Below are 48,106 nucleotides of genomic sequence, written 5' to 3' on the forward strand. Positions count from 1 at the left end.
AAATCCTGGTATAAATCATCTAAACATTAATCCTTAGCTACTTCAGCCCCTAAAAAAATGAAAACCGCCAATCGGGCCAAGTTGATTCATCTGTTGGCCTCTGCAGGTATGCGGGAGGCGCTTACTGCGACCCTTAAGATTCTTTTACAAGAAAAAGATCCTGAAAGCGTCGTGGCAGTTATTGCAGACTTGGAGGAAATTAAAAAGGAGTATCGGGTGGAAGTTCTTGGTGTTTTGAAAAAAATCGAGTCTTCTAACCAGCTTGCTGTCCTGAATAACTTAAAACGGGCTGTATCCTTTTTGGAGGAGATACCTGCTAGAGCCTTATTGGGCCAAATTTCAAAGACTCCTTCAACAGCCCTTGCTGATATTGATGCAGCGATTAAGGCTAATAAGAGGCTGTCTGGAGCTGAAATGAAAGAGTTATTTTCTAATCTTCTTAGATGGGATTGGGTTGGAAAAATCACTGATGCTGTTCACGAATTACCTAGCGTAATTAAGCCTTTTTATGATGTTTATTGGACTCTTCCTGAGGATCAAAGAGATTCCTTTAGTATGAAAGATGTGCAGACCTTTTTGCAACAAGTTCTTCAAGATGCTGGTTATAAACAAGCGGGTCTAGGGTTCTTTAAAATGGTTCGCGAATTTGCAGCTCTTCCTGAAGAAGAAAAAACCAGCTTTGTAAAGCTAGGCCTAGATTTTATATCAGGTCTTGATCACAACCCCCGGGCAACAGCTGCTTTTGTGGCGTTCCTTGAACTTCCTATAGCAGAGAAAAGTCAAGCTCTAGAGTTAAGTGTGCAACTTTCAAAGGGAATCCAAGAGGAAAATAAAAGGAATGGTGTAGATAGTGTATTCATCTTGAAGACTCTGTGTGATATTTCATCTTATGAGGATGGTCAAGATTTTGAGGCTTTGGTTAAGGGTGAAGCTGGAGTTGAAACTGACCCGGAAAAACGTAGAGCCCTGTTCTTAAAAAGCGCTCTGGAGACGGCGGACACACAAACTCGTTTGCTTAGTGCATTACCTTATATTCATCATAATCAAGACGATATGACTATTCTTATGCGCGGAATGAAAAAAAAGGATGCTCATAAAATAATTGAAGCTTTCCGCTCAATTCAAGGAACTGAGCCCAAAGTCATTACAGACTTCCTTCGGTATATAAACCCTACAGATCGTCTGGAAACACTCCAAAGTTTAGGGAAGTTCTCTTCAGAAGAAAGAACACTTGTGATCGATCTTGCTAGCACGCGAGACCTCAGCAGACGAATTGGGTTTTCTGTTCTAGGGAGGCCTCTTCTTGCTCTTGAGAAATTTTTCCCAAAAAGAACACCTGCCGCGAAAGCTGAAATTGTTGCTGAGCTGGTTAAGATGATTCCTGTGGCCCCTCAGAAAAGAAAGGACTTTTTAGAAGCATTGAGGAATTGTTATCAAGACGACTGTAGTGGTAATTTTAAGCTTTTAATAAAATGGCTTAGTCCTGAGCATGAGGCGTTAGTGACTCCGGTTCTAAAGAGCGTGCATGGTCATGATTATAGCACGATTCTTCAGATGATCGATGTGTTGCCTGAGACAGAACAGAGGCAGTTATTAGAAAACATCAACTATCTAAGAGACTCTATGTCAAACCCAAAAACTATATTGGCCGCTAACATGTTAGATTATTTGAGAAGATCAAGAATAGACGTTAACTTTTTTATGGAATTTTATAAGAGGATAACGGGGGAATTAGATACAGAATTTCATCCTCGAATTTGGGCTTTAGGAGACAGACTCGGGTTTCATCGGAAAAAAACACAAAAGAAGATTTTGGATCTTTTGTCGGGTCAAAAACCTCTATTTATTATTGATATCCTGAATCTTTTGGGCGAAAATGTTTCAGATCAAGAAATCCGAGAGTTTTTGATCAAATTTTCTCCCCACTTAGAGAGGAATCTCGAGCGTGAGAATCAGGCTATACAATTGCTGAACCAACCTCACAAAGCTAGGGAGTTTCTGAAAGCGTTCGAGAAGGCTGTATAGCTAACTCGGATAAAATGAGTATACCTTCCAGTGATTTCCTCGGGCTTGGCGGGAGGGTCTAAATCCTATGTTTTTATAGAAAAATGGATCCTCGGGTCAAGCCCGAGGAAAGAAATAGGGGGATCTTTTTACAGAAGTTTAACTATATTGACCAAAATTCAGCCATTGCTGCCCGGCATGACATTCGTACCATCCCATCCGTGTAATGATGTGATTTAATGGATCCGAGGGGCAAGCCCGTGGAAGACAGAGAGAGGGGAAGTTTTTTTACCCGAACTTCCTTATGACGCAGTCACTATTGAGTTGATTGGGGCCTTGTTTGGCGCTAGTATAGGCCTTATTTGAAAATAAGGACTCAACATGTTAAAAGCGTTAACTCGGAAATTTTTTGGATCGCCCAGTGAGAAGTTTTTAAAAGATTCTCAAGGGTTGGTAAGGCAGATTAATGCCCTGGAACTCAGATTTGAAGCTCTGTCAGATGATGAATTAAAATCTCAAACTCAACTTTTTAGAGACCGTCTAGCCCAAGGGGAGACCTTGGACGAACTGTTGCCAGAAGCCTTTGCTGTAGCCCGAGAGGCTTGTAAAAGAGCCTTAGGCATGCGCCCCTTTGATGTACAGTTGCTGGGGGGAATGGTTCTTCACAAGGGCAGGATCGTTGAAATGAAGACGGGAGAAGGAAAAACTCTTGTTGGCACCTTGCCCACTTATTTGAATGCTTTGACAGGTAAAGGCGTTCACGTGGTGACTGTGAATGACTACTTGGTGCAGCGTGATGCCGATTGGATGGGGCAGGTTTATAAATTCTTGGGACTTACGGTCGGATGTATCGTGAGTAATATGGACGACCGGGATCGTCAAGCAGCTTATAATGCAGATATTACTTATGCAACCAACAATGAACTTGGGTTTGACTATCTGCGTGACAACATGAAATTCCGTCTGGACCAAATGGTTCAACGACCTTTTAACTATGCAGTTGTTGATGAAATTGACAGTATTCTGATTGATGAGGCCCGCACGCCTTTGATTATTTCTGGGCCTGCGGAGGATTCTTCCTTCTTATATGTGGCTGTTAATGATGTGGTCAAAAAGCTGACTTCCGAGCATTATGAAAAAGATGAAAAGCAACATAATGCTTCCCTGACAGAACAAGGGGTTGAACAGGTTGAAGCTTGGATGAAGCAGGCCGACCTTTTGAAAAGTAACTCTCTTTATGACGCCCAGAATATTGCATTAGTTCACCATGTGAATCAGGCGTTGAAGGCCCACACCCTTTATCAACGGGAAAAGGATTACATCGTCAAGGATATGAAGGTTATTATCATTGACGAATTTACGGGTCGTATGATGGATGGTCGCCGCTATTCGGATGGGCTCCACCAGGCATTAGAAGCAAAAGAAGGGGTTCCAATTCAAATGGAAAACCAGACTTTGGCTTCAATTACTTTCCAGAACTATTTCCGCTTGTATCCCAAGTTGTCAGGAATGACAGGAACGTCTATGACGGAAGCTACAGAATTTGCGGAAACTTATAATTTAGAGATGGTGGAACTTCCCACAAACAAACCCTGTATTCGTAAGGATTTGGATGATGAGGTTTACCGGACAGAACGGGAAAAATTCGCGGCCGTCATTTCTTTGATCAAAGAATGTTTGGAAAGAAAGCAACCCATGTTGGTGGGAACGGCCAGCATCGAAAAATCTGAAAAATTATCAGAAGAACTCAAAAAACATAAGATTCCCCATAACGTTTTAAATGCCAGATATCATGATAAAGAAGCAGGGATCATCGCGGAAGCAGGCCGCCCGGGGGCCATTACGATTGCCACAAACATGGCCGGTCGCGGAACAGATATTAAGCTGGGGGGTAACTTAGAAGTTCGCCTTCATATGGAAGCGGGATATTTGCCTGAGGGCCCAGAACAGAACAAAATTATTGATAAAATCAGGGCAGAAATTGAACGAGACTCAGAAATCGTTTTGAAGGCTGGTGGTCTTTATGTGATTGGAACAGAACGGCACGAAAGCCGCCGTATTGATAATCAATTGCGGGGTCGTTCTGGTCGGCAGGGGGACCCAGGGGCATCCAAGTTTTTCCTGTCTTTGGAAGATGATTTGATGCGCATTTTTGGGTCAGAACGCCTGGATAATATGTTGCAAAAATTGGGTCTAAAGGAAGGGGAGGCGATCACCCATCCCTGGATTAATCGGGCCCTGGAAAAGGCTCAGGCCAAGGTTGAAGCCCGCAACTATGACATGCGGAAACATTTATTAAAATATGACAACGTGATGAATGACCAACGAAAAGTTGTGTATGAATTGCGCCGTGATTTGATGAGCGGAGAAGACGTCACTGAGGTTATTCAGAACATGAAACAAGATGTTCTGGAAAGCTTAGTTGCCCGCCATATTCCTGAAAAAGCCTACCCAACGGATTGGGATATTAAAGGACTTCATGAGGAAGGCCGTCGTGTGTTTGGTTTGGATTTGCCTCTGGAAGATTGGGCGAAAGAAGAAGGCATCGCGGATCAAGAGCTGAAGGCGCGTCTGGCAAAAGCCATTGAAGATCACTGGGCTGAAAAGTATACAAATGCAGACCCAGAAATGCTGAAACAGATTCAAAAAAATGTGCTTTTAAGGCTTTTGGACCAAAATTGGAAAGACCACCTTTTGTCTTTAGATCACTTACGTCAGGGTATTAACCTTAGGTCCTATGCTCAGCGGGATCCGTTAAACGAATATAAGCAAGAAGCTTTCCAACTGTTTCAATTCATGTTAGATCGCCTGAAAGAAAGTGTGCTCTCTGTTCTGATGCAGTTTCACTTTGAACCAGAAGATTTAATGCAGTTGGAACCAACCCAACCCAGAATCATGAAGGAAAGTCGGGAGGATCCCGCTCTAGAATCCGAACAGGTTTCTGTGATGCGATCACGCCAACCTGCAGAAGAAATTAATCCGGCGGATCCTTCAACCTGGGGGCGTGTTTCTCGGAACGAGTCTTGCCCTTGTGGGTCGGGCAAGAAATTCAAGCAATGCCACGGCATGCTCTAAAAACCTAGATTTTTGGGCGCCTACTTCGTCAGCCATCGGACGAATAAATGCTCAAGTACGTTAGTACATTCCGCTTTATTCGCCTCGGCTTCCTCGTATTCATCCCAAAAATCTAGGTTTTTTAAGGGGGCTTTTTGGCCGATTACTTTGCGAAATTGCAGGATCTCAGATTTCTAAGGTACCCAAATGTACCTGTCGAAATCCTCCCCACCTCAACTCTGGGGGTAATTTTGGTGTCAAAGCTAGTGTGCGATGCTTGCGTACGCAAAGTACGCGCCGCTTCTCGCCTGCGCTTTCCTAAAAATCCCCGCCCATATTTGGGTTATGCAATAGGTCTAATTTAATCCGCAGATGCAGCGCCGGGGTGCTCTTGTTGCTGTCTTCTTGCAGCAGCAGCGGCCAATCTCGCGGCCCGTTGCTCACGGGTTTCAGCTGCACGGGCTGCTAGATGGGCGGCTTCTTCGGCTTCTTGCTGTAAACGTAAGGTTTCTTCACGTTCTTGGGCTTCTTGCTGTAAACGTAAGGCCTCTGCATGAGCCTGATCTGCTGCTAGCGAAGCAAAATAGGCAGCATCCTGCTCGGCTATAAGACTTCTGTCGGAGTCACGAATAAGTTCAAGAAACTCTTTGGCATACTCTTGGAACCAGGCGGCCTGTACAGGATCATTCCCATAAACACGTGCAGCTGTTTCAGCAATCAACGCTTGGGCTTCACTTACAGTTACTTTCGGAACACCCTCATTAAATAAGCTAGAGGTTAATTCTACCAAGACTTTTTCAACGGTAGGAATTTCTTCTACCTCATCAATCCGAATACCGTCAACATACCCCTGCAACACAGAAAGAAGACGTTGGACTTTACCAACGTTGCAGATTCTGTGGGGTCCTCGGTAGCCTTCTTCATCGAAACATTGGGTTAAGGCCGTCACAAAACTGTGAAGCAATTTGTCTTTATGCGCAGCCATTTCAGGCGAGTGAATGATGTGCCAGACGCGACCCAAAATACCCAACATTCTAAAATATGTAGAAGTACCGCTGGTATAAATTTCATTATCAGCAAGACTGTCCGAGTCTCCTCTGGCCTCATTTTTGTGGCCACTCAGAACAAACAAAGCATGGTTGAGTTCTGTATCTCCAGCACGAATTTTTTGGAAAATGGGATCTGTAATGCTGGCAATATAATCGCCCACAATCGTCACGATTTCTGGATCCAGCTGAAATCCAGGTGTTATGTCCCACAAACATTTCAACGCTACGGCAGATGCAGCAATGCGCCGAGCGTTCATAACGTTTTCAAGGTCAACTTGTTGGCGGGGTTGAGCTTGTGGGGCTCTAGTCCTTATTTCTGCTTGTCTTCTCTCTAGAGCTGCCTGTTCTCTAACTCTCTCTCTCTCTCTCTCTGCCTCTGCTTCCCTTATTTCTGCTTGTCTTCTCTCTAGAGCTGCCTGGGTTCTAGCCTGTCGTGTCGCAGATGAAAGCACTCTTAAAGCTTCTGAATTCCAAGGAAATTCCAGATTTTCAAGGATCTCTCTATCCAAAAGAACAGCAACTTGCCCTACAATCGGTCCTCTTTCTTCCATAGAAATTGAGGCGACGGTGCGAATGACTTCTAAACCTAAAGGTGGTCTGTGGAGTCTTCTAAGGCAAGAGGTAATACTTTGCCGTTCTTCTGGGGAGACAGCTAATGCATTAACAATATGTGAGAAATAAATGCTATAAGTAGGACTTGGGGCAAAAAGTTCAACCATTTCCCGAGACAGGTTAAGCAATTCTCTTCTATGTTCATGGTTAGTTTCGTTTAAAATTTTAATAATATTTGCGGGGCACCACGCTTCTAATCTGTTAAAAGGGAGAAGTTCTACGAACAGACTAACAAGGTCTTGTCTTTCCACGGGATCAACTTGTGCTAACCGATCAATAAGGGCTGCAACGCAACCTCCAAAAGAATTCATTATAGGTATGCGTGAAGTGAAAGATTGTACAAGGGGTAATAGAGACAGTCTTTGCTCAAGAGGTATAGTTTTTAAAGAGTTGATAATACATATTCGATCTTCAAGACTCTGATGTCCAGATGAAATCCTTTGGAGTGGTGCTAATTGGGCAGCGATCGGTGCGATGCTGTCTCTTTCTGCCATAGGGATTTCCCATAGGAACGTAACAAGTTTCCTACGAATATAGCCATCCATAGATTTTTCATCACAATAGCCATCAGTGGCAGTGGGAAACAGAATTAGACTCATGGCAGCTGTATAAACGCTCTTTATTTCAGCAAACAGCTGCTCCGGTGATGCATCGTGATGAAGATCACGTGTATTAGGGATGCACAATGTCATCGCCATTCGAACACGATACTGATCAAGCATATTGGAGTGAGTAAATACTGTTGGTTGGGGATTTTTGTTTAGGTTTTGAATGTAAGTGGCAACTGTTGAGCGGTGCGCTGCTGGGATTCTGATTAAGATTTCCATGTATTGTCGACCCATTCTAGTTTCTGGGTCAGGCCTAGAAAAGAAATAATCTGGGGCCATTAAAATTGAAAGGGCTTGAAAGAAAGGTTGAATGTCCTGTTGAGGTATCTCCAGTCTGAATGGTAAAAAGGCCTCTCGAATACTATCTTGGTATTGTGTAAGAGTTTGGTTATAGAGGGTAAAACCTTCAGGGGCTTGTGTAAAGGGCTCTACAAAAAGAACGAGTGCATCGTGATGGTAATGCCCCCTATAGGGACCATTGGGTGCCCGGAGTCGTTCTTCTTCTGCTGTTACTCTATTAGTACGAAAGTAATAATCGATATATTGAGGATTCCTGAGGAAATCTTCTCTCGTCCAAGTTGAAAAATCAGGTGAGTTGGCGCGAGAAGCTCGGTTGCGGGCGACAATCTCTCGAAGAGACAGTGCTTGCTGAGGTGCTTGCTGAGCCGCTTCCTCTGCGCTTTGACCTGCTGAGTGGGCAATTTGAAATAGAAAAGGGGTAAAAAGGGCTAACTTAATAAAAATCTTCATTTAGAATTCTCCTAATAACTACTAAAACCATCTTCTCTTTTAGAAACTTTTTATGGAGGAGTCAATATAAAACATCAATTAGAGTATAATCGTCCTGTTCTTTTTGATAGGACCTGTATCTTTCAGAAGCATGGGGCTTACAACCACCAAAAAAATTTAAAGTTGCCGCCATAAGAGACCCATGGTAGAACGGAGTGAAAATGAAGAAATTGTACATAAAAACCTATGGGTGTCAGATGAACACCTATGATTCAAGCAGGATCTCTGATCTGCTTGCGATGCATGGCTATAGCTTAAGTGACAAAGTGGAAGAGGCTAATATCGCCGTGCTCAACACATGCCACATTCGGGAAAAAGCAACAGAAAAGGTGTTTTCAGAGTTGGGTCGCCTAAATCCCCTGAAGCAAAAAAAACTAAAGGCGGGGGAAGAAGGGCTGTTGGTTGTGGCTGGGTGCGTGGCCCAGGCAGAGGGGCCAGAAATTATGCGTCGCGCGCCCTATGTAGATGTGGTGGTGGGGCCCCAGTCTTACCATCAATTGCCGGAATTGATTGAACGAGCCAAAAGAAGGCAACGCCAAACTTCCTCTGAGCCGGTAGTTATTCAAACGGATTTTCCCGTAGAGTCTAAATTTGATACCTTGCCCTTGCCAGAAGGAAATGGGAAGTATGCGGCACTTCTTTCTATTCAAGAAGGGTGCGATAAATTCTGTACGTTTTGTGTGGTTCCCTATACCCGCGGGGCCGAATATTCCAGACCTGTGGCCGATATTTTGAAGGAAGCCAAGCATTTGGTGAGTCAGGGGGTTCAGGAAATTACCTTGTTAGGGCAAAATGTGAATGCTTATCACGGGATTAGCGCTTTGGGGTCAGAAATGGGGCTGGGGGCTCTTTGTTTGGAATTGGCTGAGATCGATGGTCTGGAGCGTATTCGCTATACCACGTCTCACCCTCTGGATATGGACCAGGTTTTGATTAAAGCCCATGCATCTTGCGGTAAGCTTATGCCTTTTATCCATTTGCCTGTGCAGTCAGGGTCTAATCGGGTGCTGAAAGATATGAACCGTAAACATACGGTTGAAAAATATCGGGAGATTATTGCAGCTTTCCGCGCCGAAAGGCCCGAAATTGCTTTTTCGTCAGATTTTATTGTGGGCTTCCCGGGTGAATCTGATAAAGATTTTGAAGATACGATGAAGCTAGTCGAGGATATAAAATATTCTCAAGCCTTTAGTTTTAAGTATAGTCCACGTCCTGGAACGCCTGCCTCTGTTCTGGATATGCAGGTGCCTGAAGAGGTAAAAGATGCACGACTTTTAAGGTTGCAAAAGCTTCTTTACGACCAGCAAAAAACTTTTAATGAGTCTTTTATTAATAAATCCTTGGAGGTTCTTATTGAGAAAAAAGGGGATGTTTCAGGCCATTACCTTGGGAAAAGCCCTTTTATGCAATCGGTTGTATTGGAATCAAAATCTGATATACTGGGAAAGACGGTCCAAGTTCAGATCATAAAGGCCGGATACAAAATGTTAGAAGGAAAACTTCTTTAAGGTGTAATGGGAAACAAACCGCAGGATACGCGAACGACAACTCAGGAAAGATCCTTGGAATTTCCGAACAATGCTCTGCTTCAGGAGCTAGTAGGCCCTCAAAACTCTAACTTAAAACGCTTAGAAAAACAAATGGACGTGCGCTTGTCTTTAAGAGGCAATGTTGTGACAATTCAGGGTTCAGAAGACCACCTTTCTAAGATGGAGAAAGTTCTGAAGGGGCTGTATCAAAAATTAGAGAACGGTAAGCCCATGGATAGCACCCAAATGGATCATCAAATTGCCCAATCTAAGGGAGACAAGTTTGATTCATCCGTTGGTATTAAACTTAAAACAGATGGGAAAGTTATTGTTCCCCGCACAAAAAGCCAGGAAGAATTCATAAAGCTTTTACAAAACAATGAGCTTGTTTTTGCAACGGGTCCCGCGGGTACGGGAAAAACCTATGTGGCTGTGGCTATGGCGGTTTCCCTGCTGATGAAGGGGGAAGTGGAACGCTTGATTCTTTCCCGCCCAGCTATTGAAGCAGGGGAAAAACTGGGGTTTTTACCGGGGGATTTGAAAGAAAAAGTGGATCCCTATTTGCGCCCTATCTATGACGCCTTGCATGATATGTTTCAAGAAGCTCATATTGAAAAATTAATCAGCAATGGAACCATCGAAGTGGCACCCTTGGCGTTTATGCGGGGACGCACCCTATCTCATGCTTTTATTATCTTAGATGAAGCCCAAAACACGACCATGATGCAAATGAAAATGTTCCTGACTCGTTTGGGGGAGGGGTCTCGCATGGTAGTCACAGGCGACGTGACCCAAACCGATTTGCCCGCAGATCAAACATCGGGTCTTATTGATGCCATGAGTCGTTTCAGGGGCATGGAATCTGTTGGTTTTATGGAATTTTCATCGGATGATGTTGTGCGTCATCCTCTTGTTGGGCGTATCGTAAAGGCTTATGAAAAACATTAAACAGGAAGAATTGCCAGTCCCATCTTGGGTGTCAGTTGATCAAGAATCACCCTTGTGGAATGATCATCTTGAAGATAGTTGCCAAACCCTAACGGAAGCCAGTCAGGTTTTTTTACAAGAATTCCCCTTGTATCGGGGCAAAATTGAAGTCAGTGTTCTTTTGACGGATGACCTGCATATTCAAGCCTTGAATCGAGAGTATCGCGAAAAAGACCAGCCTACCAATGTATTGTCATTTCCCTTGGAAGATCTTCAAAAGGGTACGTTTCTGCCAAAAGTTCCCCATATTCTGCTGGGTGATATGGTCTTTGCTTTTGAAACCATTTTAAAAGAATCTAAGGCTGAAGAAATTTCTTTCCAAGATCACTTGTTTCATCTATGTATACATAGCTTTCTTCATCTTTTGGGATTTGATCATGAGGCGGATGAGGATGCAGAAGAAATGGAAGCTTTAGAAATTAAAATGTTGAAATCCGTTGGAATAGAAATGAGAAAGTATTAAGGACTGCCCATGTTGACAATGATAAGGAAACTTTTTCAGAAAAAAAAATCATCCACTCCCCTTATGGAGAGTCTGGATTCTTTGGACATGTCAGCAGAGGACTTGCAGATTATTCAAAAAATTAATGAAATGACCCGGGAAAAAGTTGAAGAAATTATGACCCCTCGGGCTGATATTGAATGGCTAGACTTGGACAAACCCTTAACATCTTTGAAAAGCAAATTGATGAGGGCAGATCATTCTTACATTATTCTTTCTAGGCAAAACCTGGATAAGGTGGTGGGGAAAATTTCAGCCCGAGATGCCTTGGTAAACTTTATAAAGGGTAAAAAAATATCCTTGGAAAAACAGGTGACTCCTGTTTTATATGTTTCGCCCTCTTTAAATATTTTGGATCTAATTATCAAAATGAAAAAGGCTAAGAACTTTATGGCTCTGGTTGTTGATGAATTTGGAGGGGTTGATGGGTTGATTACGGCTCATGATATTATGAGTGAGGTCATTGGGGAAGTTGATTTCCGGGCAGAAAAAATTGCCGCCCCCGTTGTTCATAAGAAGCATACTCTTATATTGGATGGGCGGTATTCCATTGAAGATTTTGAAGAACGATACGGCAAAATACTTACAGCGCACGAAAAAGAAAGTGACCCAGAAACTATTGCAGGGCTTATTTCTAGTCTGGCCGGCAGAGTGCCTAAAAAAGGGGAAATCATTCCCCATGAATCGGGGGTGCGTTTCGAAATTTTAGAATGTAACCCCAGAAAAATTATTAAGGTTAAAGCCCATAATATTGATAAATTACAACAAGCATAGGAAGAAGGATTATTAATGCAACATATACATACGTCCCTTGAGGGGAAAAAGCTTTCCGGATTAGTTTCTAAAATTTTGGATGCACATAAGGCAGAAGATATTCAAGTGATTGACTTGAAGGGTAAGTCAAATATGGCGGAATATATGATCATAGCATCTGGGCTGAATCCCCGACACTTGCATGCTCTTGCGTCTTATCTAGAGACTGAACTGAAAAAATCAAAGCATACCTATATTCATATTGAAGGTGCCCCTTCGTCTGATTGGGTGTTGGTGGATTTAAACACAGTGATTGTGCATCTGTTCAAACCTGAGGTGCGGGCGGAGTATGATCTGGAAAGCATGTGGGCCCCAGAAACTCTTAAAGAAACCTTGAAGCATCGGGCCCCCTAGTGCACGTCACTATTCTTTCCATTGGCCGATTCAAGCAAAGTGCCCTGGGAGAATTATATGCCACCTATGAAAAAAGGCTTTCCTGGAAGCTGAACCTGAAAGAACTTGACCCCAAGTTAAGTTTGAATATTTCCGTTGATCAGCGGAAAGAAAAAGAATCAGCGACCTTGGTCGAGCACATTCCCCAAGATGCGTTTGTGATTGCATTAGACGAAAAAGGCCAAGAAATAAGCAGCCTAGAATTTGCAGAAATGGTGCGCGGGTTGCAGCAAAAGTCATTATCACCCTGTTTTATAATAGGGGGGGCTGACGGTCTTTCAAATGATATAAAGAAACGATCTCAAGCCAAAATTTCCTTTGGTCGATGCACTTGGCCCCATTTAATGGTGCGAGTTCTGTTGATTGAACAGCTTTATAGGGCGCAGCAGATTCTTGCAAATCACCCCTACCACAAAACCTAGCTTGCCCAACCTCAGAAATCAGTTACTCCTTCGCAAAACTGTGGGATCTTGGGCTTCTGTACGTCAAGTACAGATTGAAGCCCTTAACCCTGGTTTCGCTCGTATTAACTGATTTCTGAACAAGGTGTGGATCTTCCAAGTCCGAGGAAGGCAAGAAGGAGGAGTCTCGAGAATGAACTAAAACTTTTTCTTCGGACGCTTTTTGAATGGACTTACTTTCCAAGGGGGAAGAGTCTTCCCGTCTTTTTTAGGATGAGCAGATCCTTCTTGAGCAGGCCTATCTGATTTTTCTTGGGCCACCTTTGGGCCATGAGCTGGTTTAGGTCCATGATTAGGTTTTGGGCCATAGGAAGGCTTGGACCCAAAAGATGGTTTTGGACGCGTAGACTTACCATAGGGCCGATCCCGTGTTGGTTTTTCGGGGGCTTCTTGGGAAAATCTAGAGTTCTTCTCGGGCGCAGGAAGCTCGTCAAAATTGAGCTTAGCCACTGGAATTGGTTTCTTGATCAGTCTAACAATCTTGTCTAAAAATTCTTGATCCTTATCGGTAACCAGGGTAAAGGCTTTCCCTTTTTGACCTGCCCGACCGGTTCTACCAATACGGTGAACATAGTCTTCTGAGTAATTGGGAATGTCATAGTTGATCACATAGGCCAGATCATCCACATGGAGTCCACGAGCCGCCACGTTACTGGCAATCAAGAAATCTACTTCCTTGCGTTTGAACTTTTCTAAGTATCCATGGCGCTTAGACTGGGTCAAGTCTCCATGAATAAGACCAGGCGTATGTCCAAGGCGAATCAAGAACTTGTACACCATATCGACATCGCATTTGCGATTACAGAAAATGATGGCTGACTTAATTTTTTCTTGTTCAATCAACAATCGCAACACATCCCGCTTTCGTTGGGCTTGTTGCTCCCGGGGCGCCCGGGGAACGTGAATCACATATTGATCAATCAATTCTGCTGACGCAGACGGTGCTGCAACCCGCACTTGCTTGGGGTTTGACAAAAATTCCTGAGAAAGCTTTTCAACAGATTTGTCCATGGTTGCAGAAAACAAAAGAGTTTGCCGCAAAGGGGGAAGGGCTTTTGTAATTTTACGTACATCGGGAATGAATCCCATGTCCATCATCCGGTCAGCTTCATCAATAACCACAAACTTGGTTTGGGTTAGAATAATATGACCTGCTTCATACAAATCTAAGAAACGACCAGGGGTTGCAATAATAATGTCAGCCCCCCGATTCAAAAGCTTTTGTTGCTTATAGGCAGATTCACCACCCATAATCAGTACGTAACTTAAGGCCCCCTTAGGAGAATATTTTTCCAAGTTTTCAACAACCTGAAAGGCAAGTTCTCGGGTGGGCTCTAAAATAAGAGCTCGGGGCATTCGGGCCTTGGCGGGACTGCTTGTCAAAATATCGATGAGGGGTAAGCAGAAGGCTGCTGTCTTTCCTGTTCCCGTTGGGGCGCAGGCCAAAACGTCAGATCCGCGTAAAATAAGGGGGATACATTCTTTTTGCACTTGCGTCGGCTGTTTATAGCCAACTTTTTCTAGCATCGAGGTGATTTCTGGGCTCAGCCCTAAATCCACAAAATTTTCCATTTGTTTTATAATTCCTATTTCTTAATTGTTGTGAGAAAACCGTAAACACACCACAAGATATAGGTGCCTTTTTTCAGGATTCAAGGGGTTGAGTAAAATTATTTAATCTTTGTTTCTTTGAAAACAACGTGCTTTCTAACCCTAGGGTCATATTTCTTAAGTTCTAACTTTTCAGTTTTGCCCTTAGGATTCTTTTTGCGAACATAGAAAAATCCTGTATCCGCTGTGCTTTCTAGCTTAATTAAAACTGTTTTTGCTTTTGCCATTTTCTTACCTTGGTTTCTTAATGAACCTTGTCTGACTACCCCAAATATATTCTCTTGTCAATTAAAAAGAAGTCTCTTGATAGGATTCTTCATTTACAATAGAGTAGCCCCATGCAGCAACTGAATGAATTGCAAACAAATACTTTGGCGAAAATCCACCAGGCACAAACCTTGCAGGACTTGGAAGCCCTTCGCCTGGACATTTTGGGAAAAAGTGGGGCGTTGACTGCTCTGTTGAAAGGGTTGAGCACTCTATCTGGAGAAGAGAGAAGCAAACAGGGTGCGGCTTTGAATGTGGTGAAGCAGGCCATCATGGATGCCTTGACCCACAAGAAAGAAATTCTGGAATCTGAAGCTTTAGAACAGCAACTGGCCAAAGAGCGCATTGATGTTTCTTTATCACCCAATCCTGAAGAAAAAGGCGGCATTCATCCCACCAACAAAACCATGGAAGAACTGATTCACTTGTTTTTGCAGATGGGATTTTCCGTGGCTGAGGGGCCCGATATTGAAGATGATTTCAATAACTTCACCGCCTTGAACATCCCCCTAGATCACCCGGCCCGCCAAGACCATGATACTTTTTATTTAAAGGGAGAGGTCAATGGAAATCCAGGCGTGCTCAGAACCCATACATCCCCTGTTCAGATTCGCACTATGACGACTCAAAAGCCTCCCATTCGTATTATTTCCCCTGGGCACGCTTTTCGGGCTGATTACGATATGACTCACACGCCTATGTTCCACCAAATTGAAGGACTTGTGATTGATCGCCATATTCACATGGGTCATTTAAAACATACAGTTTTACATTTCTTGCGGGCTTACTTTGGCCTTGAAAATCTGTCTGTTCGGTTTCGACCTAGTTTTTTCCCCTTCACAGAACCGTCTGCAGAAATGGATATTCAGTGCGACCGATCAAAGGGATCCCTTAAGTTGGGAGAAGGCACTGATTGGCTTGAAGTAGGAGGTGGCGGTATGGTGCATCCCAATGTGTTGCGTAATTGTGGTATTGACCCCGCCGAATACCAAGGTTTTGCCTTTGGGTTTGGCCTCGAACGATTGACCATGTTGAAACACGGCATTCCTGATCTGCGCGATTTCTTTGAGGCGGACACTCGCTGGCTGAAACATTATGGTTTTGATACTTTTGATATTCCCTCTGCCCTGTATGCTGCGAAAGGTGATAAATGAAACTTTCCTATAACTGGCTTTTAGATCATTTGGAAACTAAGGCATCACCTGAAGAAATATCAGAAACGCTGACGAAAATTGGCTTAGAGATTGAGGATGTTTTGAACCCCTCAGCGGGATTAGAGCCCTTTGAAATTGCGGAAATTTTAGAAACAATCCCCCATCCCCAGGCAGACCGCTTAAAGGTTTGTAAGGTGCGTCGTGGATCGGGCGAGGTGTTGCAGATTGTTTGTGGCGCCCCAAATGCTCGTGCTGGCCTTAAGGTAGTTTTGGCCTTGGCGGGGCACACAATTCCAGTGAATGGTTTGGTACTGAAAAATACAGCCATAAGGGGCATTGAAAGTTTTGGCATGCTCTGTTCTGCCTCTGAATTAGGGCTAAGCACAGAATCTGAAGGGATTCTGGAATTACCATCTACTGCAAAAGTGGGGGATTCCCTTGTGGCTTTTTTGGGGAATTCTGACACGATTTTTGAAGTCAACGTAACCCCCAATCGGTCCGACTGTTTAAACATTCGGGGTCTCGCGCGGGAACTGGATGCCGCGGGTCTTGGAACCTTGAAACCCTTGGCTGTTCATAAAATTGTGGCGACAGATGTGAAAGGCCCTGCTTTGGTGGCGGATCCGCTGATTTTGGAAACGGGGGCTTGCCCTCATTTTGTGGGGCGGGTGATTCGAGGCGTCAAGAATGGTCCCAGCCCAGAATGGTTACAGAAGAAATTAAAGTCCTTGGGCAAAACACCCATTTCTTTGCTGGTGGATATTACCAACTATTTTTGTTTTGATTTGGGGCGCCCCTTGCATGCTTTTGACCTGGATCAGGTACAGGGCAATATGCACCTGCGTTTCGCCCAAGATGGGGAAGCATTTAAATCTTTGAAGGGGCAAGATTATCTTTTAGATTCAGAAATGACTTTGGTGGCCGATGAGCAAGGACCCCTGGCTTTAGCTGGGGTTATGGGTGGTATGCGGTCTTCCTGTTCGCTGGATACCACAAACATCTTTTTGGAATCTGCCTACTTTAGTTCTTCTCGCACGGCTGCAACGGGCAGGAAATTGAATCTTTTGTCGGATTCTAGGTACCGATTTGAACGGGGCATTGACCCCCGTAGCACCCTGTTGGGCTTGGAGGCAGCAACCCAACTTATCTTGGATCTGTGTGGAGGAGAAGCAGGCCCCTTACAAGAAATTGGCAAAGTTTCTGACACCCAAAAAACGATCTCTTTCGATGCCTCTTTAGTTAAAAAACTAACAGATCTTTCCCTGTCAGAAGAGCAAATGACAACTATTCTAAATCGCCTGGGTTTTGATGTAAAAGGCAAGACCATCACGGTGCCTTCTTGGCGCCATGATATTCACGAATCCGTTGATCTGGTTGAGGAAATTGTTCGCCATTACGGTTATGACAAGATTGTTGAAATGCCGCTGCCTTTTGTGGATGTTGCTGTTCTAACGAATACTCAAAAACAACATATTAAGTTCAGACATGTTTTGGCAGGTCGCGGCCTTCTTGAAACCATCACTTGGTCAATGATTGATGAAAAGTCCTATGATTTATTTGGCGGAAAGGGGCATGACTTAAAAATTGCAAACCCCCTGACTATTGATATGGAATATATGCGCCCCTCTGTTATTCCCACTATGTTAAAAGCCGTGGGACGTAATATAGATCGGGGACAAAATCCTATATTTCTGTTTGAAATAGGACCCGTTTATAAGAGCTTAGAGATTCAAGATACTCATGCCGCTTGCCTGCGTTGGGGGAGCTACAATAAAAACCATTGGGCTCAAAAAGAACGATGGGTGAATGTGTTTGATGCTAAGGCTGATATGCTGGCTCTTTTGAAGGAAAGTGGCTTGAAAGAGGGGGCCTATCAGGTTGTGAGCCAAGGGGCCCCAGTCTATTATCATCCGGGTCGGTCAGGTGTTGTGCAGCAGGGCCCTAAAAATATTCTGGGATTTTTTGGTGAACTTCATCCGCGCATTTTGAAACAGTTCGATATTAAGCAGCCTGTGGTGGCAATGGAACTGAATTTAAGTGCCTTGCCTCAAGGCAAGCAAAAAGGAAAGGAACCCTTGATTTTATCACCTTTCCAGGCCATTGATCGAGATTTTTCTTTTGTTGTATCAGAGGAAGTTGAGGCAGGAACCATTGTAACAACGGTTCAAAAAATTGATAAAATCCTGATCACAAGTGTAGATGTTTTTGATGTTTATAAGGGAGTTGGAGGCAATGCTGCCCAAAAAGCCGTGGGCATTCGGGTACGCTTAACGCCCCAAGAAAAAACCTTTACAGATGAAGAAATTCAATCTATAAGCACCCGTATTATTCAAGCCGTTGAACAAACCACAGGTGGAACCTTAAGGTCAGAAGATGTCTCTCGATAAAATTCGAAATTTTGCGATTATTGCCCATATTGACCATGGAAAATCAACCCTGGCAGATCGACTGATTGAAAAATGTCAGGGTCTGACTTCGCGAGAATTGACAGAACAAGTGCTCGATTCCATGGATATTGAAAAAGAGCGGGGCATCACGATTAAGGCCCAGACGGTGCGGTTACTTTATACCGCAAAAAATGGAGAAACCTATCAGCTTAATTTAATTGATACCCCTGGACACGTGGATTTTGCTTATGAGGTCAGCCGGTCTTTAGCGGCCTGTGAGGGATCTATTTTGGTGGTGGATGCCACTCAAGGGGTTGAAGCCCAGACGCTAGCCAACGTATACCAAGCCATTGATAATAATCACGAAATTATTCCTGTCCTTAACAAGATTGACTTGCCTTCGGCCGACGCTGAAAAAGTGAAAGCTCAAATTGAGGAAGTGATTGGGATTGACGCCAGTAATGCGGTTCTTATTTCCGCCAAAACAGGCATAGGAATTGAAGATGTGCTTGAGGCCATTGTCCACCGATTGCCGCCCCCTCAAGGGGATGAAAGCGCCCCTTTAAAGGCTTTAGTGATGGATAGTTGGTATGATGCGTATTTGGGGGTGATTACTCTGATTCGCATTAAAGACGGTATCTTAAAACCAGGCATGAAAATTAAAATGATGGCCAATGGATCAACTTATGTGGTGGATCAGGTGGGTATTTTTACCCCAAAAATTCAAAGAGTGGAATCTTTGCGTCCTGGCGAAGTAGGATACCTAACAGCCAATATCCGGGAAGTTGCAGACTGTAAGGTGGGTGATACCATCACAGAAGAAAAGCGCCCTTGTGCTGAGGCATTGACTGGGTTTAAGCCCTCAGTCCCTGTGGTGTTTTGTGGCCTGTTTCCCATTGATGCGACTGATTTTGAACACTTGCGCGACAGTTTAGCTAAATTGCGTTTGAATGATGCTAGTTTTCATTTTGAGCCAGAAAGTTCAGCAGCCCTGGGTTTTGGATTTCGCTGTGGGTTCTTGGGATTGCTTCACCTGGAAATTATTCAAGAGCGTTTGGAACGGGAATTTGATCTTGATCTGATCACCACAGCCCCCAGCGTGATTTATAAGGTTCACCTGACTAATAAGAAAACGCTGGAACTCCACAACCCCGCAGATATGCCAGATCCAGGCCGGATTGATTTCATTGAAGAACCCTGGATTAAAGCCACCATTATGGTGCCAGATGAGTATCTGGGATCAATCTTGGCTCTGTGTACAGAACGTCGGGGGGAACAAGTTGATATGACCTATGTGGGTGCTCGGGTCATGGTGGTGTATAAACTACCCCTAAACGAAATTATTTTTGATTTTTATGATAGGCTAAAATCTATCAGCCGTGGTTATGCCAGTTTTGATTATCAGATCGATGATTATCGAGAAAGTGATTTGGCAAAAGTCGGAATTTTAGTAAATGGGGAACCGGTGGATGCCCTGTCTTTCATTACTCATCGGGCGCGTTCAGAAGCTCGGGGTCGTGAAATTTGTGAACGGCTGAAAGAGCTTATCCCTCGTCAGCTTTTCCCCATCGCCATTCAAGCGGCTATTGGGGGTAAAATTATTGCCCGGGAAACGATTTCAGCCATGCGCAAAGACGTGACTGCAAAGTGTTATGGGGGGGATATTTCTCGTAAACGGAAGCTGCTCGATAAACAGAAAAAAGGGAAAAAGAGAATGCGCCAAATTGGGAATGTAGAAATTCCGCAGAGTGCATTTCTTGCTGCTTTAAAAAGAGATGATTAAAAAACCATCTTTTTGGGCACCTACTTCGTCAGCCATCGGGCGAATATAGCTGATTCCTTATAAAAGGTGTAGGTCGTTACTCGTCGCTAACCTAGTTTTTAGTAGGTGTCTCTCCTCGTATAGCTAAACTCGGATAAAATGAGTATATCTTCCAGTGATTCCCTCGGGCTTGGCTCGAGGAAGGCAATAGGGGAGTATTTTTTTATAAGCTTATAGAGAAGCCCCAGGCTGACGAGCAATCTTCAACCCCGCCAACGATTATGAAGCCACAACCATTGACCAGGGTTTTTGGTGATCCAGCCTTCTAAAGTCTTAGTGATTTTTTCTGTTGTTTCTAAGGGGGTTTTTCCTAGCTTCAAGGGAGGATGGAACGTAATCCGAAAGTGACAGCCTTTGAGCCGTTCTACTTGTACAGGGACCAGGGGAATTCCCATCTTGTTGGCCAACTTGGCGGGACCTGTTACGGTCAGGGCAGGCCTATTGAAAAAGGGGATCTTTTCGCCCTCAGACAATCTTTGGTCCAACAACAGCCCCACATGTCCATTTTCCAATAAAACTTTAATCATCTGCTTAGAACCTTTGGATCCCTTAGATACAAGAGTTGTCAAAGAACTTTCCCGCACTTTCTTTAAAAACCAAGTGCTGATCCAATTATTGGGTGCCCGCCAAATCAACCATATAGGCAGTTGATGCTGGTTAACCACCAGATGGGGCAATTCCCAGTTGGCTAAATGAGCTGAGAAAAAAATACCCCCCTTACCATCGTTTTTAAGTTCTTCAATTCTTTCCCCATGAACAACTTCAATATATTTCGGGTTTTTCGCAAGTGTGTGACTGTGGGGCAGTTCTCCTACTGTTCTGCCCAGGTTTTCCCAAACATCTTTGATAATTTTTTTGCACTCTGCCGGAGTTTTATCTGGAAAAGCCGCATGCAAATTCTTTAATCCCAAGCGGGTTACGGGCAAAAAGGGGCCCACCCATCGGGCTAGCTTTCCCATAAGTGCCGAAGAAACAGCCACAGGAAGGGCTTTTAACATCATATAAATACAGATGATGGGAATGGCCTCTAAGGGGGATAATACAAATTTTTTAAGATACTTCATGAAGTTTTTTCATTAAAAAAGACTCAAATTTTTCTTCCTGTTCCCACTTTAGAACAATTGGGAAGGGAATAACAAGCTTTCTGTAAAAATCTGGCAATCGCACCCAATCTTTTTCAGTGGTTAATAAGGGAGCTTTTTGTTCTTGGGAAAGGGTTAGTAAGGTTTCCAGATCTGGATCCGAAAATAAATAATGATCGGGGAAAGAGATTTCTTTTAAAGTTTTCACTTTATGGTCTTTGAGAGTTTGAAAAAATTTATCTGGGGTTGCCAGGCCGCAAAAAGCAATAAATTTTTTATTCTGAAATTTTTTCAAAGATTCTTTGGGTTCAAGAGTGGCTTGAAAAGTGGGTTGCTTGACGTTCTTCAAAACTTTTGTGACTTCTGCGGAAGGGCGCCCTATTACGACCACCGCATCTGCCTGTTTTAGAGTATGGTTTAGGGGGCCTCTTAACGGTCCTGCGGGAAATACAAAGCCATTGCCAAATCCTCTAGGCCCATCAATCACTAATAGATTAAGATCTTTATAAAGCCCCGGATTTTGATAGCCGTCATCCATTAAAATAGCATCCACTGAGCCAATAGAAAGGGCGCCTTTTCGTCGGTCCTTCGCTACCCATGTGGGGGCCACTTGGGCTAGCAGTAAGGGTTCATCCCCTGTATCAGGAGCCTTATGATGGGCGGAATTCACCTGAACGGGGCCTTTTAATCTGCCGCCGTATCCCCGACTAAGACAGGCAACTTTTTGATGATTTTTTTGAAGTAGATGGGCAATAGCTAAAACTGTTGGAGTTTTTCCCGCACCGCCCACCGTTGCATTGCCCACACAAATGATGGGGCAGGGGGCTTTGTAGGGCTTAACAAGCACGCAACGCAACCAGCTTGCAACACTATAAAGCAGCCCCAGGGGGAACAGAATCCACGCTAACAAGCTGTTTTTTTCAAGCCAAAACTTAGGCGTTTTCCACATGTAATTCTTCCAATTCTTGATCAATCGCTTTAATGTAAAGACTCAACACGTCTTTTTTCTTTAGGAATTTTTGAATTGCCTTTGTGTCGGGCGTTTTATCTAGCCACTCTTGCACAGTCTTTACTAGGTCTTCCATAGTTTTTATTTCCGTCACAACTTTATATTTCAATCCATCATGGGCCATATCCTGATTGTTGGTCATATGGGGCCCAATCATCACCATGTTGTTGAATCTTAAGGGCTCTAATAGATTATGCCCCCCCACATTAGGAACCAAAGATCCCCCCAAAAACACTATTTTGCTTAGGGCATAGAAAGACAAAACTTCCCCCATGGTATCCACAATATAAATATTTTCTTTTGATAGGGTGTGCCGGGAGGATCTTTCAACATGGGATAAGGTGCAAGATTCCACAAAGGGGATAATTTCTGTTGATACGCGGGCAGGGTGCCGGGGAATCAGAACCAGCAAAAGATTTGGATTGGCTTCCAGCAAAATGTGATGGGCTTGCAGAATAATTTCTTCTTCCCCCTTATGGGTGTTGGACGCAATCCAAAAGGGCCTCTCTTTCAGGGTCTTTTCAATAGAGGCACCTAATTTTGGCAGCTGAGTCATGGGTGGAGTTGCAAACTTTAAATTGCCTAAATAGGTTACAGATTCCATATTAAAATGAAGAAATCTGGCCTTGTCTTCTGTGGTTTGGGGATAGATTTTATAAAAGAATCCCATAAGTTTTTGAAAACTTTTGGGAAAGCGCTTCCAAAAGGAAAAGCTTTTAGCAGATAAATGTCCGTTCAATAGAAATATCTTGGTTTTTTTATCGGCTTCTTCCAACAAAACTGGCCAGAAATCTGATTCCGTCCAAAAGCACAAATCCGGTTGCCAATGCTTCAAAAATTTCTTCACAAAGCAGGGGTGATCCAAGGGGACATATTGGTGAATACAGCGACTAGGCAATCTTTTGGCCAGAATATCGGCCGCCCCCTTCGTACCCGCTGTCATTAAAAACCAAGCGTCCGGATATTTCATGTGAAAATGCTGCAATACAGGCAAATAGGTCAAGCTTTCCCCAACACTGGCCCCATGAAACCAGAATAGGGTTCCATTAGGTCTAGCCACAGTTGCAACCCCAAAACGTTCTGAAAGGCGATTTTGATCTTCTTTGCCTTTTTTTGTTCTGTAAAAAATCCAAGCCCGTAAAAAGGGGTAGCCTAAAAAAAGAAAAATTCTATAGGCTAGGAACAACATAGGCTGACTCTTTCTTCAGCTTGGTGACAGGCATCATCCATAGCTTGTTTTAGTTTTTCTTTTGTGACTTGAAAATCTTTTTTATCCTTTGGAAAGGGCACGGGTTCACCCCACACAAAGACTCCTCGACCAAAGGGAAAGGGAACCAAAAATTTATCCCAAGTTCCCAAAATCTTTTTGCGGGAAACCGAGTAGGTAACAGGAATTAAATCAGCTTTCATCAAATAAGCAGACATAACCGTACCATCGCTGATTTCATAGGCAGGCCCCCGGGGGCCATCGGGCGTAATACCCAAGGTAACGTGCTGACGGCTTAGACGCACCATATGCAAAAGGGCTTCTGTGCCGCCTCTGGCTGTAGAGCCCGCAACCGTCTTGATACCAAAATGACTTACTGTTTTGCTGATAATACGTCCATCCTTGTGGGCGGAAATCAGCATGTGAAAGGGGTGTTTTTTATTAGCCCAGGCATAGGGCAACATTAAAAGCCGGGCATGCCAGAAACAAGTCAGAAAGGGTTTTTTATTTTGCAAATAATCTGCAGGCATTTCAAAATTCACAAATTCCCATCGGGTTGTCAGAAAAACAAACCGAATGTAAAGACTGGCTAGAAAAGCGACAAGATTTTGGGCAAAATTAGATTTTAGAACTTTCTTAAGCATGAGCATCTTCAACAAGTTGCCATTGGCAAAGTTGAGCATAAATTCCTTTGCGTTTCACCAGGGCATCGTGGGTACCCTCTTCAACGATTTGACCCTCATCCAGCACAATAATTCTGTCTGCATTTTTAACGGTGGAAAGTCGGTGGGCAATAATTAAGCACGTGCGACCTTTCATCAGTTGATCCAAGGCTTTTTGAACATGTCGTTCTGAGGTTGTATCCAGGGCTGAGGTTGCTTCATCCAACAACAAAATAGGCGCGTTCTTCAATAAGGCTCGGGCAATGGAAATGCGTTGCCGTTGACCCCCTGAAAGCTTCAACCCAGATTCCCCAATGAACGTGTCATATCCATGAGGAAGTTTTAGAATAAAGCTATGCGCTGCTGCGTCCTTGGCAGCTTTTACAATTTCAGCTTCCGTTGCATCGGGCTTGCCGTACAAAATGTTGGCTCGAACCGTATCGTTGAACAGAGTTATTTCTTGACTGACTAAGGATAGATTTGATCGTAAAGATTCCAAAGTAAAGTTTTTTAAGGGAATGTTATCAATCAGAATTGTTCCCTTATCGACCTCATAAAACCGGGGGATTAGGTTCAGCAGGGTTGATTTACCAGATCCACTTTCCCCCACTAAAGCAACTTTTTTTCCAGCGGGAATTTTCAGGGTCAGGTTTTTTAAAACAGGTTTTTTGGGAGTGTATTGAAAATGAACATTTTGTAGTTCAATCTGCCCTTTTTCCACAGGAAGGTCTTGAGCAGTATCTGAATTTTGGATAGTTGGTTCTATATCCATCAAATCAAAAACCCGCCGAGTAGCAGCCAGACCTTCTTGCAGGTTGGCATTTAAATTGGCCAAGCGTTTCATGGGTTCATAGGCAAGCAATAAGGCGGTGATGAACGAGAAAAAAGCCCCCGCCGTGTTGGTGTGCTGAATGACTTGGTATCCCCCGTAAAAAATTACAATAACAATAGCAATGCCCCCAAGGGTCTCCATGATCGGGGAGGAGAGGGAGCGAATTCTATTTGACCTTAGGGCCAATTTAAACAGGGATTCAATGGTTTTTTTAGCACGGTCCCGTTCGTATTCTTCCATATTGAATGCTTTTACCAAACGTGTTCCATGAAACAATTCGTTCAGCAAAGATAGAAAAGAACCTGTTTGCTCTTGGGTAAAAGTGGAAACTTTGCGCATTTTTTTGCCAATCCGAACAATGGGATAAACAGCCAAAGGAAAAACAAAAAATGTCAATGCCGCCAAGACCCAATCATTTTCAAACATGACTGCGACCAAAAAGATAACCATCAAAAGATCTTTTCCCAAACTGGTCAGCGTATTGGAAACAACCCCCCGCATCAGGTTAATATCGTTTGTACAGCGGGAAATTAAAGTGCCCGTGGAGTTGTTTTGAAAGAAGGCCAAATCAGCCCTAATCAGATGAGAAAGCAAATCATATTGTAAATCTGAAAGAATTCGTTGCCCCATGCGGTTCATGACAATGGATTCCCCATAGGCTGCAATGCCTTTGATTAAAAAAGCAGACAGAACTGCGGTTGCAACCCACCTAAGGCTTTGCACATTTTCTGACTTAAAGACATCGTCAATAATGGGTTGCATCAGTTTAGCAAGCCAGGCTGTTGACCCTGCCGAAAGGGCCATGAAAAAGAAAGCCGATCCTATTTTGCCCTTATGGTAGCGAATATAAGACTTCCACAAACGTTTAAGTAAATACCAGGTGGAAGTTGTCATCAGCATCATAAAGACTTTTTAAAAATTATTTTTTACGGAATTGATCCAGAGAAATGACTTCACCCATTTTTTTATCAGAAGATGGTTTTTTATCTTTAGGAGGAGTGCCCTGTGGAAAGGGTTTAATTTGGCCAATTTCTGGATTAAATTCTAACTCAAAGTTAGAAGATGGGTCTGAAATATGCACCACAGATTTAAAGGGTACCTTGATGGTTTCTGTTTGATCCCCAAAATTAATATCAACAGAGAAAGAATCTTCAAGAACCTCTAGATTCCAGAATTCATATTGTAACACAACTGTAATTTCATCAGGGTATTGAGCTATAAGATGGGGGGCCAATTCAACCCCTGGATACTGGGTCAAAAAAGTTATATAAAAATGGTGATCATCCTTAAGTCCTTTTTTTGCCACTTGATCCAAAGCGCCGCGCACAACCCCTAAAAGAGCTTTATCAACCATCTGTTCGTAATCGAGGTATCTCATGAAAATCCTTCATCTTTAAAGTTAAGAGTGGGGGCTTCTGTTGCCCGGTGCCCCCGGAACCGCGCTTACCTACTAGGCAGCGAGTGCGGTACGACCCAAGTTGCTATTAGCAGCTTCACGACGAGCGCGACGGGTACGTACATTTGTGTTTGCACTTATAACAATAGCCCGATAACGGCGGTACAATGCCGAGCAAAAAGTTTGTCTTTATTACGCACGTCGATCCTAGGTCACCCCCATAAATGGTGGAGGTGCCGGGCACTGCCCCCGGGTCCGCTTCGCTTATTCCACAAGCTGTTTATCGCCATAGATGGTTTCCCATCACCCTTAATATAGGGTATTTTTTCTGAATTTCAAACAAGAATGTGGTATTTCAAAAATAACAGTGTAGCCCTCCATAGATAGCCCGCCCAGGGCTGCGGTACCCATAGACTTGTTGATAGTGGGTATCGAAAAAATTATCTATTCTGAAATAAGTTTTGTGGGCAGCAGAAAAATAGTAAGAAACCCCCAAGTCCACTAATTGAATGGGTTTTATGGAATGCCCTAAACTATCATAGGCTCCCACCATCAGCAACGCCCCTGTAAGTTGCAAATCTTCCCGTACATCATAAAGAGTATCCAAGCTGCCTTTATGTTTTGGGAAAGAGGGGCTTAGAATCACGTTTTTATAATTGGTTTGCGTATAGGTGTAAGCGGGTCTTAGTTTCCATTTATCAGTCAACGTTAAATCTCCCATGATATCAAATCCAGAAATTTGGGTGGTTCCAAAAGCATTCACCGTCGTGAATTTTCCGCCAACCAAGGTGTTTGTGATTAAATTATGGGCCTGTGTGATGTAGGGAGATACCTTAAAAACTGCCCTGTCATTGACTCTATGTTCCCAAGTTATATCAGCGGTTTGGGTTTTTTCTACCTGCAAATTTCGGTTAGATTGAACATAAAAATTGTCCATATAAAAATCATAAATGGTGGGGGGGCGTACGCCAGTCCGCAGGGAAACTTTTAGGACCCCTTTGTCATAAAGATACCCAGTAGTTCCCTCATAAGTTTGAAGTTCTTTCGTGTGGTCGTAATGATCATTGCGGGCGCCCCCGGTCACAAAAACAGCAGGGGTTATGAAAACTGTATGTTGCACCCCTGCAGCCAGATGATTTTGGCTTTTTGCAAACCCCAATTCTTTCTTAAGCTGGGTTTTGTTTCCCAAAATTTTAACAAGGGTTTTTTGGCGGCTGTTCCATTCGTGTTGACCCGCATAATCAATCCCTCCTAATAGAACATCAGAAAAACTTTCTTGAGAAAATTTGGATTTATTAACATTAAAATAAGTATTCAGTTGATGACTTTTTTGGGCTGAAGAATCGTAAATAAGCTCAATATTACCCATCATAGTTTGGGTTGTTTGTCGACCTTGAGGCTTGGGCCCCAGATTCGTCGAAGTCTCGTCATATTTTCCATAGTCTTGCATGCCCCGAAGGGTCCCCTTTAACTTAATTTTAGAGGTCCTATAGTCATACCGAGCAGCCACTGTTTGATTGTTATAGGGGGCTTTTTCCCCCAGCATGCGATAGGGTCCATATTCAGGTAAGCCTTGGGTTCCGAAGCCTTCCACATGAAGAGTTACCCCATGATTTTTGTGTTGGAAAAATTTTCTACCATAGCCATAAACACTATCGAAGCTGCCAGCCTCAATTTTAACTTGATCTTGCCCTGCATCGGTTGTCATGGATACGACGCCTCCTGCTGATCCAGGCCCATAAAGAATGGGGCTAGGGCTTGCAATCAATTTTATTTGACTGAAAGATCCAGAGAGTAAATGGGAAAAATCAAACATGCCACTGCCTGTGGTGTTTAGGGGAATATTATCTGCGAGTACCGCTGTGTTATAGGCGCTTAGGCCACGAAAATTAACTGTGGCCAGCTGACCATCTCCCCCTTGTTGTTGAACATACAGAGAGGGAACAGAGCGTAACGAATTTTCAAGAAGGGGAGCGGGTTCATTACACAAGGGGCTTTCATAGGCATAGGCTGGGTCTTTTTTTTGCCCTATCACCGGAATGTTCACAGTCAAATCCTGGGCAACCCCTAACAGGGGAATCCCTAACAAAAGACAACAAAAGATACTATAGTATTTTCTAAAATTCACTCTTGGCACCTATTCGGTACCGTCACCTAAAAAGCTGAAAAGCTTCTTTCCGTTTAAACCCCTCCGGTCAAAACTTAAGAGACGATAGAGTGGCAGGTTTCCTGGCTTGTGAATATTACCGTTCTTAGAAATTAACGATTACTTCGCAAAACTGCGAGATCTCAGTTTCATCATGTACGTCAGTACAATCAGAAACCTCGACTCTGGTTTCGCTCGTACTCCTCAATTTCTAAGAACGGTACTTAGCGTTTGTCCATGTCTTCCCAGAAAAAAATTCCAGTGACTGATAGCTCGTTTTAAACTAACTTCGCGATCCTTATGGGCCAACTCTTCACTTACAGTTGCGGGGGCAGCCAAAGCTTTAAACTTCATTCCCTTTGAAGGCACCACTCTTGTTTCTTTAAGATGTCAGAACCGAATCTTTGATGCAAGATTAATATAGGTAAGGTCGCATAAATGGAGGATTTATTCCTTAGGAGCAGTCCTAGATAAAGCAATAAAAGTGTTATAAAGGACGGCCCCAAATTATATTTTCTGGCTTAAAACAACCTCTTTTCAAAAACAACCTCGACTTTTAAAAACACCCCAGGTATATAATGAATAAAATTTAGAGTAGAAAATGAATTTAGTTATCGTTGAATCACCGGCCAAGGCCAAATCCATTAAAAAATACTTGGGGGCTAATTATTCAGTCCTAGCAAGCTATGGTCACATTCGGGATTTGGCGTCCAAAAATGGATCCGTAGACCCTGACCATGATTTTAAAATGGTGTGGGAAGCTAATAAGGGCAGCGAAAAAAATATCAAAAGCATTGCAGATGCTATCAAAAAAGCAGACTCTTTATATCTCGCAACTGACCCTGATCGTGAAGGGGAAGCCATCGCTTGGCATATTTGTGAAGTTCTAAAGCAAAAGAAGCTTCTGAAAGATGTTGAGGTTCATCGCAGCGTTTTCAACGAAATCACGAAAAAAGCTATTGTTGAAGCTATTCATCACCCCAGAAAACTGAACCAGGAATTGGTGGATGCTTATTTGGCCCGTCGGGCACTTGATTATTTGGTGGGGTTCACTTTGTCGCCCGTCTTGTGGCACAAACTGCCCGGTAGCAAGTCTGCAGGGCGTGTACAGTCGGTGGCCTTGCGCTTAATCACAGACCGAGAATTTGAAATTGAAAAGTTTATTTCTGAAGAATATTGGTCTTTAGAAGTTGAATGTCAGTCTCCCCAGAAAAAATCTTTCACGGCCCGTTTGCTAGAGTTACATCAGAAGAAAGTTGAAAAATTTTCTTTCAGAAATGAAAAAGATGCTAAGGAAGCTGCTGCAACGATTGAGAAAAAAACCTTTGCCGTTCACAAGGTTCAGAAAAAACAAACTCAGCGCAATCCCTATCCTCCATTTACAACCTCAACCCTGCAACAGGAATCTGTGCGCAAGCTAGGGTTTAGCGCCAGCAAGGCTATGTTGCTGGCTCAACAGCTTTATGAGGGCATGGAAGTGGATGGGGAATCCATAGGGTTGATCACCTATATGCGTACAGATAGTGTGAATTTAAGCCAAGAGGCTATTTCTGCGTTCCGGGTTTATATTGAATCAGATTTGGGAGTATCCTATCTGCCCAAAGAACCCCGCTTTTACAAAAGCAAAGCCAAGAACGCCCAAGAAGCTCATGAAGCCATTCGCCCCACGGATGTTAGCCTGACCCCGGATCGGTTAAGATCTATCTTAAACGCGGATCAGCTGAAGCTTTACACCATGATCTGGAAGCGAGCGCTCGCCAGCCAAATGACCAACGCTTTGATTGACCAAGTCACTGTTGATATTGCATCCAGTGACAAAGAAGTGCTTTTACGCACAACAGGGTCTACCATCGCCTTTGATGGTTTTTTGAAACTGTATCAAGAAAGCAAAGACGAGGGCGATGACCCAGAGGATGACGAAAAAACTTTGCCACCCTTAAACGAAGGGGACGCCATCCATAAAGAAAAAGTCATTCCATCACAACATTTCACACAGCCCCCTCCACGGTTTACGGAAGCTAGCTTGGTTAAGAAATTGGAAGAACTGGGTATTGGACGCCCCTCAACCTATGCCTCAATCTTACATGTGTTGCAGGCCCGTAATTATGTGCGTCTTACGAACAAGCAATTTATTCCCGAAGATCGGGGCCGCATGGTTTCTGTCTTTTTGCATACTTATTTCAAACAGTATGTGGAATATGACTTTACCGCCAATCTGGAAGATTCTTTAGATGATATTTCCAACGGCAAAAAAGAATGGAAAGAAGTTCTAAGCAAATTCTGGATTGATTTTAAAAAGACTGTTCATGGTACAGATAAACTAACAATTACTGAAGTTTTGGATGTATTAGACAGGGAATTAGCTGATTCCATTTTCCCCAAAGAAAATGGTAAAATTTCTAAAAAATGCCCCAAGTGTGAAAAAGGGACTTTGCATTTGAAACTGGGTAAATATGGGGCATTTTTGGGCTGTGATCAATACCCGGAATGCACCTATTCCCACAAACTTTCCAGTTCAGAAGATACAGAAGAAACAGGTGAAGACCAAGCCGCTGCTGCTAAAGATGGGGAAGAATACCCCAAGGTTTTGGGAACTCATCCCGACACAAAAGAAGAAATCACCTTGCGCAAGGGCCCCTATGGTGTGTATGTGCAAATGGGAGAAGATAGCAAAAAGAAAAAGCCTAAAAGAACAAGCGTTCCAAAATCTTTACCACCCAAGAGCGTTACTTTGCAAAATGCTGTTGATCTTTTATCTCTTCCCAGAACGGTGGGGGTGAATCCCAAAACAAATGAAGTTATTACAGCCAGCATCGGCCCTTACGGCCCTTATGTGAAGCATGGGTCAAAATTTGTTTCTGTAAAAAATCAGGATATTCTTTCAATCACATTAGAAGAAGCCTTAGCTCTTATTCAGCATGCAGAAGATAACCCGCCCGCTAAAAGATCCTTCCGTAAAAAGACGAAGAAGTAAAAGAGAAAAATCTGGATCCCACGTCCCTATGGGGTTTGCACGGATGATTAATCTCATCATCTTCCTTGAGCAAGTATTTTTAGCAAACTCTCTCAATACAAAAATCCAAAAGGCCTTCCAGAAAGGTTTTTTCTGGGGACGAGGGAATTTCCTGCAAATAGCTTCTTGCTAAAGTCTGTCGATGATTTAGATAATCAGTGATTTTAGATGGAATTTTATGGATTTCCATCAAGCTTATCAGTGTATCCAAATCTTTTGGGCTAGGTTCCTCTTTGAACATAATATCTTCTAGAGCTTGCTTGTCCACATAGTCACTTTGTTGATAAAGCCACAACAACGGCAAAGTCATCTTTTTCTCTTTCAAATCAGTTCCGATGGTTTTTCCCATCTGGTTTCTGTGGGGGGTATAATCTAACAAGTCATCAACCAGCTGAAAGATGATCCCTAATTCATAGCCATAGCTTCCTAGAGCTTTTGAGTAAGACCCATGGCCCAACAGAGCACCGATTTCACAAGCAGCCTTGAATAGGGATGCTGTTTTCAAACCAATCATTTTGAAATACGTTTCATCAGGAGTTGTAAGGTCTCCCGTTAAGGTCAGTTGCAATACTTCCCCTTCTGTAATAGCGGTGGCCGCTTGAGACAAGCTTTTCAAAATGGGTAATGAATCGCTGTGGACCATGGTTTGAAAGGCCCGGCTGAAAAGATAATCTCCCACCAGAATAGTTGCCTGATTTCCCCACAGAGTATGGGCACAGGGTTTGTGTCGCCGATGAGTTCCCTGGTCAATCACATCATCGTGGAGGAGAGTGGCCATATGAATCAACTCTAGAGATGCCGCTAAATCAATAACTTTTCTATTTTGAATGGGTTGGTCTAGCTGGGCACATAAGAGGGTTAGAATGGGGCGAATACGTTTGCCGCCCGCCTGAATCAGATGATGGGAAATCTGATTGATCAAGGGGACATCAGAAAAAAAACTAGAAATTTTAAGGTTAACATCTCTTAAATCTGATTCTAAATAATCCTCAAGATCTTCAAAGAAAGATTGAGCAATAGGTTTTATGGCACAAGACTGAATCATGGCTGGCAGTTTACTGAAATTGGGTGCGGAAGTCGAGAGTATTGGCAAAAGCATCCTGCGAGTGGTATGAATGAAGCCATGAAAACAATTGATAACTTTTTAGGCGGGCAATTGAAAATTGCCCAGCCAAAGGCAGGTTATCGGGCGGGGAGTGATGCCGTACTTCTGGCTGCTTTTTTACCCGAAGTAAAGGGACACATTTTAGATGTAGGTTGTGGGGTTGGAACAGTTAGTCTGTGTGGAGCCTATCGTTTGAAAGCGGCATCTTTTACAGGGATTGATTGCCAAGAAGAAGTGATCACTTTTGCTAAGGGAAATGCTGAGTCAAACGGGCTCGAGGGCAGGGTGCAGTTTTTAGCTGAATCTCTTGAAAAGTGCTCCTTAAAACCAGGAACCTTTGATCATGTGGTCACGAACCCTCCCTATTTTGAAGATTCAGCCCCTTCTCCTCATGAGGGAAGGGCCTTGGCTCGGTCTGAGGGGGAAGTTAGCCTGGAAAAATGGATGAAATTTTGCATCAAAATGGCCAAGCCCAGAGGATATATTAGCTTTATTTACCCGGCTGATTCTTTAAGTAAAGTATTGAAGGCTATTGAAAACTTGGGAGAAGTGGTGATTATTCCTCTATGGCCTAAAGCGGAGGAGAAGGCTAGCCGATGTCTGATTCGGGGACGGAAGGATGTTAAGTCTAAGGGAGTTTTATCCTCGGGGCTTGTGCTCCATGAGGCCGATGGCAGCTACACGGCCGTGGCTAAGAGTATTTTATGGGATGGGGTTGGAATTATCCCTCGTGTTTAAGAGGGCGTGTCATTAATAATTCAATAGCCTGCAGAGGATTCAAATTTTCATAAAGTATTTTGTAAACAGCGTGACAAATGGGCATATTCACTTGTAAATCCGCAGCAACTTTCAAGAGGGCTTTTGCAGTGTGATAGCCCTCAACCGTTGTACCCAGGGCTTCTAAGGCTTTTTCAGCACTTTTTAGGCGTACTACCTGTTGCCCAAATTGCAGATTGCGGGATTGACTGCCCATGCAGGTTAAAACTAAATCTCCCATCCCGGAAAGACCCCACAAAGTTTCTGCTTTTGCCCCTTTTTTAAGAGCCAAATTCTTGATTTCCGCCATTCCCCGGGTCAACAGGGCAGCCATGGCGTTTTCCCCCAGCTGCAGTTCTTTAACAAAGCCACAAGCCACAGCCAACACATTTTTAAGGGAGCCGCCTATTTGAACCCCCATCACATCATCATTCAAATAAATACGAAATTTTGAATGGGACATGCTTGTAGAGACAAACTCGGCCGCTGTTTTATTTGTGTATCCCAGGGTCGTGGCTGCAGGCAAATTCTGACTCACTTCATGGGCAAAATTGGGGCCTGATAAAACAGTCACAGGAATTCCTGGCAATAAAGTATTCGTCATTTCTGTGATAAATTTTCCAGATTCAATGTGAATGCCTTTGGACGCCATTACTAAAATAGTGTTGTGGGTGACGAAAGATTTTAAATCTATCAAAAGTTCCGGAATGTTTTGGGTGGGAATGGCAATCACAAGAATCGAAGATTTTGCAGCATCTTCTAAGGTGTGTACCAGGGGAATGTGATGCTTTTCTAAAATATCCGAGGGGGAGGGATGTTTGTTATAGGCACTTACAGTTGAGCCAGCCCGCTGTGCTGTAAGGGCCAGAGCTGTGCCCCAAGCGCCTGTTCCAATTACTGATAGAGTTGTCATGACGTTCCTTTTTGGCTGAGTATAAAGTTGTTATCTCCAAATGTCATCCAAGAACTAAAAGAGCAGCAATAAAAATCATAATACATCCAATCGAAAAATCTAAGATTTTCCAGGATAGGGGGTTTGCGAAAAAATGTCTTAGATAACGTGCCCCATAACACACAGAGAAAAACCAGACGAAGGAGGCAAGAACAGCCCCCATCAGGAAACAGTAACGTTCTGCCAATGGAAATTGGGCCCCGATACTGCCCAGCAAAATGCAGTTATCCAAGTAAACGTGGGGGTTCAAAAAGCTTAAGGCTAAAATCATTAGCACGGTTTTTTTAAGAGACAAACGTTCGGGTTCCCCATCAATGACCAAGGATTGGGTTTTGAAAACTGAATAAAAAGATTTAATCCCATAGGCCGTCAGGAACAGGGCGCCGCCCCATTTTGCCACTGTCAAAAGGGTTGATTGGGTTGTTAGAAGTTCTCCTAAACTAGTGATACCCAGGGTAATTAGAAAGGCATCAATGACTGAGCACAAAACCGCAATCGTTAATACATGATTTCTTTGGATCGCCTGTTTTAAAACAAAAGCGTTCTGGGGGCCAATCGCGATGATAAGGCCGGCTCCTGTGAAAAATCCTTCAAGAAATGGGGCAAAAGAAAGGCAGGGCATTAAAACTCAGGTTGCTTTTCTTCCTCGTGCACTTTAAAGCCCAAGGTTACAAGAAGAGGGGCCGCCAAGAAAATAGATGAATAAGTCCCAAACGCAATGCCCAGCAAAATAGGCAAGCTATAAGAGGCAATAAGGTCGCCCCCAAACAAGTACAGGGCCAACAAGGCAATAAGCGTTGAAGCTGAGGTTAACGTGGTTCTGGAAAGGGTTTCATTGATTGAAATATTCACTAATTTTGCTAGATCCATCTTTTTGTACTTTCGCAAGTTCTCTCGAATACGGTCATAGATCACAACCGTGTCGTTAATGGAATACCCAATGGTAATCAAGATTGCCACAATGGTGGTTGAGTTAAATTCAAGCCCAAATATCGTATAAAGACTTAATACCCCTATAGAGTCATGAATCAATGCGATAATCGAGCACAAACCAAACTGCCATTCAAACCGCAACCAAACATAAATCAGCATAGCAATCATGGCCCAAAGGGTTGCTTGAATTGAATTGCTAATGAGTTCCGCCCCCATTTTCGGGCCGATGGTTTCAATGCGACGATATTCCACGTCTGGGCCCAATATTTCTTTTACTTTTTGGATGACTTGGGCTTGTTGTTTATCTGTCCGTTCTTTTTGATCTAACCGAATCAAAAGGTCTTGAGGTGTTCCAAATTCTTGTAAAGAAATTTCGGCCATAGGAAGGTTGGCTAATTCTGACCTTAACTTTCCTAGATCAGGAATATCAGAGAATCGGGTTTCCATAAGAGTTCCGCCCGTGAAATCAATGCCATAATTAATGTCTTTTAAAAAATAACCAGCGATTGTTGCCAAAGTTACAAATATAGATAGCCCATAAGTAACATAGCGCATACTCACGAAATTAATCTTGAGCGTAGCAGGGAAAAGGCGGATACCTGTAAACATCATAAACCTATATGGGCAAAGATTTTCTATGGCCAAAATATTTTAGCCAAAGCAAAACAAAAACACGACTTAAGGAAACAGCCGTAAACATTGAAATTAAAATACCGGCTGTTAGGGTCACCGCAAATCCACGAACCGGACCATTTCCAAAAATGTACAACAAGACCGCCCCAATAATGGTGGTAATGTTGGAATCCACGATGGTGCTCATAGCCCGGCTGTAACCGGCACTAATGGCAGATAGGGGAGCTTGTTGATTGCGGACTTCTTCCCGGATGCGTTCAAAGACAAGAATGTTCGCGTCCACCGCCATACCCAAAGTCAAAGCGATACCCGCAATACCGGGTAGAGTTAAAGTGGCACCAAGAAGTGTCATGCTGCCCAGCAATAAGACTAAATTGAAAAGTAAACAGAAATTGGCAATGCCGCCAAATAAGGGGCCATAAAACAAAAACATGAACACAACAATCAAGGCAATAGCCATAGTCGTCGCAATTTTGCCAGCCTTAATAGAATCAGACCCTAGTTCTGGGCCTACAGTATTTTCCTCAAGCACTGACAGGGGGGCTGGTAAAGCACCGGCCCGCAACAAGATAGCCAAATTTCTGGCTTCGTCTAGTGAGAAAGAACCAGTGATAATGCCCTGCCCCCCTGGAATAGGTGAATTGATAACCGGCGCACTGATCACTTTATCATCCAAAATAATTGCAAAAGGTTTTCCCACGTTTTTTGTGGTCACATCAGCAAAAACTCTGGCTCCAGGAGCATCTAAACTAAAGCTTACTGCATTGGCGCCGTTTTGATCCAAAGTTGGTTGAGAATCCACCAACATTTCTCCGCTGACCTGAATTTTTTTCTGTGCCAAGTATTTTACGGGAACAGTATTTTCACCTCGTCCAGAATCACCGGACAAAATTTCAAATCCATAGGGGATAGACATTTTGTCATGGTAGTAAACGGAGGGATGCAATAATCGGAAGGTGAGACGGGCCGTTGTTCCCAAAATATCTATGATTTGCTTGGGGTCACTAACGCCGGGCAATTGAACCAAAATTCTGTTCTTTCCTTGTTGTTGAATAGAAGGTTCCTTGGTTCCCATTTCATCAATACGGCGGCGCACAATTTCGATGGACTGTTTAACAGCCCCTTCTTCCCGCTGCTTAAAGACAGAATCGTTTACATGAACAATAACATCTTGATCATTTTCCACTTTTACGGAAACATCTTGGATGATGTAGCGGATAACACTTAAGGCCTTGTCTTTTTGAGACAAGTTGCGCAAGGTAAATTTCAATGAGGTTTGATTCTCTGCCCTTAAATTGAAATAGCCAATGTGGTCTTTTCTAAAAGAACGACGCACTTCATCCAGCAAAGTAGACATATAATCTTTGGAAACGTCTTTTAGGTCAACCTCAAGAAGCAGGGATGAGCCCCCCTGCAAATCAAGGCCCAGGCTAACTTGCTGTTTGTAAAATATATCAGGGAAACGATCTAATGTGTCTTTGGAGAAAAAGGATGCCAAAGAAACCCAAAGCCCTACAAGACAGACTCCGAAAATGATAGATAATCTCCACTGAGATAAATACTGCATGGTTCCTATTTTTTCTTAAGCGTTTTTTTAGGTTTTGTAATGGGACCAGATTCAGCCACAGCCACATCTTTAGATACAAGATTTATAACCATATTGCGCGCCACAAACACACGAACGCCTGTTGCAACTTGAAGTTCCAATTCTGTTTCATTTACTTGAGTAATGACTCCAATAAGGCCACCACTTGTAACGATTTTATCGCCTTTCTTCAAGCCAGCCACCATGTTTTGGTGTTCTTTAGCTTTTTTGCTTTGGGGGCGAATAACCATAAAATACATAACAAGAAAAATTAAAGCGATGGGTAAAAAGGGCATAATTTGTTGCATTACATTGTCTCCATTAAAATATTATCCAGCATTAGCAGATTGCTTTAGGATTTTCAACTATAGATTTGCGCGAGATGTGACGTTTCTATGCCATCTTGCAAAATCACGATCCCCTCGCACAGCATTCCTTCTTTTTAGTTTTTTCTGCGCATTCACAAAGGCGATAAATTCATTTAGAGGCTCTCCTTCTATGATCTGTTCAGCAGCGGCCATTAAGTCACTCATATCTTTCTTTGATGTGCTCGCCAGGTCCACATCCTTCAGAAGTTGGGGATTCAAACTAAGATATTTTCCTCCCAATGCCTCAACCAACATCTTTACAGTTTCTGAGGTATGAGTATTTGGGGCATTCAGCAAAGCATCTATGGTTGTCCCAAAATTTCTACCAAGACCAGATAAAGCGCCTCCTCCAAAAGTGCCAGATCCATAAAATTTATTTTTTTTCAAATAAACGCCAGTACCAATGGAAACAAGATATATTTTTTTGTTTGGCATCAAATCTTTAGCAACCGTTACACCCACTGCAGCGGGATTATTTACCCCAATTCCTCCATCAGTCAGCTTCTTTTTTTCATCACCTACAAATAAGGTGTAGGGCTTAAAATAAGTAGGAGCTGCACTTGTTGCCCGGGCGGCTTGCCACAAGAAATAGTCATCTCTGTGGTTTGCTACGGCGTTTAAGGTGTTAAAGAAAAACGGCGTTCCACGCTCAATATCAAAACTGGTGACAACAACTGGATTAATTGTTTGGGAGAGCGTGGCATTTCCAAAATGAGTCTTCAAATATTCCTCATAGTGTTTTGCGCTATATTTTGCCGTTAAAACCCCGCCTGTTCCTCGTACTTTTCTAAGAAGGCTAGGGTGTGAAAATATTTTTTTCGGAAGGTCTGTGTAAAGCCCAACTAAATCTTCAGCAGAATACTTTGGGTGCCCTAAATCATCGGGAGCATTCAAGAACAGGGCGATAAGCCCTCCGGTTGATGTGCCCACGAAAATGTCAAAAATTTCTGGAATTGTTCGGCCTGTTTCTTTAGCAATGTGGGCAAGTATCTTAGCGGCAATAATGCCCCGAACGCCCCCCCCGTCTAAAGACAAAACAAAAATATAATCCTTACTCTCTAGTTTGTTTTGATAGGAGTCTCTTGTATGATGGGGGGCTGATGACACACAATCCTTACAGTCTTGAAAAAGGCTAGAGGGGTGCCCAAACTGTGTTATGTAAACTGGTTCTATTTCTTGTTTCCAAAACTCTTCATTTTCTGGGTTTTTTGTCGCAGATTTAATAGCGCTGGCATTACAATTAGGGTGGCTTGTTAAAGATCCTGGCTTTTTGGTTTCAAGCAGTTTTTTATAAAATTTAAGGTCCGCACAGGAATATCGGGTAGGAAAAGAATTGGCTGTTAACTGAAAAAGAGTCAAAAATAGAAGTAGACCTAATTTATAATTCATGATGAGCTTCCCTGTTTTTTATCAGCATAAGTCCTTTTTTGTTTTTTTGTCCAGAAGTTTTGACAACCCACCAGGAATTAGTTAGGTTTGAAAAAACAGGGGATTTCATGGTAAAAAGAATTTTTTTTCTATTCTGTTTACATTCTATTATAGGCATTATTTTTAGTTTGGGTTCTTTAGCAAAGCCTAAAAAAAATCAGGTATCTACTACTGAGTGGTGCTTAAAAAATTGTACCAACTCTCAGCAGGAGTGTTACTCTTTATTTCCCGAACGCATGGCCGAATGCCACCAAAAATGTGTCCTTATACAAACTGAACATTCCGATATTGCTAAATGCATCAAGAAAATGGATTCAAAATTAAAAAAAATATCGGACCATCTGGATCAAGACGCTGCTATTCGCGTAATGGTTTCTTATGGGAGTGGAGAGGAAAAAGAAATAGAAAAAAAGAGCATTGCGCTCAGTCGATGGAAAAAAGCGATTACTGCAATTAATAAAATGAAGAAAGAAAATCATCTTAAAAGAATATCGGAAGAGCAAGCACAGCCTTCCCCCATTGTAAAACGAGATATGCATATAGCGCGGCCTCTGTGGGATGATGGAGAAGAAGATATAATAAACCCAAGACCCATTACAACGCCTAGATCTCAACGACGCAAATACCTGACCATGCGCTCGGATGACTCCTTGGATTCCTTTAATTCTGATGAGGGAATTTTTCATAATTTCTCTTGAGGGAACAAAACAAGTGGCAAAAAATGGTATCTTCAGGCTAAACCTGAGAAGCTTCTCTAAAGAGGATATTGCGATTGATAATAACTTTTCTTTTTAAACTTTAAAAAGAAAAGATAACGTGCTATCTTTTCTTTATGGACGGTTTTAAGAAAAGAATTGGCACTTATGTCACACAAAAAACATCAGGGGAAGTTTTTAAGGCTTATGTTCCACCGAAGTTGCCACCAAGCCCCCCTGTAGATTTGGCGAAACTTTACCCCTATCTTGAGAAAGCTACTCTTGCTTTAGCCGAACTGAATAACGTTCATAAATCTATTCCCAACACAGCCCTGTTTATTTACATGTATGTACGCAAAGAAGCGCTTCTGTCCAGCCAGATTGAGGGAACTCAAAGCTCATTCTCAGACTTGATGCTTTTTGAACACCATCAAAAAACTGAAGTATCCTTGGAAGATGTCGAGGAAGTTTCCAATTACGTAAAAGCTAGTAGCTATGGCTTAGAACGGCTGAAAAAAGACTTTCCCCTTTCTCTTAGACTCCTTCGTGAAATTCATGGAGTATTGCTTTCAGGAACTCGTGGTACTGGAAAATTACCAGGAGAGTTCAGACATTCTCAAAACTGGGTTGGGGGCACAAGGCCCGGCAACGCCCTGTTTGTGCCACCTCCTGTTGATCATCTAAATCAATGTTTATCTGATTTTGAGACTTTCTTGCATGATAGTACGCTGCCTGTTCTAATCAAAGCAGGACTTGCCCATGTTCAGTTTGAAACTATTCATCCTTTTTTAGATGGGAATGGAAGACTGGGTCGCCTATTGATTAGTTTGCTTCTGTGCAATGATAATCTTTTAGATGAACCAATTTTATATCTAAGTCTTTACCTTAAACAAAATCGCCAAACTTATTATAACTTGCTACAAGAAGTACGCCTGCATGGGGCATGGGAAACGTGGCTTGAATTCTTTCTAGATGGTGTTCGTAAATCTGCAAAACAAGCGACCAGCACAGCAAATCGTATCAATAAATTATTTGATCAAGATCAGAAAAAAATTGAAACTCTTGGGCGGGCTCGGTTTTCATGCGAACAGGTCCTGGAATATATGAAAAAATTACCTCAGGTGACGGTTTCTTTCGTAGCAACTGAATTAAGCATGACCGCTCCAACCGCTAGAAGTTCTTTGAATCACATGGTTAAGATTGGAGTTTTAGAAGAAACAAGTGGCAAAAAATCCAGTAAGATTTACGTGTATCGTACTTACCTAAATATTCTGGAAGAGGGTGCAGAGCCTTTGTAGCGAAAAAACCTGGCGGAGGGAGAGGGATTCGAACCCTCGATACGGATTTTGGTCCGTATAACGGTTTAGCAAACCGTCGCTTTCAGCCTCTCAGCCACCCCTCCAGATTTGATGTACTACATGTAAAAGTCCCAGCTTGTCTTGTCAATGGTTTTTTCGATTTTCAATGGTTCTTGAGAGCCGTGCCAATCCAGCTTGATGCCCTAATTCCCAAAAGTCTTTACAATCGCTTCTTTCTCTACTCTCCAGAAAGTTCTGTTTTCTCTTTTGAGATGACTTGGCACCAAAGGATCTGTCAAATCAAGAATCCATGGTTTTGTCCCGAATTTTTGGCCCAACTTAAGAGAATTCTCATTAGCTGCATGGGTTGGTATGAAAATATATTGATAGTTTTCAAGGCGCATCAAATCATTCTTTGCAAACCCCTGAAGAGACTCCATCGCATACCCTTTTTTCCAATGATTAGAATCGAACACGACAGCAGCTTCCACAGTGCCGTCATAGGGGTTGCCCGCATCTTGATAGCGATGAGCCCCCACAAAACCAACGAAAGTTTCAGGTTCTGCTGTTAAATAACAACCTCGCCAGCTCAAAAGATTGGCTTCACATCTTTTTTGCGCTCTGCCCAAAAAAACGCGCCATCTTTCCGTGGTTTCTGGTGTATCCGTGCGGGAACCCGCCCAATATTCTAAAACCTGTGGTTGGGAGAAAACAGTTTTTCCAGCTTCAAACAAAGCCTCAAAATTTTCTGCAGTCGCGGGTTTGGCCGTCAAGCGATCTGTCGTGAAAGGTTGGAAAGATTTTTCTGGATTTTTTAGCCGATAAGCATCCCAATCAGCTCCATCAAAGCTGGCAAATACGACCAAGGGAGCAACAAAAGCCAACCATAAAATTGTTAAAGAACGCATTATTTCTCTCCTTCTAGATAATACAACAAGATATATAGGTATCATTTTTAGATGTCAAACAAAACTCTGGCATCTTTATTGGGTTTTAGTATACTCATTCGAATGAAACGTTTCTTGTGTATTGTGTTGATATTCCAGGGGTTGTCTGCCACGGCATCCTCTCAACGGGAAGTCTACAGACTTCTTGATATGTTCAGTGATGCATTCCGGTACGCCCGATCCGAGTATGTTAAGCCAGTATCTGAGGAAACCCTGATTGAGGGCGCCATTCAAGGAATGCTGTCTTCCCTAGACCCTTATTCAGCCTATATTAACCAACAGCGATATCAGGATATGTTGAAGGATATTGAGGGGGGGTACGCTGGTATCGGCATCGAATTTACTCTGGATGGAGACAAGCTGAAAATCATCACTCCTCTAGACAATTCCCCTGCCCACCGGGCCGGTCTAAAAGCAGGGGATATCATCTGGGAAATTAATGGGGAATCTGTTCAAGGTTTAGATCTATTTGAAATTTCAGACCGCTTAAAAGGTCATCCAAAAGAAGCTCTTTCTTTAAAAATAGAGCGGGAATTGACGAACCCTTTTACCGTTAAATTAAAGCGGGAAAAAATCGTTCTGAATCCCATCACCTGGAAGATTGCCCAAAACATGGCCTATGTGCGTCTAAGCAATTTTAATGACGCAAAAACAGCGAAAAAATTCAAGAAAGCCATTGAAACAATTCAATCAAAAATGCAGGGGGCCTTGCAAGGACTGGTTATTGATTTAAGAAATAATCCGGGGGGGATTTTAGACCAAGCCGTCAGCATTGCAGACCTGTTGTTAGATAAGGGCATTATTGTGAAAGTCAAATCCCGCAAAGCTGAAAATGATGCAGCTTATTTGGTCAGCGAAAAACCTAAAATTCTGAAGAATATTCCCATTGTTGTGTTGGTGAATAAGGGGACGGCGTCCTCAGCTGAGATTTTAGCCGCAGCCTTAAAGGACCATGACCGGGCCTTTTTGATGGGATCAAAAACCTATGGCAAGGGGTCTATTCAAACCATTCTGCCCATTCCCCCCGGGTACACGGCTATTCGTCTGACAACTGGGTATTATTACTCTCCCTTGGGAAAATCTATTCAGGGCAAGGGCATTGAACCGCATGAAAATATGTCGGATTCTATTCCAGATGAGGAAGTGTTGAGCCGGGCTTTTCACACATTGTTATCCTTGAAAAAATGACCAGTACTGTTCTTTTGATTTCAGATGACCAGGTTTTAAAATTATGCCTCCAAGAGTATCTACAAACCGACTACACTATAGTCACGAATTCTGAAAAAAATGTGGAAGTTATTATTTTAGACGAACCCCAGGAATCTCATCTACAGAAAGCCCATCAACAATTTCCTCATGCCCTTTTAGTTGTGCTATTACCCCAGGAAAAATCTTTAGACTTTAAACATTTTCCCGTAAAATTTCTCGAAAAACCTTTTGCCCTGCAGGACTTGAAAAAAAGTTTGACCCAGGAAGATAAATCCTCCGTTTTAGTCATTGGTAACTTTAAGCTTTATCCTAGCAAGAGACGGTTGGTTCATTCGGTAACTCAAGCCATTGAGTATTTGACGGAAAAAGAGGTTGATATTTTATCCTTTTTATATCACCATCCGAATCAACTCTTTTCAAAAGAAGAATTGCTAAAGCAAATTTGGAACTATGGGCCCACCATGACAACCCACACGCTAGAAACTCATATTTATAGGCTGCGTCAAAAGTTAACGCCGGATTTGCTTGTGAACCAAGAAAAGGGGTACAGCCTATGCCTTTAAAAACCTTGTTGCCTTTTGATATGATTTGCATGGGGCTCTCGGTCTTTGGTCTATCGATTTTTCTGACCCGCTGGATGATGCGTATGGGCATTCACGATCACCCGGTTAAAAGATCTTCCCACACAACGCCAACTCCTCGCAGTGGTGGTGTGGCTATTGCCCTTAGCTTTGCCGGGGGAATTCTGTTTTTGCTAGCCCGTCAATATCTTAGTTATATCTCTCTGACTCGCTTAATCACCTTGGGGGGCGCCATAGGGGTTACTTGTTTTTTTTCCTTGAAAGATGACATAAAGGGGCTTTCCTTCCTGCAAAAATTCATTGTACAGGCCCTGACGGGGTGCGCTATCGTCATGGTTGGTTTATCCATTTCTGAAATTCCCTTGCCCTATTTTGGTGTGGTTCCCTTAAAAGCTTTAGGCGGTGTTTTGTCTGTTTTCTGGATTATCTTTTTCATGAATGTCTTTAACTTTATGGATGGGCTCAATGGCCTTGCCAGTGGCGTTTCTATTATTGCTTCCCTATTTTGCACCATTATTAGTTTCTTGTTCATGGAACAATCTATGTTTTATCTTAGTTTGACCTTGTTTTTTGCAACGCTGGGATTTTTCATCTTTAATTTTCCCAGGGGCAAAATTTTCATGGGGGATGTGGGCAGTCAATTTCTGGGGCTTATTTGGTCCATTATGTTGTTTATTCCAACACAAGAATTAAGCCCTATTTCTATTTATACAATTCCTCTGCTGTTCTTTTCCTTTATCTATGATGTCAGCATTACAGTTGGTCGCCGTATCTGGAACAAAGAAAGTTTTTGGTTAGCCCACCGAACGCATTTGTTTCAGCTGCTGAACCGGCTGGGCTATTCCCATAAACAAGTTACGTGCTTGCATTTATGCATGGCTATGCTACAAGGAATGGGCGCCATTTGGATGCAATATTTAGAACCCACCCATCAGATTTTTATGTTTATCCCTTATTTTGTTTTGATGGTGGGGTATCACGCGTGGATCTTTAGAGCTCTTAAGAAAAGAATTTTGCCATATCGCAAAAAAAGAAAGAAAAAGAAATGAAAGTACGTTTTGCCCCCAGTCCCACTGGGTATATGCATGTGGGAAATTGTCGCACGCTTTTGATTAACTGGCTATTTGCCCGCCATCACGGAGGGGTATTTTTGCTGCGTCTAGACGATACAGATCGGGAAAGAAGCGAAAAAAAATATGAAACTGCCTTGTTAGAAGATATTGCTTGGCTGGGCTTAGAGTTTGACGCCTATGAACGGCAGTCTGACCGCTTAGAGCGCTATAAAGAAGGTGCAGAAATGTTAAAGGCGTCCGGGCGCCTTTATGCTTGTTATGAAACGCCTGAGGAATTAGAATTTAAAAGACGCCGTCAAATTTCCCGCGGCATGCCCCCAATTTATGATCGGGAGGCCCTGCAGCTAACCGATGCTCAAAAGACGCAATATGAAAAAGAGGGTCGCAAGCCACACTGGCGCCTTTTATTGAATGACGCCCCCATCGATTGGGAGGATTTAATTCGCGGGCCAATCCATTTAGAGGGCAGCAAACTAAGTGATCCCGTTCTGGTACGCGAAGACGGATTTCCTATTTATACGTTGGCTTCTGTTATTGATGACATGGACATGAATATTACCCATATCATTCGGGGGGAAGACCATCTGACCAACACAGCCGTTCAGATTCAATTATGGCGCGCCCTGGGCATTGCCGACGGGACTATTAAGTTCGGGCATCTTTCCCTGCTGGCTAATGCCGACGGGACTGAACTTTCAAAACGACTGGGTAGCACAAGTATTCGCGATTTCCGTGCCCAGGGAATCTTGCCTATGGCTTTGAACAGCTTGCTCGCGAAATTAGGAACATCTGACCCAGTTCAGGCCTACGATTCATTGGACGCCCTTGTGAACCATTTTGATATTTCTAAATTCGCCAAGGGAACGCCCAAGTTTTCGATGGAAGATATTACCCACATGAATAAAAAAGTGATTCATACTCTGCCCTATGAGAAAGCTGTTGAGTATAGCCATTTTTCTTCTATGGATTCTCTGTTTTGGGAAGCTGTGCGCCCTAATTTAGAAAGCTTGAATGAAGTTGAAATGTGGTGGACTATTTGTCGTGGGACCGTTCGTACATTTGTGGCAAACGAAGATAAAATTTTTATTCGGGAAGCCTTAGCCTCTTTGCCTCAGGGGCCATGGGAACCAATGCCTTGGAAAGAATGGCTCCACCTTTTGAAAACCGTTAGTGGGCGCAAAGGGAAAGAACTTTTCATGCCGCTCCGCGCCGCTCTGACCGGGCAAGACCATGGTCCTGAACTTCAGGGGCTGGTTGAGCTTATGGGGCCAGACCTTGCTCGCAAGCGTTTGGAAGGGGCCTTACTCTAGATCTTCTTCTTCCTCTGAGTCGTCGCTCTCTGGAGCTTCCCCTGCTTCTCCCTCTGAGTCGTCGTCTTCTAGATCTTCCCTTGCTTCAGACAACAGTTCTTCAATTCCTTCTAATTCAAGATTTGGACGTAATTTCTGTATGTTGCGTAATAAAGGTTTTAATAAATCTCTATCAGCAATACTCAAAACTAGGCCATCGTCCTTCTCGTGTAGAGCCAAAAAGTTCAAATTAGGAACAATTTCAGTATCGTGTAAAGCTTCGATTATTTTTATTAATCCGCGGGCGGTTGCTTTATTTCCCGTTAATTCTAAACACGTTAACTGGGGAAGGGCTGCAAGTTTTCCTATCAAAACATCAAAAGCATCGTTATTAAGATCATTATATGCCAATGATAACTGTTTTAAGCTAGGAAGATTTTGAAAAATTTCCATAAGTTTTTTAATATGTTGCACACTAAACTCATTGTCGTCTAAACGGAGGTTTTCTAAAGCAGAGAGGTTTTTTGATGCTCCATACAAACTCTCGATACCGGCAGCACTAATTTTATTGTGTCCAAGCGTTAATTTTTCAACTTTAGAAAGCTTCTCTGGCTGTAGAAGTAACTTGGCAAGTCCCTCATTGCCCATGGCCATATCGTCTAGTAAAAAGACCTTTAAGTTCGGGAATTCTAGAAGGATAGGAATTAAAGCACTTACATGTTTTGGGGCCTTGCGTATTAAAGCAGAGAGGCCTAAAGAAGTTATATTATCAGAATGATGCCGCAATAAATCCCTAACAAACTCGACAGCCGTTCCCATTGAAAGCTTATTATCACTTATGTCCAGCTCCGCCAGTGCAGGGAATTTTTTTTCTTCCCCTAGTAGTTTAACACTATCTGCAAGGCAATTGGTTGATAGATCTAATGACTTTAGTCTAGGACAATTTTCTGAAAGGATCTCTAGCAAAACACAGCCTGTCTTCGCAGAAAGATAATTGCCGGCTATACTTAATGTTTCTAGATTATGAGCACAAGAAATCCCTTTAGCGAGCTGGCTAAACGCCTGGAAATGATTCTTTTTCAGAACAGATGCCTGACTAGGGTCTATATCCTGCAAGTCCTTCATAGGATATATCTCCTCTAACTCTAGGCTTTTCAAGTTAGGCAAAAAGGGTAAAGCATAGCTTAAAGAGTAGACCCCACTAGGCCCAATGTTGTTACCGTTTAAAGTCAAGCTTTCTAGTTTAGTAAGCCTTGAAAACTCTATAAATATTTTTTCGGGATTTTTTCCTGAAAAGATGGCACTAGTAATAGTATTTCTTCCTATGTCTAGATCTTTTAAGCTAGAAAAATGTTTAAACAGAGACGTCAATACTAGAAACATGGCATTTCCCATCTCGCAGCCTGCTAAGTTAAGAGTATGTAGGTTATTAAACTCTCTTAAAGGGCGCAAAAACCCTATAGGTAAACCAGTTTCTTCTTTTCTGGTTACAGAAAGTATATTAGGGAATAAACGGCTTGGGTCATGAATAACAACTTTAGGCACCCCTTGTAGAACTGTTAAATGTTGGACTAGAGCCGCATGTCTCATGCCTCGGCAAGTACTCCGCAGTCTGGACAAATCTTTTTGTGGCAAAAAAGACATGATATGAAGACCAATTTCCGCCGGTATTCTGAAAATGGGAGCCTCTTGATCGTGCTCTGGTGCGACCCATGAAGCTACGGGTCTAACATACGGAACAATTGAAAGCGGATTCTCAGGATTTTCAGTTCTGCGTCTTTTTGCAGGGGCTTCCTCATCTCCATCTCTTTGGGGCCTTGTTGCATAAGTAGGGGTGGTGTTCGTGGTTGAAGGAGAGAGCTAAA

At 42.9% G+C, this 48,106-nt stretch carries 38 protein-coding genes, 1 tRNA gene, 1 other RNA gene and 1 riboswitch; of the genes, 19 read left to right on the plus strand and 21 right to left on the minus strand.

The annotated features are described in order from the left end of the window. Nucleotides 1-57 precede the first annotated feature (57 nt). Together WCG05_03775 and secA are read left to right on the plus strand one after the other, a co-directional pair. On the plus strand, nt 58-2,025 hold the full coding sequence (locus WCG05_03775; protein ID MEI8321112.1) for a hypothetical protein: 1,968 nt from the start codon (nt 58-60) through the stop codon (nt 2,023-2,025). A 360-nt stretch (nt 2,026-2,385) separates the two neighbouring features. Further along, nucleotides 2,386-5,079: a preprotein translocase subunit SecA gene (gene secA / locus WCG05_03780; protein MEI8321113.1), complete on the plus strand. Its 2,694-nt coding sequence runs from the start codon at nt 2,386-2,388 to the stop codon at nt 5,077-5,079. A 340-nt stretch (nt 5,080-5,419) separates the two neighbouring features. On the opposite strand, the gene WCG05_03785 is transcribed toward secA, so the two are convergent. Further along, a complete protein-coding gene (locus WCG05_03785; GenBank protein ID MEI8321114.1) occupies nt 5,420-8,077 on the minus strand; it encodes a hypothetical protein in 2,658 nt (885 codons plus the stop codon). 200 nt (nt 8,078-8,277) lie between these two features. Between WCG05_03785 and miaB the strand changes: the two genes are divergently transcribed. The 6 genes from miaB to WCG05_03815 are packed head-to-tail and all read left to right on the plus strand — an operon-like array spanning nt 8,278 to nt 12,762. Beyond that, nucleotides 8,278-9,624, plus strand: a complete 1,347-nt coding sequence (gene miaB, locus WCG05_03790; protein ID MEI8321115.1) for a tRNA (N6-isopentenyl adenosine(37)-C2)-methylthiotransferase MiaB — start codon at nt 8,278-8,280, stop codon at nt 9,622-9,624. A 6-nt stretch (nt 9,625-9,630) separates the two neighbouring features. After that, nucleotides 9,631-10,593, plus strand: coding sequence for a PhoH family protein (locus tag WCG05_03795; protein ID MEI8321116.1), 963 nt, complete (start codon nt 9,631-9,633; stop codon nt 10,591-10,593). Further along, complete coding sequence (gene ybeY, locus WCG05_03800) at nt 10,580-11,095, plus strand: rRNA maturation RNase YbeY (GenBank protein MEI8321117.1); 516 nt, start codon at nt 10,580-10,582, stop codon at nt 11,093-11,095. Before WCG05_03795 ends, ybeY begins: the two co-directional genes overlap by 14 nt. 9 nt (nt 11,096-11,104) lie before the next feature. Beyond that, a complete protein-coding gene (locus WCG05_03805) occupies nt 11,105-11,908 on the plus strand; it encodes a transporter associated domain-containing protein (protein MEI8321118.1) in 804 nt (267 codons plus the stop codon). Between the two features lie 15 nt (nt 11,909-11,923). Next, on the plus strand, nt 11,924-12,301 hold the full coding sequence (gene rsfS / locus WCG05_03810; GenBank protein MEI8321119.1) for a ribosome silencing factor: 378 nt from the start codon (nt 11,924-11,926) through the stop codon (nt 12,299-12,301). Continuing rightward, nucleotides 12,301-12,762 (plus strand): 23S rRNA (pseudouridine(1915)-N(3))-methyltransferase RlmH, encoded by a 462-nt coding sequence (locus WCG05_03815; GenBank protein MEI8321120.1) that lies wholly within the window; start codon nt 12,301-12,303, stop codon nt 12,760-12,762. The genes rsfS and WCG05_03815 overlap by 1 nt, the downstream gene beginning before the upstream one ends. A gap of 177 nt (nt 12,763-12,939) precedes the next feature. Here WCG05_03815 and WCG05_03820 read toward each other — a convergent pair whose 3' ends face one another. Together WCG05_03820 and rpmG are read right to left on the minus strand one after the other, a co-directional pair. Beyond that, on the minus strand, nt 12,940-14,373 hold the full coding sequence (locus WCG05_03820) for a DEAD/DEAH box helicase (protein ID MEI8321121.1): 1,434 nt from the start codon (nt 14,371-14,373) through the stop codon (nt 12,940-12,942). Between the two features lie 98 nt (nt 14,374-14,471). Further along, a complete protein-coding gene (gene rpmG, locus WCG05_03825; GenBank protein ID MEI8321122.1) occupies nt 14,472-14,639 on the minus strand; it encodes a 50S ribosomal protein L33 in 168 nt (55 codons plus the stop codon). Between the two features lie 111 nt (nt 14,640-14,750). Between rpmG and pheS the strand changes: the two genes are divergently transcribed. Genes pheS through lepA form a run of 3 tightly spaced genes read left to right on the plus strand, consistent with a single transcriptional unit; the run spans nt 14,751 to nt 20,003 of the window. Next, nucleotides 14,751-15,833, plus strand: coding sequence for a phenylalanine--tRNA ligase subunit alpha (gene pheS, locus WCG05_03830; GenBank protein MEI8321123.1), 1,083 nt, complete (start codon nt 14,751-14,753; stop codon nt 15,831-15,833). Beyond that, nucleotides 15,830-18,220: a phenylalanine--tRNA ligase subunit beta gene (pheT, locus tag WCG05_03835; protein ID MEI8321124.1), complete on the plus strand. Its 2,391-nt coding sequence runs from the start codon at nt 15,830-15,832 to the stop codon at nt 18,218-18,220. Before pheS ends, pheT begins: the two co-directional genes overlap by 4 nt. Further along, nucleotides 18,207-20,003, plus strand: coding sequence for a translation elongation factor 4 (lepA, locus tag WCG05_03840; GenBank protein MEI8321125.1), 1,797 nt, complete (start codon nt 18,207-18,209; stop codon nt 20,001-20,003). Before pheT ends, lepA begins: the two co-directional genes overlap by 14 nt. Nucleotides 20,004-20,245: 242 nt before the next feature. Here lepA and WCG05_03845 read toward each other — a convergent pair whose 3' ends face one another. The 8 genes from WCG05_03845 to WCG05_03880 form a co-directional block, all read right to left on the minus strand. Then, nucleotides 20,246-21,106 (minus strand): lauroyl acyltransferase, encoded by an 861-nt coding sequence (locus WCG05_03845; protein ID MEI8321126.1) that lies wholly within the window; start codon nt 21,104-21,106, stop codon nt 20,246-20,248. Then, nucleotides 21,093-22,073 (minus strand): tetraacyldisaccharide 4'-kinase, encoded by a 981-nt coding sequence (gene lpxK, locus WCG05_03850; protein ID MEI8321127.1) that lies wholly within the window; start codon nt 22,071-22,073, stop codon nt 21,093-21,095. Before lpxK ends, WCG05_03845 begins: the two co-directional genes overlap by 14 nt. Beyond that, nucleotides 22,057-23,322 carry a 3-deoxy-D-manno-octulosonic acid transferase gene (locus WCG05_03855; GenBank protein ID MEI8321128.1) on the minus strand — a complete coding sequence of 422 codons (1,266 nt, stop codon included), beginning with the start codon at nt 23,320-23,322 and terminating at the stop codon, nt 22,057-22,059. Before WCG05_03855 ends, lpxK begins: the two co-directional genes overlap by 17 nt. Further along, nucleotides 23,310-24,023 (minus strand): lysophospholipid acyltransferase family protein, encoded by a 714-nt coding sequence (locus tag WCG05_03860; GenBank protein ID MEI8321129.1) that lies wholly within the window; start codon nt 24,021-24,023, stop codon nt 23,310-23,312. The genes WCG05_03855 and WCG05_03860 overlap by 13 nt, the downstream gene beginning before the upstream one ends. Further along, nucleotides 23,977-25,737, minus strand: coding sequence for an ABC transporter ATP-binding protein (locus WCG05_03865; GenBank protein ID MEI8321130.1), 1,761 nt, complete (start codon nt 25,735-25,737; stop codon nt 23,977-23,979). Before WCG05_03865 ends, WCG05_03860 begins: the two co-directional genes overlap by 47 nt. 16 nt (nt 25,738-25,753) lie before the next feature. Next, the gene (locus WCG05_03870) at nt 25,754-26,212 is read right to left on the minus strand and encodes a ClpXP protease specificity-enhancing factor SspB (GenBank protein ID MEI8321131.1); all 459 of its coding nucleotides are present in this window, start codon (nt 26,210-26,212) and stop codon (nt 25,754-25,756) included. A 26-nt stretch (nt 26,213-26,238) separates the two neighbouring features. Further along, nucleotides 26,239-26,574, minus strand: a transfer-messenger RNA (tmRNA) gene (gene ssrA / locus WCG05_03875). A gap of 11 nt (nt 26,575-26,585) precedes the next feature. Continuing rightward, nucleotides 26,586-28,358, minus strand: coding sequence for a TonB-dependent receptor plug domain-containing protein (locus WCG05_03880; protein ID MEI8321132.1), 1,773 nt, complete (start codon nt 28,356-28,358; stop codon nt 26,586-26,588). 73 nt (nt 28,359-28,431) lie between these two features. Continuing rightward, a riboswitch (cobalamin riboswitch) is annotated at nt 28,432-28,764 on the minus strand. Between the two features lie 213 nt (nt 28,765-28,977). Here WCG05_03880 and topA point away from each other — a divergent pair. Then, nucleotides 28,978-31,350, plus strand: a complete 2,373-nt coding sequence (gene topA / locus WCG05_03885) for a type I DNA topoisomerase (protein MEI8321133.1) — start codon at nt 28,978-28,980, stop codon at nt 31,348-31,350. A 79-nt stretch (nt 31,351-31,429) separates the two neighbouring features. Here the strand turns inward: topA and WCG05_03890 are convergent, their stop codons facing one another. Continuing rightward, nucleotides 31,430-32,482, minus strand: a complete 1,053-nt coding sequence (locus WCG05_03890; protein ID MEI8321134.1) for a polyprenyl synthetase family protein — start codon at nt 32,480-32,482, stop codon at nt 31,430-31,432. Between the two features lie 30 nt (nt 32,483-32,512). On the opposite strand from WCG05_03890, the gene WCG05_03895 reads away from it, so the two are divergent. After that, a complete protein-coding gene (locus tag WCG05_03895; protein MEI8321135.1) occupies nt 32,513-33,232 on the plus strand; it encodes a methyltransferase in 720 nt (239 codons plus the stop codon). Here WCG05_03895 and WCG05_03900 read toward each other — a convergent pair. The 6 genes from WCG05_03900 to WCG05_03925 are packed head-to-tail and all read right to left on the minus strand — an operon-like array spanning nt 33,216 to nt 39,110. Next, complete coding sequence (locus WCG05_03900) at nt 33,216-34,163, minus strand: NAD(P)H-dependent glycerol-3-phosphate dehydrogenase (protein ID MEI8321136.1); 948 nt, start codon at nt 34,161-34,163, stop codon at nt 33,216-33,218. The two genes, WCG05_03895 and WCG05_03900, sit on opposite strands and share 17 nt — an antisense overlap. Before the next feature lie 43 nt (nt 34,164-34,206). Then, nucleotides 34,207-34,824: a LysE/ArgO family amino acid transporter gene (locus WCG05_03905; GenBank protein ID MEI8321137.1), complete on the minus strand. Its 618-nt coding sequence runs from the start codon at nt 34,822-34,824 to the stop codon at nt 34,207-34,209. Then, nucleotides 34,824-35,747, minus strand: a complete 924-nt coding sequence (gene secF / locus WCG05_03910) for a protein translocase subunit SecF (protein ID MEI8321138.1) — start codon at nt 35,745-35,747, stop codon at nt 34,824-34,826. Before secF ends, WCG05_03905 begins: the two co-directional genes overlap by 1 nt. Before the next feature lie 4 nt (nt 35,748-35,751). Further along, nucleotides 35,752-37,335, minus strand: a complete 1,584-nt coding sequence (gene secD, locus WCG05_03915) for a protein translocase subunit SecD (GenBank protein MEI8321139.1) — start codon at nt 37,333-37,335, stop codon at nt 35,752-35,754. 5 nt (nt 37,336-37,340) lie between these two features. Beyond that, nucleotides 37,341-37,661, minus strand: coding sequence for a preprotein translocase subunit YajC (gene yajC, locus WCG05_03920; GenBank protein MEI8321140.1), 321 nt, complete (start codon nt 37,659-37,661; stop codon nt 37,341-37,343). A gap of 57 nt (nt 37,662-37,718) precedes the next feature. Further along, complete coding sequence (locus WCG05_03925) at nt 37,719-39,110, minus strand: patatin-like phospholipase family protein (protein MEI8321141.1); 1,392 nt, start codon at nt 39,108-39,110, stop codon at nt 37,719-37,721. 107 nt (nt 39,111-39,217) lie between these two features. Between WCG05_03925 and WCG05_03930 the strand changes: the two genes are divergently transcribed. After that, complete coding sequence (locus WCG05_03930; protein ID MEI8321142.1) at nt 39,218-39,847, plus strand: hypothetical protein; 630 nt, start codon at nt 39,218-39,220, stop codon at nt 39,845-39,847. A gap of 134 nt (nt 39,848-39,981) precedes the next feature. Continuing rightward, on the plus strand, nt 39,982-41,142 hold the full coding sequence (locus tag WCG05_03935) for a Fic family protein (GenBank protein MEI8321143.1): 1,161 nt from the start codon (nt 39,982-39,984) through the stop codon (nt 41,140-41,142). Nucleotides 41,143-41,152: 10 nt separating this feature from the next. Here the strand turns inward: WCG05_03935 and WCG05_03940 are convergent. Together WCG05_03940 and WCG05_03945 are read right to left on the minus strand one after the other, a co-directional pair. Beyond that, nucleotides 41,153-41,246: transfer RNA gene (locus WCG05_03940), tRNA-Ser, on the minus strand. A 99-nt stretch (nt 41,247-41,345) separates the two neighbouring features. Continuing rightward, nucleotides 41,346-42,050, minus strand: coding sequence for a GNAT family N-acetyltransferase (locus WCG05_03945; GenBank protein ID MEI8321144.1), 705 nt, complete (start codon nt 42,048-42,050; stop codon nt 41,346-41,348). A gap of 102 nt (nt 42,051-42,152) precedes the next feature. Between WCG05_03945 and WCG05_03950 the strand changes: the two genes are divergently transcribed. Genes WCG05_03950 through gltX form a run of 4 tightly spaced genes read left to right on the plus strand, consistent with a single transcriptional unit; the run spans nt 42,153 to nt 46,262 of the window. Continuing rightward, nucleotides 42,153-43,277, plus strand: coding sequence for a S41 family peptidase (locus WCG05_03950; GenBank protein ID MEI8321145.1), 1,125 nt, complete (start codon nt 42,153-42,155; stop codon nt 43,275-43,277). Further along, nucleotides 43,274-43,861 (plus strand): winged helix-turn-helix domain-containing protein, encoded by a 588-nt coding sequence (locus WCG05_03955; protein MEI8321146.1) that lies wholly within the window; start codon nt 43,274-43,276, stop codon nt 43,859-43,861. Before WCG05_03950 ends, WCG05_03955 begins: the two co-directional genes overlap by 4 nt. Further along, nucleotides 43,852-44,928 carry an MraY family glycosyltransferase gene (locus WCG05_03960; protein ID MEI8321147.1) on the plus strand — a complete coding sequence of 359 codons (1,077 nt, stop codon included), beginning with the start codon at nt 43,852-43,854 and terminating at the stop codon, nt 44,926-44,928. Before WCG05_03955 ends, WCG05_03960 begins: the two co-directional genes overlap by 10 nt. Beyond that, nucleotides 44,925-46,262, plus strand: a complete 1,338-nt coding sequence (gene gltX, locus WCG05_03965) for a glutamate--tRNA ligase (protein MEI8321148.1) — start codon at nt 44,925-44,927, stop codon at nt 46,260-46,262. The genes WCG05_03960 and gltX overlap by 4 nt, the downstream gene beginning before the upstream one ends. Here gltX and WCG05_03970 read toward each other — a convergent pair. Continuing rightward, nucleotides 46,254-47,984 (minus strand): F-box/LRR-repeat protein, encoded by a 1,731-nt coding sequence (locus tag WCG05_03970; GenBank protein MEI8321149.1) that lies wholly within the window; start codon nt 47,982-47,984, stop codon nt 46,254-46,256. The genes gltX and WCG05_03970 overlap by 9 nt on opposite strands. Nucleotides 47,985-48,106: the final 122 nt, after the last annotated feature.

It is taken from the genome of Alphaproteobacteria bacterium, assembly GCA_037146715.1.
GTDB lineage: Bacteria > Pseudomonadota > Alphaproteobacteria > UBA7879 > UBA5542 > JBAWWO01.

What these genes read in the sequence shown, in the direction of transcription:
- WCG05_03775 (MEI8321112.1), top strand. Translation starts at nt 58, where the DNA reads ATGAAAACCGCCAATCGGGCCAAGTTGATTCATCTGTTGGCCTCTGCA.
- secA (MEI8321113.1), top strand. Translation starts at nt 2,386, where the DNA reads ATGTTAAAAGCGTTAACTCGGAAATTTTTTGGATCGCCCAGTGAGAAG.
- WCG05_03785 (MEI8321114.1), bottom strand. Translation starts at nt 8,077, where the DNA reads ATGAAGATTTTTATTAAGTTAGCCCTTTTTACCCCTTTTCTATTTCAA.
- miaB (MEI8321115.1), top strand. Translation starts at nt 8,278, where the DNA reads ATGAAGAAATTGTACATAAAAACCTATGGGTGTCAGATGAACACCTAT.
- WCG05_03795 (MEI8321116.1), top strand. Translation starts at nt 9,631, where the DNA reads ATGGGAAACAAACCGCAGGATACGCGAACGACAACTCAGGAAAGATCC.
- ybeY (MEI8321117.1), top strand. Translation starts at nt 10,580, where the DNA reads ATGAAAAACATTAAACAGGAAGAATTGCCAGTCCCATCTTGGGTGTCA.
- WCG05_03805 (MEI8321118.1), top strand. Translation starts at nt 11,105, where the DNA reads ATGTTGACAATGATAAGGAAACTTTTTCAGAAAAAAAAATCATCCACT.
- rsfS (MEI8321119.1), top strand. Translation starts at nt 11,924, where the DNA reads ATGCAACATATACATACGTCCCTTGAGGGGAAAAAGCTTTCCGGATTA.
- WCG05_03820 (MEI8321121.1), bottom strand. Translation starts at nt 14,373, where the DNA reads ATGGAAAATTTTGTGGATTTAGGGCTGAGCCCAGAAATCACCTCGATG.
- rpmG (MEI8321122.1), bottom strand. Translation starts at nt 14,639, where the DNA reads ATGGCAAAAGCAAAAACAGTTTTAATTAAGCTAGAAAGCACAGCGGAT.
- pheS (MEI8321123.1), top strand. Translation starts at nt 14,751, where the DNA reads ATGCAGCAACTGAATGAATTGCAAACAAATACTTTGGCGAAAATCCAC.
- pheT (MEI8321124.1), top strand. Translation starts at nt 15,830, where the DNA reads ATGAAACTTTCCTATAACTGGCTTTTAGATCATTTGGAAACTAAGGCA.
- lepA (MEI8321125.1), top strand. Translation starts at nt 18,207, where the DNA reads ATGTCTCTCGATAAAATTCGAAATTTTGCGATTATTGCCCATATTGAC.
- WCG05_03845 (MEI8321126.1), bottom strand. Translation starts at nt 21,106, where the DNA reads ATGAAGTATCTTAAAAAATTTGTATTATCCCCCTTAGAGGCCATTCCC.
- lpxK (MEI8321127.1), bottom strand. Translation starts at nt 22,073, where the DNA reads ATGTGGAAAACGCCTAAGTTTTGGCTTGAAAAAAACAGCTTGTTAGCG.
- WCG05_03855 (MEI8321128.1), bottom strand. Translation starts at nt 23,322, where the DNA reads ATGTTGTTCCTAGCCTATAGAATTTTTCTTTTTTTAGGCTACCCCTTT.
- WCG05_03860 (MEI8321129.1), bottom strand. Translation starts at nt 24,023, where the DNA reads ATGCTCAACTTTGCCAATGGCAACTTGTTGAAGATGCTCATGCTTAAG.
- WCG05_03865 (MEI8321130.1), bottom strand. Translation starts at nt 25,737, where the DNA reads ATGATGCTGATGACAACTTCCACCTGGTATTTACTTAAACGTTTGTGG.
- WCG05_03870 (MEI8321131.1), bottom strand. Translation starts at nt 26,212, where the DNA reads ATGAGATACCTCGATTACGAACAGATGGTTGATAAAGCTCTTTTAGGG.
- topA (MEI8321133.1), top strand. Translation starts at nt 28,978, where the DNA reads ATGAATTTAGTTATCGTTGAATCACCGGCCAAGGCCAAATCCATTAAA.
- WCG05_03895 (MEI8321135.1), top strand. Translation starts at nt 32,513, where the DNA reads ATGAAAACAATTGATAACTTTTTAGGCGGGCAATTGAAAATTGCCCAG.
- WCG05_03900 (MEI8321136.1), bottom strand. Translation starts at nt 34,163, where the DNA reads ATGACAACTCTATCAGTAATTGGAACAGGCGCTTGGGGCACAGCTCTG.
- WCG05_03905 (MEI8321137.1), bottom strand. Translation starts at nt 34,824, where the DNA reads ATGCCCTGCCTTTCTTTTGCCCCATTTCTTGAAGGATTTTTCACAGGA.
- secF (MEI8321138.1), bottom strand. Translation starts at nt 35,747, where the DNA reads ATGATGTTTACAGGTATCCGCCTTTTCCCTGCTACGCTCAAGATTAAT.
- secD (MEI8321139.1), bottom strand. Translation starts at nt 37,335, where the DNA reads ATGCAGTATTTATCTCAGTGGAGATTATCTATCATTTTCGGAGTCTGT.
- yajC (MEI8321140.1), bottom strand. Translation starts at nt 37,661, where the DNA reads ATGCAACAAATTATGCCCTTTTTACCCATCGCTTTAATTTTTCTTGTT.
- WCG05_03925 (MEI8321141.1), bottom strand. Translation starts at nt 39,110, where the DNA reads ATGAATTATAAATTAGGTCTACTTCTATTTTTGACTCTTTTTCAGTTA.
- WCG05_03930 (MEI8321142.1), top strand. Translation starts at nt 39,218, where the DNA reads ATGGTAAAAAGAATTTTTTTTCTATTCTGTTTACATTCTATTATAGGC.
- WCG05_03935 (MEI8321143.1), top strand. Translation starts at nt 39,982, where the DNA reads ATGGACGGTTTTAAGAAAAGAATTGGCACTTATGTCACACAAAAAACA.
- WCG05_03945 (MEI8321144.1), bottom strand. Translation starts at nt 42,050, where the DNA reads ATGCGTTCTTTAACAATTTTATGGTTGGCTTTTGTTGCTCCCTTGGTC.
- WCG05_03950 (MEI8321145.1), top strand. Translation starts at nt 42,153, where the DNA reads ATGAAACGTTTCTTGTGTATTGTGTTGATATTCCAGGGGTTGTCTGCC.
- WCG05_03955 (MEI8321146.1), top strand. Translation starts at nt 43,274, where the DNA reads ATGACCAGTACTGTTCTTTTGATTTCAGATGACCAGGTTTTAAAATTA.
- WCG05_03960 (MEI8321147.1), top strand. Translation starts at nt 43,852, where the DNA reads ATGCCTTTAAAAACCTTGTTGCCTTTTGATATGATTTGCATGGGGCTC.
- gltX (MEI8321148.1), top strand. Translation starts at nt 44,925, where the DNA reads ATGAAAGTACGTTTTGCCCCCAGTCCCACTGGGTATATGCATGTGGGA.